Raw genomic sequence first — 57,671 nt, 5'->3', positions numbered from 1 at the left:
AGTTCAAGCAAGATATGGCGACCTTGCAAGCCAAAGGCAAAGTTTTTGTTTTGTCACTTGGTGGCGCGGAAGGCAACATTACGCTCAATACTGACAGTGATGAAGCGCACTTTGTTGATAGTTTGACGGCGTTGATCAAAGAGTGGGGTTTTGATGGCTTGGATGTTGATTTAGAAAGTGGTTCTAACTTAATGCATGGCTCGCAAATTCAAGCGCGCTTGGGCCGGGCATTAAAGCAAATTGAAGCCAACATCGGCGGTGATATGTACCTGACCATGGCACCAGAACACCCTTATGTTCAAGGAGGAATGGTGGCTTATAGCGGCATTTGGGGTGCGTATATTCCTATCATCAATGAGGTTCGTGACACGCTCGATCTACTTCATGTCCAGCTCTATAACAACGGTGGGTTACCAAACCCTTATCTACCGGGTGCAGCACCTGAAGGTTCGGTGGATATGATGGTCGCTCAATCAAAAATGCTGTTAGAAGGGTTTGATTTGGCCGATGGTTCACGCTTTGAACCACTGCGTGACGATCAAGTTGCAATCGGTTTGCCTTCTGGCCCGAGCTCTGCCAACTCTGGGCAAGCGCCCACACAAAACATTCTTGATGCGTTGGACTGCTTAACCAAGGGAACCTCTTGCGCGACGGTGAAACCGAGTTTCAACTACCCTAACTACGGTGGTGTGATGACATGGTCTATTAACTGGGACGAACACGACGGCTACAATTTCTCTACGCCAATAGGCAACAAACTGACGCAAATGAATAATGCCCAATAAAGGCTAAGTTGGTTTATAACGCAAGAACCCCAGCGCAGTGCTGGGGTTCTTTTTGGCTCGCTCATCATAGCTATCAATAACCACTAGCAATAATCAATAACAAGATCAGTTATTGGGGTGAAATTGCTCGCATGCCAACAGGGTGTTTTCAATCAAACTGGCAACCGTCATTGGCCCGACACCACCCGGAACAGGGGTGATCAAGCTTGCTTTGGTGCGCGCTACATCGTACTCGACATCGCCAATCAGTTTGCCTGACTCCAAGCGGTTGATGCCCACATCAATCACCACGGCACCTTCTTTAATCCATGCACCGGGAATAAAATTGGGTTTACCAACGGCCACCACCAACAAATCAGCTTGGCGAACATGGTGCTCTAAATCTTTAGTGAAGCGGTGGCATGTGGTTGTGGTGCAACCAGCCAGTAGCAGCTCTAACGTCATTGGTCGGCCGACAATATTGGATGCGCCCACGATCACCGCATGCTTACCACGCAGTTGAACGTTATAGCGCTCAAGCAAAGTGATGATCCCTTTGGGCGTGCAAGAGCGCAGTTTAGGAATGCGTTGGGCTAAACGGCCCACATTGTAAGGGTGAAAACCATCGACATCTTTTTCAGGAACAATGCGTTCAAGCACATGGGTTGTGTCAATCCCGGCAGGTAAGGGCAGTTGCACTAAAATGCCGTCAATTTCAGGGTCGGCATTGAGCTTATCGATTAACGCCAGTAGTTCCTCTTCACCTGCAGTGGCCGGAAGATCATAGGATTTAGAAACAAAACCCACCTCTTCACAAGCACGACGTTTGCTGCCGACATACACTTGTGACGCAGGATCTTCTCCCACCAGCACCACCGCTAGCCCCGGAGCTCGAAGACCCACTTGAGTGCGAGCTTTTACCCGCGCCGCTACTTCAGAGCGAACCGTCTGGGAGATGAGTGTCCCATCAATATTTTGAGCAGTCATGGCTTTCCTTACACATTGGTCGCAAATATTTTTGGGCGCATTGTCGCAGATATTTAAAGTAACATCTATAAGCAAACGTTTGCTTTGTTCTGTTTTTCGTCACATGGTTAGCGAATGGCAGTTTTTTAGGCATTTGAAACAGAATGTTAGAGAAAGCGATTGATTTACGGAGTTCAACTCGTATAATCCTGTCCCTGTAGCGCGCCCTTAGCTCAGCTGGATAGAGCACGTCCCTTCTAAGGATGTGGTCGTAGGTTCGAATCCTACAGGGCGCGCCATTTATTCAAGAAAGCCCCGATAACTCAAAAAGTTGTCGGGGCTTTTGTTTTTCATGTTCATCCGTTCGGTTTTTTACTCCGATGGTACTTTTGTGCAGAGTGTTGATAATTTCATCGCTTTCATCTTATTACATCTTGCTCCTACTGGCCTCGCAAAACGCACCTTCTTAGCTATCCCACGAATATTTTGTGCCACACTCTATGTGAAATTTAATTCATATGGAGGGTGCGTAATGAATCTAACCAAATCTTCTTTAGTGACATGGTTTATCTGTTTTAGCCCAATGGTGGTAAGCCATCAGTTGTATCCTGATGTCGATACTCCACGGCTTAACGAAGCGCAGCTTGCAGAGAGCCAACTGCCATTTTCTCTGATTAGCGATGATGAGTTTGTTTTTCGACCTCATCAACGTCCTTTCAATATTGAAGATTTTATTGGTACCCATCAGCCAAATTGGCTTGAGCTTGTCGAGTCAGTTAGCCATTGGGCTGGGGCAACGGGGGTTGATCCTCGAGTGTTATTGACCACTTTAGCGTTATTAGAACAAGAGAGTGCTTTGGATCAAAGCTTGGACGATAGACAGCGGCAGATCAAAGATATTGCGAATCAACTGTCTCAGCGTTTTTATCACTATCAAGAAAGTTCATCGGCTCTTCACTACAATGCTGCGACATTAGCGGTCATGCAGCAATTGAATCGGGTGGATGATTGGGCGTTATGGAAATCGCAATATGAGCTTTGGTTTGGTGCTTTCAGCGAGCCACAAAACACACCAGCTCCTATGCGTATGGGAAACCTCATTGCTTCGCCTAGTGAGGGGTTTATGCAGTGGCCATGGCGCAAAGGGTATCAATGGATACCTAACGGTACGCATGCGCACAGTGGCTCAGGTTTTCCGCTTTCTTCAATCGACGTTTCTTACGATTGGCCAGCTTGGGGCGCGCCAACTTACAGTGTAACGGCCGCGCATGATGGCTACGTGTCGGTGATGTCTCGGTGCCAACTGCGCGTGACGCATCCAAACGGTTGGGCGACGAACTATTACCATATGGGCGGAATCCAAGTCGCGAATAATCAGTGGGTGACGAAAGACAGTAAGTTGGGTGTTTATGCTAATCAGCGTTCCATTGCTTTGTGTGAAGGTGGATCGTCCACCGGCCCTCACTTGCACTTCTCATTGCTTTATCAAGGGCGTTTTCAATCTTTACAAGGTGTGAGTTTTGGGCCATATAAGGTTCAGACTGGGCGATATAGTTACGATAATCATTGCCAATATACATGGCTGTATGACCAACGTAAGCAGCAGAAAGTCTGCTTATGGCAACCTATTTATAATTAAGGTTCACGCTGAAATGTTGTGATGGAAAATGTTGGTGCAAGGTTCTCTCTTACACCAACATTCATTTTGCGCTCAACCGATTTGTTGTGTCGTGAGCCGATCACTGACTTATCGTTCTTTAACGACGAAACGAACGGTTACGTGCGGAACGCTCTTTATGGGCAGAAGCCGCTTTAGCCTGTGAGTTTAAAATGGAATCAACCGTCAGCTCCATTGGCTCTTTAGGTTTGAGGCCATGCGGGAAAGTGCGCGCGCGCGGTGGCAGATCATATTCTTCAGCTGAAGCGCGTGGCATACGTTTAAAGCGATATAGGTAGAAGTTTTCTACTTTCTCTCTCGCCCAATCGGTTTTATTGAGATATTTCACGCTGCTGGCAACCGATGGGTTGGTATGGAAGCAGTTAAAACGCATTGCCGTATCGAGAATATCCCAACCGTAAAAATCCACTAGTTCTTGCAGTAATGTTTCTAACTTAAGACCGTGTAATGGGTTATTTCTTTGTAATTCAATTCTTTCTTCTTCAGTCATCATAACGAGTTCCTAAGTAGTTCACTAACCGAGGCCAGCAGGGGTGCATGGTTTTCGTTGGTTTTTTATTCAAACAACGTGGCATCACGAATGATCATCTCTTAACACGCTAGTTGAAGGGGCCGCATTCTAACAGAATTCAGTGACCCTCCCTAAGATTATCGTGCGGAAGATCAGCGTTGTTTGATTGGTCAGATTTTTCTGCGTTCAATAAAAGGACATAGCGCTTAAAGAGCTTGGATTGTCGTCTTTACACAGATTTACTTGTTACTTCATCTACTTTACGTTGTGCTTGTTACTCTTAGATAACCTTTCTATTTAAGTGGTTATTGTGATGAGCAGAGTAAGCAAAACGGTATTGATTGTGATGGTGGTTGTCTCGGTATTATGGATGCAAGCCGAGCCAACGCTTTTGGTGTCGGAAAACCTCTTCAAGTGGCGATCGGCTTTTATCCAGTGGTCAGGCATTTTGTCCATTGTGGCGATGTCATTGGCTATGGTGCTGGCGCTTCGTTTGCCCCTTGTTGAGCAGTGGACACAAGGAATCGATAAAGGCTATCGGATACACAAATGGCTGGGCATTTCGGCCACGTTGCTTGGTTTATTTCACTGGCTTTGTTACCAGATACCGAAATGGATGATCGCACTTGAGCTCCTGACTAAACCTAATCGGCTCAATGGCTCTGGCCCACAGGGGAACTTGTCGGGTTTTGCGCTTTGGGTAAAAGAGATGCGCCCGATGGGGTTAGCCATTGGCGAATGGGGGTTCTACTCATTATTGCTGCTGGTGGGTGTATCACTGTGGCTAACCATTAAATACAAACCGTTTCGCTTATCGCACCGTTTGATGGCGGTGGTGTACCTTTTGCTGGCTGGGCATTCGGTATTATTGTTGAAAAAGGCGTATTGGGGCTGGCCGATTTATTGGTTAGTGTTGATGTTTATTGCGCTTGGCTCCGCGGCAGCAGTCTACAGTTTGCTTGGATTTGTGGGCCGAAATGCACGTTATTCAGCGAAGATTAGCGCATGCCACTACTGCGCAGCGAGCCAAACGTTAGATTTAAGAATTAAGATGGAGAAACCTTGGCCCGGACACAAAGCAGGGCAGTTTGCCTATTTGAGTTTTGTTGGCGAAGAGCCGCATCCGTTTACTATTGCTTCGTACAATAAGGCTAATGAGCTGCGATTTTTGATCAAAGAGCTCGGCGATTTTACCACTGGCCTTTATAAGAGAATTACCGTGGGTGAGCCGATTGAGGTCGAAGGTCCATATGGACGATTTGAGTTTTATAGTGATAGGCCACAAGTCTGGATTGGTGGCGGTGTCGGCATCGCTCCATTTATGGCTGGGTTAGATTATTTACACACGGTAAAAGCGCATCCGGCTACTTATCTGTTCTTCTGCTGCCATCATGCAGAGCAAGCCCTGTGTGATGAGCTTAAGCAGAAAGCATTGCGTGCAGGTGTCTCCCTCACAGTGATTGATTCAAGCATTGCGCCGCATTTGTCTGCCGAGACTATTGCTCGCCAGTGTGGTGATTTAAGTGGTTTTGAGTTTTTCTTTTGTGGCCCTGTTGCGTTTTCACGGACTTTAAAACAGGCGTTGAAGCCTTACCATGTAGACGTTGAAACTCAGTTCCATGAAGAGTTGTTTATGATGCGTTGAGTATTTGTTGTGAAATGACCAAGCCCCATGTTTTCTAAGAATTACAGCACGAATGACAGCATGAACAACAGATAGTGACCTTGCGAAAAAGAATAGATAAATCAAATCACTTACTTGAATAAAATTCATATTGCAGTTCAATGTTATTCACTATGATCTTGCTCACAGTATGCTTCAATGGCACTGACCAATAAAGCATTATGGATACGATATTATGAGCAAATTAACCCTTCTTGATGGTGGCATGGGGCGTGAATTAAAAAGAATTGGCGCTCCTTTTTCTCAGCCACTTTGGAGCGCGCAAGCGCTGATTGAATCTCCACAACATGTTCGTTTAGCTCACCAAGGATTTATTGATAGCGGTGCCGACATCATCACGGTGAATAGCTATGCGTGTGTCCCTTTTCACTTGGGCGAGTCACTATATCAAACCGATGGTGCAAGGTTAGCGAACTTAGCCGCGCAGATTGCTGCGGAAGTAGCACAGCAGTCAGAACGTCCGATTTTAGTGGCGGGTTCTATGCCACCGGCTATGGGAAGCTATCGGCCTGATCTCTTTCAAGCCGAAGTCGCACGAGCGATTTCACTCACTTTGTATCAAGCACAAGATCCTTATGTGGACGTCTGGTTAGCGGAGACGATTGCCAGTTTAGAAGAGTTGAGCATGATCCAATCGGTGTTTGCCTCATCAACCAAGCCTTGCTATTACGCACTGACTCTGAAAGATGACTCTAATATCGCACAATTGCGTTCTGGGCAGTCAGTGTCTGAAGCCGCAGAACAAATCTATTCTGCGGGTGGGGCGGGTATTTTCTTTAACTGCTCAATACCCGAGGTGATGGCTGATGCCATTCAACAGGCGAAAACGGTGTTGGAAGGCCGAGCGCAAAAGATTGAAATCGGCGTTTATGCAAACAGTTTTACGCCGATTAAATCGGATCATGCCGCTAACGAAACCGTACAAGCCATGCGTGAGTTTAGTGCAGAAGATTATCTCGCATTTGCCAAGCAGTGGTATGCCCTCGGTGCAACCGTGATCGGCGGATGTTGTGGCATCACCCCTCGCCATATTCAAGCACTTTATGAATGGAGGCGCAGTTTTGAAAAATCTTAATTATGGATTGGCTTTTCCTGCGATTGCGTTAGTGCTTGTTTTGTTAACGGTATCTGCGCTTTATCCAGCCACCTCTCAAGCGATGGCGGCGCAAGCTATGGGCTGGGTGAGCCACTGGTTTGGCTGGTTAGTACAGATGGCAAGTTTGGCGTTAGTGTTTTTTTTACTGTGGCTAGCGTGTTCGAAATACGGCCGCATTCGTTTAGGTGAAGAAAAAACTGAATACAGTAATTTTTCTTACGGCGGGATGATTTTTACCGCTGGCGTCGGGGCGTCACTCATTTACTGGGCGATAGGTGAGCCGATGTATTACTTACAATCACCGCCGTTATTTGCTGAGCCTAATAGTTATCCTGCTGCGGCATGGGCCGTTACCTACTCTATTTTTCATTGGGGCATTACTGGCTGGGCGATTTACTGCTTTCCAGCGATTCCGTTTGCTTATGCATTTTATGTACAAAAAAAACGCACGTTAAAAGTTTCCAGTTTGTGTTCTTCGGTAGTGGGTGACCATCCTTTGGTGGCAAAAAGTATCGATCTATTGTCGATTTTTGGTACGTTGGCCGCGTTTGCTAGCTCGCTAGCCTTAACTGTGACCTTGGTCAGCGCCGGTGTGGCAGAGCTGTTACAAATTGAGAATAGCCTTGGCTTACAAGGCACAATTATTGTGCTTTTTGTGGCTGCGTTAGTGGTTGTGATGGGGGTTGGTTTTAATCAGGGTATCAACATGATTTCTAACTGGACAGTCAGCATGGCGGTGTTGTTTGCCCTGTTTGTATTATTGGCGACTCAACCTTCTTTCATTCTTAATAGTTTCACTGACTCGCTGGGCGTGATGTTGGATAATTTCTTTAGAATGTCATTGTGGACAGACCCTGTTCAGCAAAGTGGTTTTGCACAAGGCTGGACTCAGTACTATTGGTTTTGGTATTACGCGTACTTGATTATGATGGGCCTATTCATCACGCGAATTTCTCGTGGACGAACGATTCGTGAAGTGGTTTTGTACACCATCTCGATGGGCGCTTTGGGTTGTGCATTTTTTATCTCCATTTTTGGTGGCTATGCGGTGTGGACTCAAATGCTGGGCGGTTTACCCGTTCAGGGCTGGATGGCAGAAGGTGGCTTAACCTACGCAGTGGTTTCATTGATAAAAACCTTGCCTGGGGGAAATGGGGTGCTTGGGCTATTTCTGCTCATTCAGTTTTTATTGATGCTGACCACTATGTCCAGTGCGAGTGTTGCGACGGCGATGCTCACCACCAATGAATTGGCTTTGAATGGTGATCCCGATAATCGAGTAAAATTGCTTTGGGCCTGTGCGATTGGGCTGATCAGTTTAAGTGTATTTTTGGCTGGGGGAGGGATTGAAACCATTAAGTCGCTTTGTGTGGTCGCAGGCCTTCCTATGATGTTCATTTACGCCATCATGCTCAAAACCTTTTTACATACTTTAGGCATTTTGCCCAATCAGCATAAGCGGGAATCTGATCAAGAGCCCGTGTTAATGAAAGTCACTTAAAGCAAGCCTTAACCTTATAGCGTTTAGCAAAACAAGCCAGCACGATGAAGATGCTGGCTTGTTGTATTGAAAGAAGACCAATGACTCTCTTTGAGGTTTAAATATTATTGAGAACCATGAAATGGGTCGAAAGTGGGGTGAAGTCGATCATCACATAGCTCTCTTGTTCGTTGACGAAGAGCGTCAGCGTTTGTTGATTTAGCGGATCGAATAAAGTGTGCTCACCACAGGTTAACTGCCAATAAGTGGTCAATGCTTTAGGTAAATGCAGTTTTACGGTTTTGCCACTTGTGGCACTGAAGTTCGCTGCGATGATCAGCTTTTGTGACGGGTTAGAGCGAGCAAAGGCAAATAAGTAATCTTGTTGGTCGGAGAAGTGTTCAACATTGGCGGCGTACAGATCATGATATTCACCGGTCAGTGCGGGGCTCTGTTTGACTAAATTCAGTAATGTTGAGTAGAAATGGCGCAGCTGCTTCTCGCTCTCGTTTAATTGGCCACCATCAAATGCGCCGTTATTCATCCATTTTTGGTGTTGTGGAACACCGATATAGTCAAAAATAGAGGTGCGAGAAGGCTGGCCAAAGCCGGCATGTTCCGCTCCCGGTTCGCCCACTTCTTGCCCAAAATAAAGCAAGGTTGGTGAGCTGGATAAACAGGCTGAAATCAACATGGCTGGGCGTGCTTTATGTGCTTCCCCTGCAAATTCAGGCGAGGCAATTCTCTGCTCGTCATGGTTTTCCAAGAAATGCAGCATGTGATGCTCAATGTCGCGCAGTTGATATTCAATACGACCAATCTCTTTGGTAGAGCCGTGTCCTTTCATGATGGCTTTGAGACTATCGTAAAGGTCGACTTTGTCGTACAGATAGTCCATTTTCCCGATCTGGATGTAATCGCGGTATAAATCTGGCTGATACACCTCTGCCATTAAAAAAGCATCGGGGGTGTGTAGCCTAATTGCCGAGTTGAGATAGCTCCAAAATTCAATCGGTACCATTTCGGCCATATCATAACGAAAGCCATCCACGCCTTTATCGAGCCAATAAAGAGCGATATCCCTAAATTTACGCCATGAATCCGGGACACTTTTGTCTTGCCAGAAAATGGCGTGTTCAAGGTGAGATAGGAAACGGTATTGCTGCGGAAGCTCGGCAAAATCTTTGCCTCCATCAGGTTTGATGCCGTAGTTTATTTTGATGGTTTCATACCAATCATCGATGTTCGGCTTGGCTAAACGAGATCCATTGCCTGTCCATTTTGCGGGGTGTTCGTAAAACGGGGTGGCTAAATCTGGGTGGCATTCACCGCCCAACGGTAGTAATGAGGTGGGAATATCTGGCAGTTTAAAGGGGGTGTCGGGTAGGTAATAGAAGTTATTGTCCCTGGCGTATTGCACACTGGTATCATCATTTTCACCAAAATCATTGACTCCGACAGGGTTATTGAGCCCTTGATATTGGCGCGCCACGTGATTAGGGACAATGTCGATGATGACTTTCATACCCGCTTGGTGTGTACGCTTAATCAAGGCTTCAAATTCGTGATTACGCTGAGCTGGGTCGTCGGCTAAATCAGGGTTTATCGAATAGTAGTCTTTAATGGCGTAAGGCGAGCCCGCTCTACCTTTGACAACACTTGGGTGATCATTCTCTATTCCCCATGCGCGGTAATCACTCACCAGTGCGTGATGTAAAACACCGGTATACCAAATATGAGTGATCCCAAGTTGATGAATTGCATTGAGTGCATCGTCAGTGAAGTCACTTAATTTACCGACGCCATTTTGTTCTTTCGTTGCCCAAGGTGTGTTGCAACGGTTTGTATTACCGAATAAGCGCGTGAAAACTTGATAGATAGTGTATTTGTTGTAAGCCATAACGTGTCAACCTAAGCGATGATGGGATGCGAGAAATAGGAGATGAGTTGCAGGCTAATAGAAGTTGATGAAGACAGAATCATCCTTGAGTAGTGATTTTGGGGCGTAGAGAGAAAGAAGGCGTAAAAGTGTGATGCGGGAATGGTTTAGTCAACAAAATCCCACCGGGCGGTGGGATTTGTAAAAAAGCATTATGCTTATGAGCGTTTTTCTTGTTTAGGGCGAGGGCTACGACGCGGTGCACTTGAGTGCTCGTTATCACGCTTTTTCAAGTGGTAATTTAAAATGGAAATAGGCACGTCTTTTTTCGGTGTGAAACCTTCAATTTCTTTACGCACAAGCAAATGTCCTAAGCGGCTTTCAATCATGCACAAGTTTTTAAAATCATCGCGTGATACGAGAGAAATTGCTTCACCGGTTGCACCAGCACGACCGGTTCGTCCAATACGGTGAATGTAGTTCTCCGCAGGATAAGGCAAGTCGTAATTCACCACTCTTTCTAAGTTATCAATATCAATACCGCGCGCGGCAACGCCCGTTGCAATCAAAAATTGCAGTTTACCTGCTTTGAAATCGGCTAATAATTTTTCACGAACTTCTTGGCTACGGCCACTGTGAAACGCCTCTGCCGCAATGCCACGCTTTTCCAGTTGGCTCGCCAGCTTTGCCGCACCGTGTTTGGTTTCGATGAAAATCATCGCTTGTTGCCATTGGTTTTCAGTAATCAAATGGCTCAGTAGTGCAGATTTTTGATCTTTATCGACAGTGATAATCCACTGCTCAATTTGATTTGGCGTGCGGTTGTAACCAGCGACATCAATTTCAATCGGATCATTAATGGCTGATTTAGCCAACTCGCGCACTGGGCGAGAAAGGGTCGCCGAAAACAGCAAGTTCTGACGGTTTAGTGGCAGGCGATCAACAATTTTATTGATGTCTTCAATGAAACCCATGTCGAGCATGCGGTCAGCTTCATCCATCACCAACACTTCAAGCTCATCAAAATGAACGGCGCGTTGGCCATACATATCAAGCAAGCGCCCCGGCGTGGCGATTAAAATATCCACCCCTTCAATCAAGCGTTGTTTTTGTTTTTGCGAATCGACACCGCCGTACATCGCAAGGCAGGTTAAGGGCAGATACTTTGCGTATTGAGTGACGTTCTCTTCCACTTGCAGAGCCAATTCGCGAGTGGGCGCTAAAATTAATGCGCGAACACGTTTGGCGCGCTGAGTTGTTCCTTGACTAAGCATCTGCAAAATGGGCAGTACAAAGCTAGCGGTTTTACCCGTGCCGGTTTGCGCTGCCGCAATGACATTTTTACCCGTCAAAATGGCTGGGATTGCCTGTTCTTGAATCGGTGTTGGGGCAGAATAGCCGAGTTCGTGAACGGCTTTTAAGATTGGATCGCTCAATCCTAGGTTGGAAAATGGCATGCGGGCTCTCAGTGTTAAAAAGTCAAAACAGTTAGCAAGCGATGGCTTTCTCATCGTAAGGCGCTACGCCCTAATACTTTGAGTGCAACTCATCGCAAATTCGGCGCATTCTAGCATGAACTCTTCAAATGCGGTGAGATACCTCAGTGTCAGCGATTGTCTCTTTATTCAGAATAGCGCCTCGTTGCCGAGTCACTAATATGAGATACCAATAAGATTGTTATCAATGAGTGCGTGGAGTTGGATTGGCATCACAGAGCTTTTAGAACAAGTGGGATCTATTTTAGATATATTAACCTTACTTATTTGTCAGGGAATAGATTCATGGAATATCAGCAGCTACCGATCCAGTATACTGTGGTGAGTGCGTTAAAATTAGTCCAAAAAAATTGGCTGACTCTCATGCTGCAATCTTCACCTTTTTTGGTGGTGAATCTCTATTTCACGATTGGTGTTGTTGACTTTGATGATCCACAACAGTTGTTCACATTAACGAATGTCATTGTTTATGTGCTTTATACGGTAACGGCGGCGATGGCGACAGTGCGCTTGCATCGTTTGGTTCTGCTGGGTGAAAAATCTTGCCGTTTGAGCACGATTTTTTACTTAAGTTCGCGTGAATTGCGCTTTATTGGATGGTGGGCTGCGTTAGGCGCCATACTGTTTGCCATTCTAATCATACCCATGTTTATCATTGGCCCGCTGGCAAATATAGTGGCTATGCCAATGTGGTTAATTCAGCTTTGTACCTATGCCGCAATGCTGCCTATTGGCTGGTTTATCTCCCGCTGGTCATTAGTTTTGCCAGCAACAGCACTAGATCATCAACCTAGAGGTTTGAGTGTCGCGTGGCAAATGTCAAAGCCCCACGCCAAAGCACTATTTGTGCTGATAGGTGTGATCCCCATGCTTATCAACGCACTACTACAGCCCTTGTTTAATCTACATTTTCTGCCATTGACATTATTATTGTCACTCGTCTGGTTAGTGGTTTGTGCGGTTGAGATTTGTGTGTTGTCGCTCAGCTTTCAGTGGATTGTGCAGCGAGAAGCGATTACCCAGAACCAAGAGTTACGCATTCCTGAATTTACCGCTTAAACAAGCCCTGTATTCACACAGGGCTTGATGAGGATTGAACGGTATTACTATTCACAAGGTGGTGATAGGTGGATTAACGCTAAGCCGCCTAATGAGGTTTCACGATATTTCCGATTCATATCTTTCCCCGTCTGGTACATGGTCTCAATCACTTTATCTAGAGAAATTAAGCATTTGCTGGTCCGTTTTAGGGCCATGCGTGAAGCGTTAATCGCTTTCACAGCTCCCATTGCATTGCGTTCGATGCAAGGGACTTGAACTAAGCCACCCATTGGGTCGCATGTCATACCCAATGAATGCTCCATGGCAATTTCAGCCGCCATGCAAATTTGTTCGTTGCTGCCACCTCTTAGCGCGGTCAACCCTGCCGCTGCCATTGAGGAAGAGACTCCAATCTCTCCTTGACAGCCTACTTCGGCCCCCGAAATAGAAGCATTGGTTTTGTACAAAATACCAATAGCGCCAGCCACGGCGAGAAAATCTTTCAACTGCTTAGTGTCAAGCTCTCGGATAAAGCGGTGGTAATACATTAATACGGCGGGTATCACTCCTGCCGCGCCATTGGTTGGCGAGGTAACCACTTGCCCTCCCGCTGCATTTTCTTCACTGACCGCGAAAGCAAACAGGTTAATCCAGTCCATGATCTCCATTGGGTCACTTTCAATCGCCGCGTTAGCTTCCAGCTTTTTGAGCAGTGCTGGTGCGCGGCGCGTGACATGCAACCCACCTTCGAGAATGCCTTCCGTTTCAAAGCCGCGCTGCATGCAGAGCGACATCACTTTCCAGATTTGATCGGCTTTGTGGTTAATCGTTTCAAGGTCATGAAATGCTATTTCATTGCGCAAAACGAGACTGCCTAAACTTAAGCCATGTTTTTCGGCTTTAAAGAGTAATTCATCAGCAGAAGTAAAAGGAAATTCGACCTCCACGGGTGCATTTGCACTACCGTGTTCCAACTCTTTGGCGGTAGCAACAAAACCGCCTCCCACCGAGTAGTAAGTTTCAAAGGCTAACGTTTCTCCTTGCGCTCCCAAAGCGGTAATCGTCATACCATTTTCATGTAAGGGAAGATTAGTATTTTGGAAGAGGAGGTCTGTTTTTAGCTGGAATGGAATGAGCTTTTTTCCCGCTAAATTAAGCTCACCGTGTTCAATAGCATGCGCTAGCGCTTGATTGGCGCTGGTGATTTTGATGGTGTCAGGCTTATTGCCCAGCAGACCTAATATCACGGCGCGATCAGTGTGGTGGCCACGTCCTGTAAGTGATAATGAACCGTAAAGGTCAATCTGCACTCTTGCCACTTGCGTTAAATCAGCAATGATTTGGCTAAATTGATAGCCTGCAATCATTGGCCCATTGGTGTGTGAGCTAGAAGGGCCCACACCAATTTTAAAAATATCAAAAATGGATAACATCGACTTCACCTTGAATGTGACCTGTAATAGGTGACAACTTTGCCTAATAATACCCTAGTCTAGAGCTCAAGTATTTGCTAACGTGCAAAAGTCTAACCAAAAACCATATTATGAGGACTTCGCATGTCGATTTGGAATGAAGTAACACTGCACACTCGCTATGGTGAATTACCCTCGGCTTTTTATTCTCCAGTGAACCCAGCGCCTTTAGACAATGTGCGTTGGGTTGCTTGGAATGCCTCACTGGCTGGCGATTTGTCTTTACCAACACAACCTAATGATGAGCTACTGCACAGCCTGTCTGGCCAAGTTATTCCCGCGCAATTTAAGCCATTAGCGATGAAATACGCGGGCCATCAATTTGGTATTTATAACCCTGATTTGGGTGATGGCCGTGGCTTACTACTGGCCGAAATCGAGAGTAAAACGGGCGAAGTGTATGATCTGCATTTGAAGGGTGCTGGACTTACGCCTTATTCGCGTATGGGGGATGGCCGCGCCGTACTGCGCTCCACTATTCGCGAATACTTGTGTAGTGAGGCGATGGCGGGTCTTGGGATTGCGACCACAAGAGCATTAGCGATGATGAGCAGTGACACGCCTGTTTATCGAGAAAAACAAGAGCGAGGTGCGCTGCTGGTACGTGTAGCGCAGAGCCATATTCGCTTTGGCCATTTTGAACATTTTTTCTATACCAACCAATTAGCAGAGCAAAAGCAACTGGCTGATAAAGTGATTGAGTGGCATTACCCTGATTGCCTTACACAAGAAAAACCTTATGCGGCCATGTTTAGTCACATTGTTGAGCGTACTGCTAAGATGATTGCTGATTGGCAAGCGGTTGGATTTGCCCATGGTGTGATGAATACCGACAATATGTCAATTCTCGGTCAAACCTTTGACTACGGTCCTTTTGCTTTTCTCGATGATTATGAACCGACTTATATTGGCAATCACTCCGATTATCAAGGCCGCTACGCGTTTGATCAGCAGCCGCGTGTGGCGTTGTGGAACCTGTCCGCTTTAGCTCATGCATTGTCACCGTTAGTGGAAAGAAGCGATCTGGAAGAGGCACTCGCTCAGTTTGAAGCGCAGCTCGGCCGTTATTTTAGCCAGCAAATGCGTCGTAAATTGGGGTTGTTGACCTCTCTGCCCGGTGATTCTGTGTTGTTTGAGCAAATGTTTGAGTTATTAACCAAAAATCACACCGATTACACTCGCTTTTTCCGGCAACTATCCAACTTGGATCGAGAAGGAAAGCAACCTGTATTGAATCTCTTCATTGACCGCGCTGCCGCTCAGTCTTGGCTTGAACAGTATCTGGCTCGTTGTGAGCGAGAAATCGACAGTTCGGGGAACGCGATTTCGATTGAGCAGCGCTGCGCAGAGATGAGAAAAGTGAATCCGAAATATATTTTGCGTAATTATTTGGCTCAACAAGCGATTGATAAAGCAGAACAGGGTGATTACCAACAAGTGCACCAATTAGCACAATTGTTAGCCAACCCTTATGCCGAGCAGCCGGAAAAGAGTCATTTTGCCCAGCTTCCTCCTGAATGGGGGAAAAAAATGGAAATCAGTTGTTCCTCATAAGTAACGCATTTTGTGATCTCTATCTAGACAGAATTCAAACTTTACATAAATATCAATAATCAAAAAAATGACCTATAGCTACACTAGGCCGATCAGTTGAAAATATGGATAGTGGACATGCAGGCAAGAACGCGCATTCTAGTCGTGGATGATGACGAAGAGATTCGGCAATTATTAGATGAGTACTTGACGAAGTCTGGTTTTGATATCGTCACCACCGCGGATGGCATCGAGCTATTAGCCTATTTGGAACGCAACAGTTATCCCGATCTTATTTTGTTGGATGTGATGATGCCCGGAGACGATGGTTTTACTTTATGCCAAAAAATCCGTCGTCATTCGAACGTTCCTATCATTATGTTGACCGCGGTTTCTGATGAAACTGACCAAATCATTGGTTTAGAAATTGGCGCGGATGATTATGTGGCGAAACCTTTTAACCCGCGTCAGTTAATGGCGCGCATCAAGGCTTTGCTGCGCCGGGTACAAGTCAATGATGAAAAAACAACCGATGCGTTGCCCAAACAAATTACGTTTGGTGATTGGCAGCTCGATACCTTGTCACACCGAATTACACATCTAGAGCGTGCCGATGAGCATGACTTGTCGGGCAGTGATTTTGCACTACTGATGCTGTTTTTAACCCGGCCTAAGGAAGTGCTTGATCGCGATACCATCTCATTTGCTACTCGTGGACGTGAAGCGCTCCCTTTTGAGCGAGGTATCGACGTGCAACTTAGCCGTTTACGTCAGCGATTGGGTGATAGTGCAAAATACCCTCACTACATTAAAACTATGCGTGGCAACGGCTATATTCTGGCCGTTCCGGTCAGTTACGGCCATTAAAAATGACGCTAAGACGTCTCTTTTCACGCTTAAAACCCAACTCTCTTGTCTCACGAACACTGCTGCTGACTTTGTTGGCGGTGGTGATAGCGCAGGGCATTGCAACGGCGATTTGGTACAGCCAATCTAAACAAAAAGAGTTGGAAGGGATCAGTTCCGTTTCTTCTAGCATGGCAGGTATGTTTGCTTCCACCGTGACCTTTTTTCAATCACTACCCGTCAAATATCGGCATATCGTGCTGGATCAAATTCGCAATATGGGGGGAACCCGTTTTTTTGTCTCATTCAATAAAGAGCCATTGACTGTGGAGCCGATTATCGATACGCCGCTCAAGCGAGCTTCAGTCGATGCGGTGAGGGAAGTGTTGCAACAAAAGCTCAATAACGTTGAGAGTATTCAAGTTGAATTTACCAAACCAGAACATTTGCGGTTACTAAAAAACGATATTTTTCTCAGCGACTTACCTAAGTCGTGGGCCTATCATACACTCACACTTGAACCGCTAAACCCGCCAGTGTTGGTGGTGCAAATCGAACTATCAAGCCATGAATGGGTTTACGTGGCGGCGCTACTTCCCGCTCCATACGTGAAATTGGATGACACTCTACTAAGAAAAGAGCAGATCTTATTTCTCTTTTTTTCCACCACCATTTTGTTAGCGTTGACCTACTTGCTTATGCGCCGCCAAGTTCGGCCACTGAGAAATTTAGCCAAAGCGGCGAATGAGATGAGTATGGATATTGCCCAGCGTCCCTTGCGTGAAGAGGGGGCGACAGAATTGATCACGGCGACCCGCGCATTCAATCGTATGCAGCAACGAATTCGACGTTACGTTGCCGATAGAGAGCATCTGTTTTCGGCCATCTCTCATGATTTAAAAACACCCATCACCCGCTTACGCCTAAGGGCTGAATTGCTCGAAAGCGATGTTAAGCGCGAAAAATTTAACCGCGATCTCGATGAGCTAGAGATGATGGTTAAAGGGGCATTGCAGTGCGTGCGAGATACCGATTTACACGAAAATAACAGCAGTATTGATCTCAATGAGATGATTCAGACGATTGCTGAAGGGTACAACTTAACTCGCCAAGTGGTCCATTTTACGCCTACACAGCTTGAACCGATAATCGCTAAGCCTCTAGCTATTCAACGAGTATTGACAAACTTGATTGGCAATGGCGTGAAGTATGGTCAGCAAGTGTGGGTGAAGTTGGAAGAAAATCCAGAGTGGGTGGTTATCACCATTCAAGACCAAGGCCCGGGGATCCCGATAGATAAATTAGAAGCGGTCTTTGAGCCCTATTTTCGCCTTGCCGATGATGATCAAGGCCACGGTCTTGGCCTTGGAATATGCCGAAGTATTTTACATGGACACGGCGGAGATCTCATTTTACGCAATCCAGCTCATGGTGGTCTGGAAGCACAAGTCTTTATCCCACCTACCTTAGCGGTGTAGTGTAACGCTTTCGTTACGTTAAAATTACGGTTTGTTTCAACGAAAAAAATTTTCTTTGATTAGACTAGTAGGTAAACGATCAGCACTTTAATGGTTAATAAAAGTTTGCGAATCAGGTTTGCCGAATCAAAACCAAGGAAGATGATGATGAAATTTCATAACACTCTGCTTGCTTTATCTTTCCTCTTTGTCTCTTTCATCCCTTCAACTCATGCTGGTGAAGTGGAAGTACTCCATTGGTGGACTTCCGGTGGTGAAGCCAAGTCGATAGCTGTGCTCACCGAAATGTTGGAGCAGCAAGGCCATAGTTGGAAAGATTTCGCTGTCGCAGGTGGTGGTGGTGAAAGTGCCATGACGGTATTGAAAACGCGCGCGGTGTCGGGTAACCCACCGTCGGCGGCTCAAATTAAAGGACACGATATTCAAGAATGGGCGGGGCTTGGTTTTCTCACGAACCTTAACGACGTAGCCAAACAGGGGGGGTGGGATGAAGTCGTACCACCGATGATCACCAATGTCATGAAGTGGAATGGCCAATATGTGGCCGTGCCAGTTAACGTGCATCGCGTCAACTGGTTGTGGGTTAACCCTGCGGTACTGGCTAAAGTGGGTGCTAAAGTGCCAACCACGTTAGACGAGTTTTTTGTTGCGGGCGATAAGATCAAAGCCGCGGGTTATGTGCCACTGGCGCACGGTGGTCAACCTTGGCAAGACGCGACGGTTTTTGAAACGGTGGCGTTGAGCGTTCTTGGCTCACAAGATTACGTGAAAGCGTTTGTTGAGCTTGATATGGCTGTGCTCGCGGGCGATAAAATGGTTGACGTGTTTAGCCAGTTTAAAAAAGTTCATGACTACGTTGATGTTAACTCTCCAGGCCGTGATTGGAACGTTGCGACTTCAATGGTGATAAATGGTGAAGCGGCGATGCAGATCATGGGCGACTGGGCAAAAGGTGAGTTTACCGCAGCGGGCAAAGTTGCGGGTAAAGATTACCTGTGCGTGGCCGCGCCAGGTACGGCCGATCAATTTATCCATAATGTCGATAGTTTTGTCTTTTTTGAGCTAACTGATGCAGACAATAAGCAGGCGCAAAAAGCGCTAGCCGCCACGATCCTAGATCCTAAATTCCAAGAGGTATTTAACCTCAACAAAGGCTCGATCCCGGTACGCACAGATATGAATATGTCAAAATTTGACCAGTGCGCGTTGGACTCAATGGCGGCCTTTAAAGCGACGGCTAAGTCCAACAACCTTGTGCCCAGTATTGCCCATGGTATGTCGACAACCAGCTATGCCCAAGGCGCGATTTTTGATGTCGTAACGAACTTCTTCAATGATCCGAAAGCGGATCCAAAACAAGCAGCACAAAAACTAGCGAAAGCGGTGAAAGCTGCGATGTAGCCCTAACCCCCAGAGTGGGTAGGTTTTTTAGCCTGCCTGCTCACCCTCTTCTTTTTTGTAGCACACCACTTTCTGTGTGCTACTAACATAATCTGTCGGTTCTAACCAATTAGCGCGCTCTCCGATAAAGAGCTCGGGGGGAGTGCCCAAACTAGGCTTGCTGTTTGGGCGGAGGGTGCGCTTCCTTCCCGTTTCACATTTTTTGTCATTCTCATCGCCGCCCTTTGATGGATTTAGCTGGGTGTCATTTCCCACCCAAAATTCATATTCCTTGGGTCATTTTCTACCCATTTTTGCTTTCTATCATAAGATTCTATGGGTTGTTGTTAACTGAATAGTTGGCGACACCTTATAGTTACTGGCTTGTTAATGAAATGTGTCATGTTGGCTTGTTAATTGCCTTATAGAAAACAACCAGCACCCATTGATGGGGCTGATATGTTCAATCAAGGAGAATAATAATGTTAAAGCCACTGACTTTGCTGACCGCTTCCATTCTTGCTGTAACCAGTTTTAATGCGGCCGCAAATTGCGACCCCGGCGAAATCGTCATTAAGTTTAGCCACGTCACGAATACAGATAAGCACCCTAAAGGCATTGCGGCTTCGCTGCTTGAAGAGCGTGTTAATAAGGAGATGAATGGTAAGGCTTGCCTACAAGTTTTCCCTAATTCAACGTTATACGATGACGACAAAGTATTGGAAGCCATGCTAAACGGCGATGTGCAGCTAGCGGCGCCTTCATTATCAAAATTTGAAAAATTCACCAAAAAATTCCGTATTTTTGACCTGCCATTCCTATTTGAGGATGTGGACGCAGTTGACCGTTTCCAAAACTCGGCTGACGGTGAAAAACTGAAAAATTCAATGACACGTCGTGGTGTAAAAGGGTTGGAGTTTTGGCATAACGGTATGAAACAGATGTCAGCCAATAAACCTCTACTCGTGCCGGCGGATGCAAAAGGATTAAAGTTCCGCGTGCAAGCATCTGATGTACTGGTGGCTCAGTTTGAGCAGCTTGGTGCAAACCCGCAAAAAATGTCTTTTGCAGAAGTGTATGGCGGTTTGCAAACCAAAGTTATTGATGGTCAAGAAAATACATGGTCCAACATTTACGGTAAGAAATTCTTTGAAGTGCAAGATGGCATTACCGAAACCGATCACGGCATTTTGGACTACCTAGTGGTGACATCGAGCAAGTGGTGGGACAGCCTACCAGCCGATGTGCGTGACCAGTTCGCGACCATTTTAAAAGAAGTCACTGAAGCGCGTAATGCGGAATCAAATAAAGTCGAGCTCCAAAATAGACAATATGTATTGGAAGCCGGAGGCGTGATCCGCACTCTCACACCTGAACAGCGCCAGCAATGGGTTACAACGCTGAAGCCTGTGTGGCAGAAATTTGAAAAAGATATCGGTTCAGATTTGATTGAGGCAGCGCTGGCTTCAAACAAATAATCAGCCTCCAACCACCACCTTGCGTGGTGGGGTTGGACTCAACGCGTTTATTGCTCGTCTCATTGATAACTAACCTGAAGCCGTGCGGTGACCTTGAGTCAATTCCGATAATTACTATGAGAGCGATGTATCACATGGAACACTCTTTTTTCTCTAAAGTCGGCCGATTTACCGATGCGATTGAAGAAATGCTGATTGCATTCTTCTTGGGCTCGATGACCTTATTAACGTTCGTTAACGTTGTTTATCGCTATGTTTTTAACGGCAACATTTTATGGGCATTGGAATTAACCGTGTTCATGTTTGCATGGATGGTACTGGTTGGTGCGTCCTATGGGGTAAAGAAACACTTTCACATCGGAGTTGATGTGGTCATTAACATGGTGCCTGCAACTATGCGAAAAGTGTCTGCACTGGTCGCGGTGGCTTGTTGTTTAACCTTTTCTATTTTACTGCTCATCGGTTCGTGGAATTACTGGTATCCGTTTGCGACTGAGCGTGCTTGGTATGAAACCGACGATATTCCTATGCCGGAAATGCTGCAATTTCTCTCCGATTGGCTCAATGAAGGGGAGCGCTATGAAAAAATGCCGCGCTTTATTCCATACATGGCATTGCCTATCGGAATGGGATTACTCACTTTTCGCTTTTTACAAATCGCCTATCAAATTCTCAGCGGTAAGTTAGACAGAATGATTTCTGGCCATGAAGCCGAGGAAGATCTTGAAGCGCTCAAAGCGGAAATGGCACAAGTGAGCGAGACCATGTTAGAGCCGAACCGCGAAGCGACCCCGCCTATTGATTCTCGCAAGGAGCGTTAATTCATGGATATTTTACTGCTGTTTGTTATGGTCATCGGCTTTATGTTAGTCGGTGTACCCATTGCTATCTCGCTCGGATTATCCAGCGTTCTGTTCCTACTTTGGCACTCCGATACTTCTTTAGCGTCAGTGGCTCAAACCTTGTTTAACGCTTTTGAAGGCCATTACACTTTGCTTGCGATTCCATTTTTTATTTTGGCTTCCAGCTTTATGTCAACCGGAGGTGTAGCAAAACGCATTATCCGTTTCGCTATCGCTATGGTGGGTTGGTTTCGGGGAGGGCTTGCGATTGCTTCGGTAGTGGCCTGTATGATGTTTGCGGCGCTGTCTGGTTCTTCGCCTGCTACAGTGGTGGCGATCGGTAGTATTGTTATTGCCGGAATGGTTAAAAATGGCTACAGCAAAGAGTTTGCCGCTGGGGTTATTTGTAATGCTGGCACATTGGGCATCTTGATCCCACCTTCGATTGTAATGGTCGTGTACGCAGCCGCGACCGATGTATCGGTAGGGCGCATGTTTTTAGGCGGTGTGATCCCAGGTTTATTAGCGGGTTTGATGCTGATTGTTGCTATCTACATTTTTGCACGAATTAAAAACCTGCCGAAACAATCTTTTGTGGGTTGGAAAGAAGCGATCTTCGCCGCCAAAGATGCCAGCTGGGGTTTGTTGCTGGTGGTGATCATTCTCGGCGGGATTTACGGTGGTATCTTTACGCCAACCGAAGCGGCTGCGGTGGCAGCGGTATACGCTTTCTTGATTGCCAATTTTGTTTACAAAGATATGGGGCCGTTCGCCGACAAAGAAAATACCAAACCTGCCTTGGTCAAAATCGTGCAAACCTTTTTCCATAAAGATACGCAAGCGACTTTGTTTGATGCAGGCAAACTGACCATCATGCTGCTGTTTATTATCGCCAATGCATTGATATTGAAACATGTTCTGACCGAAGAGCGTATTCCGCAAATTATTGCTGAATCGATGCTTTCCGCCGGTCTCGGGCCTATAACATTTTTGATTGTAGTCAACATATTACTGCTACTTGGTGGTCAGTTTATGGAGCCATCAGGGCTGCTGATCATTGTTGCTCCATTGGTCTTTCCCATCGCCATCGCACTCGGTATTGACCCCATTCACCTTGGGATCATGATGGTGGTGAACATGGAAATAGGGATGATCACACCGCCCGTCGGGTTAAACTTGTTTGTCACCGCAGGGGTTGCCAAAATGTCGATGATGAATGTGGTGAAAGCGGCGCTACCGTGGGTGGCGATTATGTTCCTATTTTTGATGATTGTGACCTACGTGCCTTGGATTTCCACTTGGTTACCAACCACCTTAATGGGGCCGGAAATCATCACTAAGTAACCAAAATGCTGACCTGAAATTTCTATGGCTGCGGCATGTTATTAGAGCTCTATATTTTATAGAGCTCTTTGTCTAATCCGTAACGCTGCATTTTGTCGTACAACGTTTTACGCGGTACGTTGAGCCTTTCCATTGTTTCATTGATACGCCCACCACACTCAATCAATGCTTGTTCAATCACGGATTTTTCAAATTCGGCCACTTGTTCGACTAAATGGGTGGGTAATTTTTGTGATGGCTCGCTGTCGCCTAACTGAGCCAGTTTCCCCAATAGCACATAGCGTTCTGCGGCGTTGCGTAGTTCGCGTACGTTTCCCGGCCAGTCATGGCTGATTAAGCGCTGCATTTCAGGTTGAGAGAGTGCGGTTGCCGCTTTACCGTAACGAGCCGCGGCCACTAACAAAAAGTGATGGAAAAGCGCGGGAATATCCTCTTTACGTTGGCGAAGTGGTGGAATATCTAATGTGACAATGTTTAAGCGATAGTAGAGATCTTGACGAAAGGTGCCTGCTTGAGCTGCTTGCTTTAAATCGATTTTTGTTGCGGCGATGACTCGAATATCCAGAGGAATCAAGGTATTGGACCCAACTCGTTCAATGACTCTTTCTTGCAATACGCGTAATAAACGAATTTGCGCCTGCATCGGCATTGATTCAATCTCGTCCAGAAATAAGGTGCCGCCTTGTGCATGTTCAAATTTGCCAATGCGTTTGGTTTCAGCGCCAGTAAAGGCGCCTTTTTCATGGCCGTAAAGTTCACTCTCTATCAAATTTTCAGGCACTGCGCCGCAGTTCAGTGCGACGAAATTGAGCCCGCGGCGAGAACTCTGCTCATGTAACGATCGAGCAACCAGCTCCTTTCCTGTGCCAGTTTCGCCAAACAGTAGAATGTCAGCCTGAGTGTCGGCGACATGAGTGATGGTGTCCCTTAACGCTTGGATGTTGCCAGTATTACCGATAATGCGTGGTCCAAGAGTTTGGCTCGCTTTTAAGCTGCGTTTTAGCTGCTGATTTTCTAACGTTAAGTGGCGTTTTTCTATCGCGCGGTGGATGGTTTCTATCAAGCGTTCAGTAGCAAAAGGTTTTTCGATAAAATCGTATGCGCCATCGTGCATCGCTTGTACGGCCATCGAAATATCGCCATGTCCTGTGATCAAAATAACAGGGACCTCAGCATCTTGATGATGAATCGAGTTGAGTAAGCTCTGGCCACTGAGGCCAGGTAAGCAAATATCGCTCACCACCACAAGAGGCAGCCCGTCGGCTTTGGCCGCCAGTAAGGCTTCTTCCGCACTGGAAAATAACCGCGCTGTGAGGTCGGCGAGCTCGAAACTTTGCGCAATGGCGATACGGATATCCGCCTCATCATCGATAAAAAATACATCACACATTGGTTGTCCTTAACTGCTTTTTATCTTTAAACCATACTTTGTCTGTAAATCACACGCTTGGCGTAACGATCGGTAGAGAGACTGAAAATCGCGCCCCACACTGCGGTGAACTGGTCATCGTTAACTCACCGTCCATGCTTTGTATTATCTGCTGTGAAATCGACAAGCCTAAGCCTAAGCCATTTTTTTTCGTGGTGAAAAACGGTTCGAAAAGATGGGCTATTTTTTCTTGTGTAATTCCCGGGCCGTTATCATCAATATGGATCAACACTTGAGAGGCCTTGCACTCAGTGCTCAAACGAACGCATTTTTGATGTTGTTCCTCAAGGGCCTGCATCGCGTTGGTTAGCAAGTTAATCAAGACTTGTTCTAGTTGGATTGGATTGACACGCACCCAAAGATCCATCGCGGGTAATTCCATTTCAAATTGAATCAAATTCGATTTAAATTGCGGTTGCATCAACTCTTTTGTCGACAAAATGATCGGTAATAATTGCGCGTTCACTTTCTCATCGGTGTTACTTTTTCGCGCAAACGATTTGAGCTGTTCACTGATTTTAGCCATGCGTTCGGTGAGCGCTGAAATGCGAGTCAAGTTGTCATCGGTCCGTTCCGGCTTACCATTGGCTAAAAAACGCCGCCCATTGTCGGCAAAACTGCGGATAGCGGCCAGTGGATTATTCAGCTCGTGACTAATACTGGCGGACATTTGCCCAAGCACAGCCAGTTTCGCAGCTTGGATCAATTCATCTTGAGTTTGGCGTAACATGCTCTCTGTTTTACTTCGCTCCGCAATTTCCGCGTGCAGTGCAGAGGTTCGCTCCATCACCAGAAACTCTAATTTTTGTTTTGCTTCAGACTGTAACTGTTCGATTTGGCGCTGTTTGAGTTGGCGGTGATGAACCAGTAATAGCCCTAAGTAGACGATGGCAAACAGCATGCTGTTGATCAGAGTAAATCCAAAGCTATCCCAGAAAATGTTTATTTTGGGCGATAAAACCCGAATGTTGAGCCCGATACTGGGCAGCGGTTTGGTTGAAACGATGAAATCGCCTTTAATCCAAGTTTGATAAGGATTTTCCCATTCGGCAACGGATGCATTGAAATCGCCGATCAATCCGAGTGAGCGAATAGAGGTATCAAGATATTGGCGGCTATTTTGAACCGCAATTCGATCGCTTTCGCTCAGCATGGCAACACTTTTAAACAGCCACTCCGGTTGGCTGGACATGAAAATAATGTTGTTGTTGTCGGTGGCGACAAAATAGCTTTGTTTGCTCTGCCAGTTTTCCTCAATCGCGGAAAGATCCATCTTCACTACCACTACGCCAATGACATCCGCGGCATAAACGATAGGGTAGGAGTAGTAATATCCTCGTTGCCCCGATGTTGATCCTAACGCAAAATATTGGCTCTCTTGTCCAGTTATGGCCGTTTTAAAGTAAGGCCGCCAAGCGAAGTTTCGGCCAATAAATGAATGAGTGAGGTGCCAGTTACTTGCTGCGATCGTGTTGCCATATTGGTCGATGAGGTAGGTGTCAGCGGCTTGAATCACTTCATTGACCTGTTCTAAATAGCGATTAGTGATTTCAATTTGGGCGCTATTGCTGGGGCTGTGTAAAGCGTCAATGAGTTCTTTATCTTTGGCTAGCAATCTTGGGATATGTGCATATTTATCAAGTTTTGTGGTGATGTGGCTAGAGAATCGCTCTAGCTGAGCTTGATGTTCAATCAATAAACTTTGGTAGTTGTGCCGCCAAACAAAATGCGCCCCAGCCGCGGTAGACAAAAGGAATAACGTTACAAAAATAAGGTTTACTCGGCGAATATGTAGCATCCTTTCTCCATGTTCAGCGGCGCGACAAGGGCAGTTCTTTTGCGAGAGATATCCATTTTTGCAAGTGATAATGCTCCCAGCATTGACTCATAATTCTACTGGTTTTCCTTTGGGTGATGTTTAAAAAGAGCGCAATTGTGGGGTGCAAAACAGGAGCAAGATCTCTTTTTACGCTTTTGGGGTAAAAAAAGCCTCGATTCCCTTGAAAAAGCCTTTATTGTCCCCATTTCAAAACTGTGCTTTTTCACGTTGGTGGAATTTTTAGCACTTAGAAAGCAATTTAGGGTACGGAATCATCTCTCTGCGGTGATTGGCTCGACAGCACTGATTCTGGTCGGTAGAATGTCGCGTCTAAATTTTCTGTCCTGAGACTAATCAGAGATACCTTTTGTGATGCATTAGAGTCTCTAAAGATATCGCTTATTAGTCCAATATTGGGTCTTTTGGCCAATGTTGATGCTGGTTTTAATATAAGTGTTCGGATAGAGCACAACACAAGGATGCAGCCAAGCACAAGGCATCGCCTAAGTTGCGGCTCATATTGCTCAGAAATACTGGGCCAGTTTTGAGGTTTATAAATAATGCAAGTTACTGTTGAAACGCTAGAAGGCCTAGAGCGCCGTCTGAATATTACTGTTCCTGCTGCTAACATCGAAGATGCAGTTACAAAAGAGCTACGCAATATCGCTAAGAATCGTCGTTTCGATGGTTTCCGCAAAGGCAAAGTGCCTTTGAAAATGGTTGCGCAAATGTACGGTAAAGCGGTACGTCAAGACGTCATGGGCGAAGTGATGCAACGCCACTTCATTGAAGCTATCGTAAAAGAGAAAATCAACCCAGCAGGCGCACCAACATTCGCACCAGTTTCTATCGAAGAAGGCCAAGACCTTGTTTTCAATGCAACTTTTGAAGTATATCCAGAAGTTGAGTTAAAAGGTCTAGAAAACATCACTGTTGAAAAACCAGCGGTTGAAGTGAAGGAAGAAGACGTTGCTGAGATGCTAGAAACGTTACGCAAGCAACAAGCAACGTGGAAAGAAGTAGACGCAGCTGCGGAAGCGGGTTCGCGCGCGACGATCGATTTCGTTGGTTCTATTGATGGCGTTGAGTTTGAAGGCGGTAAAGCTGAAAACTTCCCTCTAGAAATGGGTGCAGGTCGCATGATCCCTGGTTTTGAAGACGGTATCGTTGGCAAAACCAAAGGTATGGAATTTGAAATCGACGTTAACTTCCCTGAAGATTACCACGCGGAAAATCTAAAAGGTAAAGCGGCGAAATTCGCAATTAAAATCAACAAAGTTGAAGTGCGTGAATTACCAGAGTTAAACGACGAGTTCGTTGCCAAGTTTGGTGTGGCTGAAGGCGGTGTTGAAGCGCTGAAAGCTGAAGTTCGCAAAAATATGGAACGTGAACTTAAGCAAGCAGTAAAAAACCGCATTAAAGAGCAAGCGATTGAAGGTCTAGTAAAAGAGAACGATATCAATGTTCCTTCTGCACTGATCGATCAAGAGATCGACGTACTGCGTCAACAAGCTGCGCAACGCTTTGGCGGTAACCCAGAAGCGGCCGCTCAACTACCACGTGAATTGTTCGAAGAACAAGCAAAACGTCGCGTAGTGGTTGGCCTACTTCTTGGTGAAGTGATCAAGTCTGAAGAGCTAAAAGCTGACGAAGATAAAGTGAAAGCATTGATCGAAGAGATGGCAACAGCGTACGAAGATCCAGCTGAAGTAATGGCATACTATTCTCAAAATCAGCAAATGATGAACAACATGCGTAACCTTGCTCTAGAAGAGCAAGCAATCGACGCGATCATTGCTAAAGCACAGGTTTCTGAAAAGGCTGTTAGCTTCAATGAGCTAATGAACCAGCAACCTGCTTAATAAGCAATATGTAGCGTAGGTGGTTGACTACAGGTTAACTATTCTGCTAACAATGGTCCGTGTGATACCCATCATTCGGGCCATTTATTTTAGGGACATAACAATATGAGCTACCAAGAAAAAAACGCAATGTCGCCAATTTTTGACGCGCTAGTACCCATGGTGGTTGAGCAGACTTCCCGCGGTGAGCGCTCATACGATATTTATTCCCGCCTACTCAAAGAACGAGTGATTTTCTTAACGGGTCAAGTTGAAGATCACATGGCTAACCTTGTTGTAGCGCAGCTGTTGTTTTTAGAATCGGAAAACCCTGATAAAGATATTTTCCTCTACATCAACTCGCCAGGAGGCAGTGTGACTGCTGGTATGTCAATTTATGACACCATGCAGTTCATCAAGCCGAATGTTAGCACTGTTTGTATGGGCCAAGCTTGTTCAATGGGAGCATTCCTATTGGCTGGTGGCGCTCCGGGGAAACGTTATGTGTTACCTAACTCACGCGTGATGATTCATCAGCCGTTAGGTGGTTTCCAAGGCCAAGCTTCGGATATCCAGATCCATGCTCAAGAGATCCTTACCATCAAGCAAAAACTCAACAAATTGCTTGCTGAGCATACAGGCCAACCGCTTGAAGTTATCGAGCGTGATACCGACCGTGATAACTTTATGTCTGCTGACCAAGCTGTGGAATACGGTTTAGTCGATGCAGTCTTGCGTCACCGTGGCGAATAACAGTTCTCAGAATTGTTTAACGCATTTTGGCGTAATTTGAGTTACACTCAGACGATTAAAAGTAAAGGCTAAGAGGTTAGCGAATGACAGACAAAAGCAAAGAGAGCGGTAGTAGTAAACTGTTGTATTGCTCTTTCTGTGGCAAAAGCCAGCACGAAGTTCGCAAGCTGATCGCCGGTCCTTCTGTTTACATCTGTGATGAATGCGTTGATTTATGTAACGACATCATTCGTGAAGAGATTAAGGATGTTCTGCCAAAAAAGGAATCTGAGGCGTTACCTACGCCGCATAAGATCCGTGAACATCTTGATGACTATGTGATTGGCCAGGAACATGCAAAAAAAGTGCTCGCAGTGGCCGTATATAATCACTACAAGCGTTTACGAAACGGTGATAAAACGAGCGATGGGGTTGAGTTAGGTAAGAGTAATATTCTTCTTATTGGCCCAACAGGTAGTGGTAAAACACTGCTTGCAGAAACATTAGCTCGTTTCCTAGACGTACCTTTCACAATGGCAGACGCCACCACATTAACTGAAGCAGGTTATGTCGGCGAAGATGTTGAAAATATCATCCAAAAGCTGCTGCAAAAATGTGATTATGACGTTGCAAAAGCGGAACGTGGTATCGTCTACATCGATGAAATTGATAAGATTTCTCGTAAAGCAGAAAATCCTTCAATTACCCGAGATGTCTCAGGTGAAGGGGTTCAGCAAGCGCTGTTGAAATTGGTGGAAGGCACTATCGCTTCGGTTCCACCGCAAGGTGGCCGTAAGCATCCACAACAAGAGTTTTTACAGGTAGACACATCCAAAATCCTCTTTATCTGTGGTGGTGCATTTGCGGGCCTAGATAAAGTGATTGAACAACGTGTTGCGACAGGTTCAGGTATTGGCTTTGGTGCGGAAGTTCGCTCTAAAGATGAAACCAAAACTATCGGTGAGTTGTTCAATCAAGTAGAGCCTGAAGATTTGGTAAAATATGGGTTGATCCCTGAATTTATCGGTCGTCTTCCCGTAACGGCTACCTTGACAGAGCTGGATGAAGAAGCACTGATTCAAATCCTGTGTGAGCCGAAAAACGCGCTGACGAAACAGTACGCAGCCTTGTTTGAGTTAGAGAACGTTGACCTAGAGTTTCGTGAAGACGCATTGCGCGCCATTGCAAAAAAAGCAATGAACCGCAAAACGGGCGCACGTGGTTTACGCTCTATATTGGAAGGCGTACTACTCGAAACCATGTATGAACTGCCATCGGTAAACGATGTCAGCAAAGTGGTTATCGATGAATCAGTCATTAATGGTGAATCACAACCGCTACTAATTTACAGCGGAAATGAGAGCCAAGCGGCTGGCGCAGAGTAAATCTCAATCAGAAATATTTAAAGGAGGTAGCAAATACCTCCTTTTTTTTATTCTGTTATTGAATCCCGTGAGTTAGCCCCCATATACTCGGTAATCAGTTGAAGCGGAAGAGAGAATAATATGAACTTGGAACGTTCCGAGCGTATCGAGATCCCCGTACTACCTCTACGTGACGTGGTGGTTTATCCTCACATGGTCATTCCTTTGTTTGTTGGCAGAGAAAAATCCATCCAATGCCTTGAAGCGGCGATGGATAACAACAAGCAAGTGTTACTTGTGGCACAAAAGCAAGCGGAAACCGACGAACCGAAAATTGAAGATCTTTTTGAAGTCGGGACAGTTGCAACGATTTTACAACTTCTGAAATTACCTGACGGTACCGTGAAAGTGTTGGTTGAAGGCCAACAGCGAGCGAAAATTGATCGCTTCATCGAGCGTGAATTTTTCTCCGCAGAAGCGCAGTATCTTGTCACTCCTGAGTTGGATGATAAAGAGCAGGAAGTCGTCGTTCGCAGTGCAATCAACCAATTTGATGGTTTTATCAAACTCAACAAGAAAATCCCGCCTGAAGTATTAACGTCGTTAAATGGGATTGATGAAGCCGCGCGTTTGGCTGATACCATCGCCGCTCACATGCCATTGAAATTGATTGAAAAACAAAAAGTTCTCGAAATTGTTGATGTCAGTGAACGTTTGGAATTTTTAATGGGACAAATGGAAGCGGAGATCGACCTATTACAGGTTGAAAAACGCATTCGTGGTCGCGTTAAAAAGCAGATGGAAAAATCTCAGCGTGAGTATTACCTCAACGAGCAGATGAAAGCGATTCAGAAAGAATTAGGTGAGATGGATGACGCACCTGATGAATTTGAAATCCTGAAAAAGAAAATTGACGATTCCAAAATGCCGCAGGAAGCGCGCAAAAAAACGGAACAAGAGCTGCAGAAATTGAAGATGATGTCTCCAATGTCTGCAGAAGCAACCGTTGTGCGTAGCTATATTGATTGGATGGTCAATGTTCCTTGGGCAAAACGTTCAAAAGTTAAGAAAGATTTGGCAAAAGCTGAAGAGATTTTAAATGCCGATCACTACGGTTTAGATCGTGTCAAAGAGCGTATTTTAGAATATCTCGCGGTACAAAGTCGTATCAACAAGCTGAAAGGGCCAATTTTGTGTCTTGTTGGTCCCCCGGGCGTTGGTAAAACGTCTCTTGGCCGCTCGATAGCGGCGGCAACAGGTCGACAATATACCCGTATGGCGTTAGGTGGAGTGCGTGATGAAGCAGAAATTCGTGGTCACCGCCGTACTTACATCGGTTCTCTTCCGGGTAAGTTGATTCAAAAAATGGCGAAAGTTGGTGTGAAAAACCCACTGTTCCTGCTTGATGAAATCGACAAAATGTCTTCAGATATGCGTGGTGACCCATCTTCCGCATTGTTGGAGGTGCTTGACCCTGAACAAAATAGCACCTTTAACGATCACTATTTAGAAGTGGACTATGACTTGTCTGATGTCATGTTTGTTGCGACATCAAACTCAATGAACATCCCAGGTCCGCTGCTTGACCGTATGGAAGTTATCCGCCTTTCCGGATATACAGAAGACGAAAAGCTGAATATTGCTAAACGCCATCTAGTGACTAAGCAAGTTGAGCGGAATGGTTTGAAGCCTCATGAAATTGTTATCGAAGATTCAGCCATTATTGGTATTATCCGTTATTACACACGTGAGGCGGGCGTACGAAGCTTAGAGCGAGAGATTTCAAAAATTTGCCGTAAAGCGGTGAAGAAAATCTTGTTGAATAAAGACATAAAAACCGTGGTAGCCAACCAAGAGAATTTAAAAGAGTTTCTAGGTGTGCAACGTTGTGATTTTGGCAAAGCCGACGACAGTAACCAAATTGGCCAAGTTACGGGTTTAGCATGGACAGAAGTAGGCGGTGATTTGCTGACTATTGAAACCGAATCAATGCCTGGCAAAGGCAAGTTGACGCAAACTGGTTCTCTGGGCGAGGTGATGCAAGAATCCATTCAAGCTGCGATGACTGTGGTTCGCGCACGCGCCGAGAAATTAGGGATTAACGCTGATTTCTATGAAAAGCGTGACATTCACGTTCACGTGCCAGAAGGCGCAACACCAAAAGATGGCCCAAGCGCGGGTATTGCTATGTGTACGGCGCTTGTCTCTAGCTTGACGGGTAATCCTGTGAAAGCGGAAGTCGCGATGACGGGTGAGATAACGTTGCGTGGTGAAGTATTACCTATCGGCGGTTTGAAAGAAAAACTGCTCGCAGCACATCGTGGTGGTATCACCACCGTATTGATCCCAAAAGAGAATGAGCGTGATTTGGAAGAGATCCCTGCAAATGTGATTGCTGATCTAAAAGTCATTCCCGTTCAATGGATTGATGAAGTTTTGAAGATCGCACTTGAACGAGACCCTTCTGGGGTTGAATTTGAAGCTAAAAAATAGTGATGTGCAGCAAAAATAAGTAAAAGATCACGCTGATAGGCTTAAAAAGGCTTGTCAGCGTTTTTTTTGGGCGCTAACGTAAGCCCCTATAGCTTGCAGCCCAGATGTAATAAGGCTTCAAGCTAGTTTGGGAACTTAATGGAACGAAAAGTCACCGTTAAAAAATAATAATGGGTGACGCAAAGGGGAATCACAGTGAATAAAACACAATTAGTAGAAAAAATCGCAGAAAACGCTGACATCTCTAAAGCATCGGCAGGCCGTGCTCTTGATGCATTCATCGAAGCCGTTAGTGGCACTCTTCAATCTGGCGATCAAGTAGCGCTTGTTGGCTTTGGTACATTTAGCGTTCGCACTCGTGCAGCGCGCACGGGTCGTAACCCTAAAACGGGTGAAGAGATCCAAATCGCAGAAGCAAAAGTACCTGCTTTCAAAGCAGGCAAAGCGCTTAAAGACGCTTGCAACTAATCAAAATCGTTATTTTTTGCGGCTTAAGCGCAAAATTAATTCGAACCTTTTGAAATTATGCGCATCCTACTGATGCGCATTTCTTTTTCTGATATTATCGCGCTATTCAATTTTTAGGCTGAAGTGTGAAGCTTCTTATCCGGAGAGCAGTTAGATTATGATGGATCGATTACGCGAAGGCGTGAACAGCATCGCGGTGAAAATTATTCTAGGAATGATTATCTTATCATTCGTATTCGCAGGTGTCGGTAGCTACTTGGTCAGCGGTGGCAGTAATGCTGCGGCTAAAGTTGGCAATAGTGAGATTGGCCGTGGTGAATTTGAACAAGCGTACCAGAACGAGCGCAATCGCATGCAATCCCAATTAGGGGATTATTTTGCTAACTTGCTCGCTGATCCTCAGTATGTCGAGTCATTTCGTAAGTCAGTGCTTGATCGTATGGTTAACGATTTATTGTTGGAGCAGCATGCACAATCACTAGGTTTACGAGTAAGCGATGATCAGGTTCGTAAAATGATTTTAGACATGCCCCAATTCCAGACTGGCGGTAAGTTTGACCAAGAAATCTATCAAGCGGCTCTTCGCCGTGCAGGTTTCTCTGCTGAAAGCTTTGCAGAATATCTACGTCGTGATCTTATCCGTAACCAGTTACTTAGTGCTATCCAAGGTAGTGAATTTACGTTGCAGGGTGAGGTTAATCAGCAAAGTGAACTGATCTCTCAAACCCGTGATATCCGTGCGCTCACATTGTCACTCAGCGACTTTGCTAAAAATGTTGAGTTGAGTGATGAAGAAATTACTCAATATTATCAACAAAATGCAGAGCGCTATACCCGTCCAGAGCAGGTTAAAGTGGCTTATATCGAGCTTTCTGCCCAACAATTGAAAGACCAAATTGTAGTGTCTGATGAACAGGCCGAGCAGTACTACCAAGAGCATTTAGACAAATACTCCACTCAAGCACAGCGTAAAGTAAGCCATATTTTGGTTCAAGGTGATGATAAAACTAAAGCGCAGGCGATTCTCGATGAACTGAATGCTGGCGCTGATTTCGCGACTTTAGCGAAAGAAAAATCAGAAGACGTAGGAAGCGCAGAAGAGGGTGGTTCGCTAGGTTGGATTGAACATGATGTGATGGACCCAGCTTTTGAACAAGCAGCCTTTGCTATCGAACAGATAGGGGATATCACAGGGTTGGTCAAATCTGAATTTGGCTATCACATTATCCGTCTTGATGATGTTAAAGCCCCTATCGCACAGCCCTACGCACAGGTTGCCTCTGAAATCAAAGCTGAAATGGTAGACCAAAAGGCCGCTGATCAGTTTTATGAGTTGCAGACCAAGCTAGAAAAAGTGGCATTTGAATCACCAGACTCTCTGGATGAAGCAGCAAAAGCTATCTCAGCTAAGATTCAGAAAACCGATTTTATTTCTCAGCAAGATGCGCCTGAAATTCTTAAAAATCCAGCTGTCCTTCAAGCTATTCTAAGCCCAGAGGTAAAAGAAGATAGGCTCAATTCTGAGGTATTAGAAGTTGCCCCAGAACACGTTATCGTTGTTCGTGTTGATGATGCTCGGGAACAAATGGTTCTTCCTTTGGCTGAAGTGAAAGAGCAAGTGGTTGCTCAGCTTTCTAAAGTTAAAGGCGAACAACAAGCGATTGAGTTAGCCACAAAATTGATTGATACCCTAAAGAAAGGTGACCAATCCTTATTGGAACAGCGTGGGTTAAAATTTGCTGAGTTGGAAATGATTGATCGTAGCTCTCCATTGGCGAGTACGGTGTTTTCTCTCCCTAAACCCGCTACAGATAGTGTGATTTACGGTCAAGCGAAAGCAATGAACGGTGATATTGTTCTTGTTGAACTACATAAGGTTGAGGCTAAAGTCACACCTCAGTACAACGATCAAATTACGGCTCAGTTAGAGCGCATCGGTAGCCAACGTGATTTGGCTGCGATACTTACAACTTTGCGAAAAAATACAGACATTGAATATTATGTTGTGAGCCAATAAAGGCTAGTAATGTAATTGATATGAAACTCAAAATGGGCTGCTTATGCAGCCCATTTCAATTTCTACCTTTTTGATTCCCTCTCATTTCCAAGCTCAATTAATATTGGTACCCATTAATAAACAAGGAAATGTTCATATGAAATTGAAAACAAAACTCGGGTTGTTACTTCTAAGTATCGTATTGCCTCTTTCACCGACATTAGCAGAAGAAAAGGTGGTAGAAACGCACCAAGGCATTGAAATTACGGTTAATATAAATCAGGCTTCCGCTGAGGAAATTGCTACTTTGTTGAAAGGTATTGGACTTAAAAAAGCGCAAGCGATTGTTGAATATCGTCAACAAAATGGCGATTTTAAAACCAAAGAAGATCTGAGCTTGGTGAAAGGCATTGGTGCCGCTACTGTCAGGCAAAACGCTGAGCGTATCATTTTATAAAAGTCTCTATCAAAAGCGTCGCACTCCTTAAAGCGACGCTTGTATCACTGTGAAATTTCAGTCATATCGCCATTCCTTCCTAGCGCCTGTAACGGATAAGCACTATAATTTGTCGCCGACAAAAGCGAGCAAGCAAGCCGCATAAAAACTAAGTGGAGTAAATCATGTCCTCTCACACTCCGGTAATTACCGTAGATGGACCAAGTGGTGCAGGTAAAGGCACTCTTTGTATGTTGTTGGCTAAGAAATTAGGCTTTCATTTGCTCGATTCTGGAGCTATTTACCGCGTTCTTGCATTGGCGGCGATTCACCACGGTGTGGATACGGAGTCGGAAGAAGCGCTTGTTCCTCTGGCGACACATTTAGATGTCCAATTTATCGCAGAAGGCGACTTGGTTAGAGTGATTCTTGAAGGTGAGGACGTATCGAAAGAATTGCGCAAAGAAGAGACAGGAATGGCAGCATCAAAAGTAGCGGCACTGCCTAGAGTTCGTGAGGCATTATTACGTCGCCAACGAGCCTTTGCGAAAGGGCAGGGACTGGTTGCTGATGGACGTGATATGGGCACAGTTGTGTTTCCTCAAGCAGAAGTGAAAATATTCCTCGATGCCAGCGCGCAAGAGCGAGCCCAACGTCGCTTTAAGCAGTTGCAACTCAAAGGGCTAGATGTTAAATTTGACGCCCTTTTAAGCGAGATCCAAGAGCGTGACGACCGAGATCGTAACCGCCCAGTGGCCCCATTACGCCCTGCAGAGGATGCGCTATTGCTTGACTCAACCTCAATGTCTATCGACGAAGTTGTAGAAGAAGCATTACAATATGTAGAATCTAAGCTGGCAGAGTAGTTCTGCTAGGTAAGAGCGTCGGTCGCAAGGATGATGACTGGCGAATTTAATAACCCCATGCGGTAGGATACCCATGGAAGTTTAATTATTGAAGATTAAATAAATGACTGAATCTTTTGCTCAACTCTTTGAAGAGTTTTTAAACGAAACACAATTTCAACAAGGTACAATCGTTAAAGGTACTGTAGTCGCTATCGAGAATGGTTTCGTTCTTGTTGACGCTGGTCTTAAGTCTGAGTCTGCTATCCCTGCTGAACAGTTCAAGAACGCTGCTGGCGAACTTGAAGTTGAAGTTGGTTCTGAAGTAGACGTTGCTCTAGACGCTGTTGAAGATGGTTTCGGTGAAACTCAACTTTCTCGTGAGAAAGCTAAGCGTCATGAAGCTTGGATCGTTCTTGAGAAAGCTTACGAAGAAGCTGAAACTGTTATTGGTATTATCAATGGTAAAGTTAAAGGTGGCTTCACTGTTGAACTAAACGGTATCCGTGCTTTCCTTCCAGGCTCTCTTGTTGACGTGCGTCCTATCCGTGACACTACTCACCTAGAAAACAAAGAGCTAGAGTTCAAAGTTATCAAACTAGACCAGAAACGTAACAACGTTGTTGTTTCTCGTCGTGCTGTTATCGAATCAGAAAGCAGCGTTGAACGTGACGAACTTCTTGAAACTCTACAAGAAGGCACTGAAGTTAAAGGTATCGTTAAGAACCTTACTGACTACGGCGCATTCGTTGACCTTGGTGGTGTTGATGGTCTTCTACATATCACAGATATGGCTTGGAAACGCGTTAAACACCCATCAGAAATCGTTAACGTTGGTGACGAAATCCTAGTTAAAGTTCTTAAGTTTGATCGTGATCGTACTCGCGTATCACTAGGTCTTAAGCAACTTGGCGAAGATCCATGGGTAGCTATCGCTAAGCGTTACCCAGAAGGTCATAAACTATCTGGCCGTGTAACAAATCTAACTGACTACGGCTGCTTCGTTGAAATCGAAGAAGGCGTTGAAGGTCTAGTACACGTTTCTGAAATGGATTGGACTAACAAGAACATCCACCCATCTAAAGTTGTTAATGTTGGCGACGAAGTTGAGGTTATGGTTCTTGATATCGACGAAGAGCGTCGTCGTATCTCTCTAGGTCTTAAACAGTGTAAAGCTAACCCATGGCAGTCATTCGCTGAAGCGCAAGCTAAAGGCGACAAAGTTACTGGTAAGATCAAGTCTATCACTGACTTCGGTATCTTCATCGGTCTAGACGGCGGCATCGACGGTCTAGTTCACCTATCTGACATCTCTTGGAACGTTCCTGGAGAAGAAGCGGTACGTGATTACAAGAAAGGCGATGAAATCTCTGCAGTTGTTCTAGCAGTAGATGCAGAGCGTGAGCGTATTTCTCTTGGCGTTAAGCAAATGGAAAACGACCCGTTCAACGCATATGTTGCTGATAACAAAAAAGGTACTCTAGTTAACGGTACTGTTACTGCAGTTGACGCGAAAGGTGCTACAATTGAACTTGTAGACGGCGTTGAAGGTTACATCCGTGCTTCTGAAGCATCTCGTGACCGTATTGAAGATGCGTCTCTAGTCCTAAGCGTTGGTGACAGCGTTGAAGCGAAATTTACTGGTGTAGACCGTAAAAACCGCGTAATCAACCTATCTATCAAAGCTAAAGATGAAGCTGATGAGCAAGAAGCAATGGCTACTCTGAACAAAGCTGATGAAGGTGCGTTTGGTAATGCTATGGCTGATGCATTCAAGGCTGCTAAAGGCGAATAATCTAACTCGCTAAAAGGGGCCGTAAGGCTCCTTTTTTTTCAGTTAGTGCCTACTTTGATAAGTAATGAGGGAAACTATGACTAAGTCTGAATTGATAGAAAGACTCTGTGCTGAGAAAACGCACCTATCTGCTAAAGAAATTGAAGACGCTGTGAAAGATATTCTTGAACATATGGCATCAACTTTAGAAAGCGGAGAGCGAATCGAAATTCGCGGATTTGGTAGTTTCTCTTTGCACTATCGTGAGCCTAGAGTAGGTCGTAATCCTAAAACCGGTGATAAAGTGGTGTTGGATGGCAAATTCGTCCCTCATTTCAAGCCAGGTAAAGAGTTACGTGAGCGAGTTAATGAGAATATCTAAAGCGATTTAGAGAGTATTCTAAAAAACGGCATACAGTTTAAGTATGCCGTTTTTTTAAGAAAGGAATCCATAATAGACATGGTTTGTAAGGCCATTTTCCTGCATAATCAGACCAGATCAATACTGGATAGGTAGTGGCATATGAAAATTATAAAAATCGTTCTAATTCTTGCACTTTTTTTGATTGCTTTAGCATTAGGGGCTCAAAATCAAGCAGTTGTGACGTTTAACTATTTGATCGCTCAAGGCGAATTTCACCTGTCTACTTTACTTGGCACTGTCTTTGTCTCTGGTTTTTTACTTGCTTGTTTGCTTGGCAGTAGCTTCTACTTCAAGTCTCAGTTGCAAGTTAGAAAGTTGAATAAGCAACTGAAAAAGCAAACAGCAGAGAACAACGCTGTAACAAGTAAAGCGTAGTGAAATAAAGGCTGACTTGATGTTAGAAATTCTCTTCTTGCTATTACCGATTGCCGCCGCCTACGGCTGGTATATGGGAAATCGCAGTGCTCAGCAAGACAAGCAGAAACACTCTCACCAAATTTCTCGTCAGTATGTGACGGGTCTTAACTTGCTGCTTTCTGATCAATCAGATAAGGCCGTTGACCATTTTATCGAGCTACTCCAAGTAGACAATGAAACGATTGATACCCACTTAGCGCTGGGCAACTTATTCCGTTCAAGAGGAGAGGTTGATCGTGCTATCCGCATCCATCAAAATCTCATATCTCGTTCAAGTCTTACTATTGACCAAAAAAATCTCGCCTTACAACAATTGGCAAAAGATTATATGGTGGCAGGCTTTCTCGACCGCGCTGAAAAAATATTTGAACAACTGATTGAAGAGCCCGAACACAAAGAAGCGGCGTTGCAACAATTGGTTTCTATTTACCAACAGACTCGAGAGTGGCATAAAGCTATCGATTACGCTTATGCGTTGGTAAAATTAGGCAGAAAAAGGATGCACAGTGTTATAGCCCATTTTTGGTGTGAACTTGCAATGCAAGAGAAGGCTGAAGGACGCGATAGCAAAGCGATTCAATATCTTAAAAAAGCGCTGTCTGAAGATCCGAAGTGTGTACGCGCAACGATCTCTTTAGGTAAGCTGTATCTTGAAAATGATGACTACCGTCATACAATCCAGTATATGCAAATGGTCTTGGAGCAGGACATTGATTTTATCGGCGAGGTATTGCCTACGCTTGCTGAATGCTATCACCATATTGGGAAAGAGGGTGAACTTGTTGAGTTTTTACGCGAGTGCATTATCAATGAAGCTGGAGTGTCAGCTGAACTGATGCTCGCACAGTTGGTGGCACAACATGATGGTGCTGGAGCTGCACAGGAACTTTTGACACGGCAATTGGTTAAAAATCCGACCATGAAGGGCTTCTACCGTTTAATTGACTACCATCTCATCGAAGCAGAGGAAGGTCGAGCGAAAGAGAGCTTGTCGACCTTGCAAAAATTGGTAGGTGAGCAACTAAAAGTAAAACCTCACTACCGATGCAGAAAGTGTGGTTTCTCAACCCATTCTCTCTACTGGCACTGCCCATCATGTAAGAATTGGGGTTCAATTAAACCTATCCGTGGTTTGGATGGTGAATAGAGTTCATGTACTGGAGTTACTGATCGACTCGAAAACTGCAGCTTATGAAAGCTGCATTTTTTTAGCTTAATTATTTTAGGAGTGAAAATGAAAGACCAGAGAGTAATTGTCGCGTTGGATTATGAGCAACAAGCGGAAGCGTTAGCTTTTGTTGATAAAATTGACCCCAACAGCTGTCGATTAAAAGTGGGTAAGGAGATGTTTACCCTGTTTGGTCCCGATTTTGTGCGTGAGCTACACAAAAGAGGTTTTTCGGTATTCTTAGACCTAAAGTTTCATGATATTCCCAACACGTGCTCTAAAGCCGTACGTGCGGCGGCTGAGCTTGGCGTATGGATGGTGAATGTTCATGCCAGTGGTGGGGAGAGAATGATGTCGGCGTCTCGCCAGATTCTTGAACCTTATGGTAACGATAGACCACTACTTATTGCTGTCACAGTACTAACCAGTATGGAACAATCTGATCTTCGTGGTATTGGCATCGATGTTGCGCCTAAAGAGCATGTAATGCGTCTGGCTAGCCTAACTCAAAATGCAGGGTTAGATGGAGTGGTATGCTCAGCTCAAGAAGCGCACATGCTTAAGAGCCATCTTGGTCAAGAGTTTAAATTAGTTACGCCAGGGATTCGTCCTATTGGTTCTGAAACAGGAGACCAAAGACGTATTATGACTCCGAGTGAGGCCATAAAAGCTGGTTCAGATTATCTAGTCATCGGTCGCCCAATTACTCAGGCAACAAGACCGGATGAAGTCCTAAAAGCGATAAATGATACGTTAATTTAAATTAATGTTTTCTTTACGTTGTTGTATGAAAAAGGTCGCTTATGCGACCTTAAAAATACTTCCTAATCAAAAATAATGGGCTACCATTTTTTCTTTTCACCAAACAGTGCTTCCATATCACTATTTCTCTCGTTATCTTCAATTTGTTGAAGATCCGTTGCACTTTTTGTTTGGCGTCGTTTTTCTAAGTCATCATACATTGACTGAAGTTTTTCACGAGCTTGATTGGAATAAGCATCATTTTTTGAGCTCAGAACATCGATCCCTTTACGCAATAGCTGAATCGCAGTTCCGGGTTGCCCACGAACGATCGAATCATTTGCCCGCTTAACAACATTTTCAATGTTGATTCGAATTTGTATTGTTTCTAGACGCGCATTTTCAGCGACGTAAGATTGTGTTTCAAAACGTCCTTTATTGTGCTCACTACGAATCGTGTCTCTTAAACGTTTCACTAGTTTAAGCATAATCAAAGCTTGTTTATCGCTGGTGGGTACTTTAAACGTTGTACTGTCACCACCTGGGTGGTTTTCTTGTAAATGCTTAATTTGCCCTTTCATATGCTCAATGCGTTGTGCTAACTGCTTATTTTTCGGGTCAAGCTCATACATACTAAGTAGGGCATCAAGGATACGGGTATTTAAACACACTAAGAGTTCTTTACTAAACGGCATGTGGTGTGCGTTGCCGATAAGGTCTTCTGTCGCATCAATAATGGCGATATATCGAGTCGACTCCTGCTTTTTAGCTGACTCGACCTTTACTTTGTATTGAAGCATGATGTTATAGCCAAGGACTAACACCAGCAAAACTGCTACAAGAGCAATGATTAAACCTATATTCATATAATCCGTATCTTTATTAGAATTCAGTGGCTAGCAATTAAGAATACACGATCCTTAGTTATCACTACACCTTCAAATTGACTATTTTTATTATTCCTGTTTTAACCCCTAAAAACTGCCTTTTATTGCTTAGATTGGGCGATAGTTGGCAAAAATTTAGTCAGCTACGCAAAATACTTACTTTTTTCTTCGCTCTTGAATCATCAAGCTTTGAATTGAGAGTGTTAAGCGTTATAACTAATAATTATAAACTATGATTGAAAGATCTGGATCTTTGATAATGGATTACGGGGCCAATAATGAAGTTACAGCAGTTAAAATATATTGTTGAAGTGGTTAATCACAACCTGAATGTCTCAGCAACTGCGGAAAGCCTTTATACCTCTCAGCCAGGCATTAGTAAACAGGTTCGTTTACTCGAAGATGAATTGGGTATTCAAATTTTTGAGCGTAGCGGTAAGCACCTGACACAAGTCACGGGTGCAGGTGAAGATATTATTCGTATCTCACAAGAGATCCTTTCACGTGTGGAAAGCATTAAGGCCGTGGCAGGGGAGCATACGCACCCTGAGATGGGTACGCTGAATATTTCAACGACTCATACACAAGCTCGCTACGCGTTACCTGATGTAATCAAAGGATTCACTGCACGTTATCCGAAAGTGTCGTTACACATGCACCAAGGCACTCCAAGTCAGATGTCGGAAGCGGTTGCAAAAGGTACCGCTAATTTTGCGATAGCAACAGAAGCGCTTCATCTGTACCAAGATGCCATCATGCTACCTTGTTATCATTGGAACCGTTCTATTGTTGTGCCAAAAGATCATGCTCTTGCAAAAAAAGAACGGGTAACGATTGAGGATTTAGCCGCGTATCCATTGGTCACTTACGTGTTTGGTTTTACTGGTCGTTCAGAGTTAGACACTGCATTTAATCGCGTAGGGTTAACGCCGCGAGTTGTCTTCACCGCCACCGATGCGGATGTGATAAAAACTTATGTCCGAATGGGAATTGGGGTGGGTGTTATCGCAAGTATGGCGATAGATAAATCACGCGACACCGATCTTATCGCGATTGATGCCAGCCATCTTTTTGGTGCGAGCACGACTAGCATTGGGTTTCGCCGAGGTACATTCCTGCGCTCTTATATGTTTGACTTTATGGAACGTTTCGCACCTCATCTTACTCGCCCTGTCGTCGAACGGGCTACCTCGTTAAAATCGAATATCGAAATAGAAGAGATGTTTAAAGACATTGAATTGCCAGTTCGTTAAGCAAATTTTGATCATTTAAAACGAAACACTTTCTAATTAAACCATCACCTCCTAGAATTGGCCTTTCTAGGGGGATGTATGCGATGTATGCGCGCGCTTTTCAAACATATCGATGCTTTTTTAATTGAAAACCAACGTTTTTGGCGATTTGAGCCCTTTCATCATAGTGGCTTAGACAGTTCACCTTGGAAACATTCAGACCATAGGCTGGATCAGTGGTTGCAAACGCTATCTTTGGACAGTATCGATAGCTTAAAGTCATCGCCGCAAGCGCTCATTGAGCAACTTCATCCGTATATCGAGGGGTTAAAAGAAGCGGATATCATGATTAGGCTTCAAGATGCCCCTCGTAATACTCAGCAAGCACTCAGCCCTTACTTAGAGCAGGGGATCCCTGGCAGAAAGCTAGAACAAATTCGTTTAATGAGCGAATCACTCGTCTCTAGGCATTCAGGAACGGAATGGCTAGAGTGGTGCGCGGGTAAAGGCTTTTTAGGTCGAATTATCGCAGCGCAGTCAAAACAAAAAGTCACTAGTTTTGAATATCAGTCGCAGCTCTGTCATGCAGGACAAGCTTGCGCCGATGAACATGATCTTCCGATGCAATTTATTCAAGGGGACGCTTTTGAGCCGCAAGCGTTTGGCGTTTTCAATACCAATCAGCATGCCGTCGCTTTACATGCCTGTGGTGATCTCCATGTTCGCCTACTCGAATATTCTGTTGCTCATCGCTTGCCTGCGATTACGTTTTCACCATGTTGCTACCATTTAATCAAAGCCGATAGCTACCAACCCATGTCCAGCTACGGTCGTACTTCTTCTCTTGCCTTGTCCAAAGAAGAGCTGCGTATTCCGCTGCAAGAAACCGTTACGGGGGGAGAGCGGGTTCGCCGTCATCGTTTGCAAGAAATGACGTTTCGTTTGGGTTTTGATTTGTTGCTAAGATCTGAGCTTGGGCACCATCAATATTGCCCAATTCCGAGCCTCAAAAAATCACAACTAGCCGAAGGATTTTTAGCTTTTTGTTATTGGGCGGCGGCACAAAAAGGCATCGCATTACCAGAAGTGGATTGGCCTGCTTATGAACGTAAAGGCGAGCAGCGTTTTTGGCAGATGGAAAGGATAGGCTTAGTGCAACAGGCATTTCGCCGCATGATTGAGCTTTGGTTGGTATTGGATAAGGCACTTTATCTTCAAGAGCAAGGCTATGAGGTGCAGATTGAGCAGTTTTGCGCTAGGAAAGTAACGCCACGCAATATATTGGTTCACGCTTTTAAAAAATGAAAGCCAAGCGCATGATGCACTTGGCTAAGAATTGAGAGCTTTACCGCAAATTGTTATCGTTAGTTAAACAGAGCGATAGCTTCAGATGGCTCAAGATATTCAAGGTTGAAACTCTCGGCGACCTCTTTACAGGTGACTTTGCCGTGTATCACGTTTAAACCTTCTAGGAATCCTTTATCCTCTAATAATGCACGTTGATAACCTTTATTGGCCAGTTTAACAATGTAAGGCAACGTAGCGTTATTCAAGGCGAAAGTTGATGTGCGAGCCACAGCGCCTGGCATGTTTGCGACGCAGTAATGAACGACGTCATCAACGATATAGGTCGGGTCATCATGAGTGGTAGCATGTGAGGTTTCAAAGCAGCCGCCTTGGTCAATTGCCACATCAACGACCGCAGAGCCAGGTTTCATTCTAGAAATCAGATCTTTAGTTACGAGTTTAGGAGCTGCTGCTCCGGGGATCAGTACTGCGCCTATTACTAAATCGGCTTCGAGGACGTATTTTTCAATCGCATCCTTTGTTGAATACACGACTTTAGCGTGACCTTGGAACTCTTCATCGAGTTTACGCAGCATATCAACACTTCGGTCGAGAATCGTCACATCTGCACGCATTCCGACGGCAATTCTGGCCGCATTGGCACCGACTACACCACCACCAATCACCACCACTTTTGCTGGTGCGACTCCGGGTACACCACCCAGTAACAAACCACAGCCCGCGTGTGATTTTTCTAAACACTGCGCACCTGATTGAATAGACATTCGACCAGCGACTTCAGACATTGGTGCTAATAGTGGCAAGCGACCCATATTATCTGTTACAGTCTCGTAGGCTATACAGACAGCTTTGCTCTTGATTAGCTCCTCAGTTTGTGGAAAATCTGGAGCTAGATGTAAATAGGTAAATAAAATTTGGCCTTCGCGGAGCATTGCTCGTTCAGCAGCCTGAGGTTCTTTGACCTTAACAATCATTTCTGCTTTCGCAAAAATGTTAGAAGCAGTAGGAAGAATGGATGCGCCTACAGCGATGTAATCATCGTCTGAAAAGCCGATGCCGGAACCGGCATTTGTTTCAACATAAACTTGGTGACCGTGTGAGACAAGTTCGCGCACGCTTGCGGGAATCATGCCCACACGATATTCGTGGTTTTTGATTTCTTTAGGAACTCCAATGATCATCCTGACTCCTTAGGTTTTTTTGGTTGTTATAACTATATGTAGGGTTGTTGTTTCGAATTTGTGACTAGTATAGATGTGAATGTGTAAAATTTGATACTGAATATTAAAAAGTTGTAGTATATATTTTTGCAAGGAAGTAATAAGGTGGAATAAAAAATGGCAGACAACTATAAAAGGCCGTCCAAGGATTTAGACCGTATCGATCGCAATATTTTGAATGAATTGCAGAAAGATGGTCGTATTTCGAATGTAGAATTATCAAAACGAGTGGGTTTATCTCCAACCCCCTGTTTAGAGCGTGTACGTCGTTTAGAGCGTCAAGGTTTCATTACCGGTTATACCGCGTTGTTGAATCCACAATATCTTGATGCTTCGCTGTTGGTATTTGTGGAAATTACATTGAATCGCGGTGCACCTGATGTGTTTGAACAGTTTAATACTGCGGTTCAAAAACTGGATGACATTCAAGAATGCCATCTTGTTTCGGGTGATTTTGACTATCTTCTCAAAACTCGAGTCTCTGACATGGGGGCGTATCGTAAATTGTTGGGTGATACGCTATTGCGTTTGCCCGGAGTCAATGACACTCGCACTTATGTTGTGATGGAAGAAGTGAAGCAAAGTAACCAGTTGGTTATCAAAACTCGATAACGCCAGATTGTCTGAATAGTGGTACTTCTTTCCACATTCTGACGTTCGCCAATTGGGTTTTTAACCTTGATGTGGTTAAATCACACAACAAACCGAGCGGCTTTTGCCGCTCGGACTGTTTTCACCCAAACCAACGCATCAAGCCGCAATAAACCTTGAGTGTTGGCGTTAATCAGAATCTAGGTTTATGTTCAAAGAGAACCAAAATAAAGTTGAGACCATTATTAAGACCAGCGAAGAGCCTCAGTCTTCACGCCTCAATGGATCGCAACGTCTGAAAGAGTGCGGGCTTATTGTCGCTGTGCTTGCCTCTGTGCTTCTTTCCATCGCTTTATTAACATTTAGTCCCGCCGATCCTTCATGGTCGCAAACCGCGTGGGGAGGCGATATTGAAAATGCAGGCGGTATTATTGGTGCATGGATTGCCGATACCTTGTTCTTTATTTTTGGATCGCTGGCCTACCCAATACCGCTCATGATTACTGTGCTAGCATGGGTTTTTCTGCGTAAAAGAGAAGAGAATGAACCCCTTGATTTTGTGCTGTGGGGAACGCGTTTACTCGGCTTAACCATCTTGATTTTGACCAGTTGTGGTCTTGCGGATATCAACTTTGACGATATTTGGTATTTTTCATCTGGTGGTGTGATTGGGGATGTCTTAACCAGTTTGGCGCTGCCAACGCTTAATTTACTAGGCTCAACCCTAGTATTGCTCTTTTTATGGGGCGCTGGTTTTACGCTGCTAACGGGTATCTCCTGGCTAAGCATCGTGGAATGGTTAGGCACGATGAGTATTTCTCTTGGCGTTGCGTTGATCAATCGATTACGTGGTGAGAAAGATGAAGATATTGCGCCCGTTTTGTCGCCAATGGAATTGTCGCCGCTTGAATCATCATCCGCAGACTTAGCCGTTGTTGAGTCTAGTTCGCCAAATGAAGAATATGTCAAATCAGCCCTCGATGCGTTTGGGGCCGAGCAATACACGCCTGCGGTAGAGGTTGAAGAAGAGCTGGAACAGACTCACTCGCCAAGACGTTTTAATATTCACATGCCAGCGGCCAAAACTCAGGCTAACACTTCTCCTGAATTCAGTGAAACTCACTCAGATGAAGCGCCATTTGATCGCAGCAAGCAGCTTAGTGCAACGATTGAAGAGTTAGAATCTGTTGCGTTGGAAGAGGATGACCTTGCTCTTTCATCGGCAGACTGGGTAGATGAAAGAGCTAATGAGCATCAAGCATTAGCCAGTGCCGACCTCGATGCCAGTCAAGAAGCTCAGCAATATGCATGGGCAGAGGACGAAGAGGTGAGCGATCCGTCGCTTACGATGACAGAAGTTGATCTTGATGTGTCGCGTGTTGAACCGGTTATTTCCAATTTGGATGTGCTGGATGAAGATGAATCAGATCAAGCGTTGGCTGCTGATCTTGATGTGATGTCAGAAGATGACGAGCCACCGTTAGGCCAGCAAGATAGCGATGTGACGGCTTTTCAGAACATGGTGTCTTCGGCTCAGGCCAATATGGCGGCCAAGCAAAATCCATTTTTAATGCAAAAAGAAACTAACCTGCCTAAACCGACGGAGCCACTACCGACGTTAGAGCTTCTGTATCACCCAGAAAAGCGTGAACACTTTATTGACCGAGAGGCATTAGAGGAGGTTGCTCGTTTGGTTGAATCTAAACTCGCGGATTACAAAATCCAAGCGCAAGTGGTTGATATCTTTCCGGGGCCGGTTATCACTCGTTTTGAATTAGATTTAGCTCCAGGCGTAAAAGTGAGCCGTATTTCTAGCCTATCGATGGATTTGGCGCGTTCCTTATCGGCAATGGCGGTGAGGGTGGTTGAAGTGATCCCCGGTAAACCTTATGTTGGTCTTGAACTGCCAAACATGAGTCGTCAAACCGTCTATTTGTCAGATGTTATAAAAAGCCGTCAATTCCAAGAAGCGAAATCGCCCACGACCATCGTTTTAGGGCAAGACATTGCAGGCGAAGCATTGGTCGCGGATTTAGCCAAAATGCCGCACGTGTTGGTGGCTGGTACAACAGGCTCAGGTAAGTCGGTTGGGGTCAACGTGATGATCCTCAGCATGCTTTATAAAGCGAGCCCAGAAGACGTTCGCTTTATTATGATTGACCCGAAAATGTTAGAGTTATCGATCTACGAGGGTATTCCTCACCTGTTAGCTGAAGTCGTGACTGACATGAAAGACGCATCAAATGCTTTACGTTGGTGTGTGGGTGAAATGGAACGTCGTTATAAATTAATGTCTGTGCTTGGTGTGCGTAACATCAAAGGCTTCAATGATAAGCTAAAAATGGCTGCTGCTGCTGGCCACCCCATCCACGATCCTTTGTGGAGAGAAGGGGACAGTATGGAGAGTGAACCGCCACTGCTGGAAAAACTGCCTTACATTGTCGTGGTTGTTGATGAATTTGCTGATCTGATGATGGTGGTGGGTAAAAAAGTAGAAGAGTTGATCGCACGTTTGGCACAAAAGGCTCGTGCTGCGGGTATTCACCTTATTTTGGCCACTCAGCGCCCATCGGTTGATGTGATCACCGGTTTAATCAAAGCGAATATTCCGACCCGCGTTGCGTTTACCGTTTCGACTAAAACTGACTCAAGAACTATTTTGGACCAAAGTGGTGCAGAATCACTGCTCGGTATGGGCGATATGCTCTATCTACCACCGGGTTCTAGCCACACGATCCGGGTTCACGGTGCGTTTGCCTCGGATGAAGATGTGCATGCGGTGGTAAACAACTGGAAAGCACGCGGTAAGCCGAACTACATAGAAGAGATCACTTATGGTGACCAAGGACCAGAAGCCTTGCTACCCGGTGAGAAGATGGAAAGTGATGAAGAAGTGGATCCGCTATTTGATCAAGTGGTTGAACATGTAGTGGAAACGCGTCGAGGTTCAGTTTCAGGAGTGCAACGCCGATTTAAAATCGGTTACAACCGTGCTGCAAGAATTGTAGAGCAGTTGGAAGCACAAGGTATTGTGAGCGCTCCCGGTCATAATGGTAATCGCGAAGTACTATCGCCAGCGCCGCCGCGAGATTAATCACGGTCATTGTAGGCAACACAAACAAAACAGCGCCACCCATGATGCCATGAGCGGCGCTGTTTCAATTTAGCTAGCATAAACTCTCGCCAGCCTTGCTAACCGGCTATTTTTCTTGCATCAGCCCCACCAGTGCTTGTTGCGTGTCAGATATTTGCTGCTGCGCGGATGGTGTACTGCCAATTCCCAATTGTTGTTTAGCTTCATCTTCAGAGAGACCTAAGTGGCAACACAGTAAATCAATCGCCATTTGATAGTTGCTCGTTTCAGCCATGATGCTGTCCTTTGTCCGTCGAAAATGTCTGTTTCCCATGCAATGTAGTCACTTTAGCTGGGACTCTCAATACGACCAAAGTCTTATGCGTTCAGTTGCTCATCACGTGCTGTAAGGGTAGGTTAACCATCTTGCTATTCAATAACAGATTTTAGAAAACTCGGCGTCAGACATTAAATGTTTCAATTTATCGCTTAACCTTGTTTTTCAAATCTTAGACTATATGTATATGAAAAATTGTGTAGGTTCATGCTAGCGTCGCTTGCAGCCTACACTCATAATAAGATTTTCATTCGGAGATAAGTAATGAAGCGAGTCATGTTATTTCTAGCAACCAACCTTGCGGTGGTTCTGGTTCTTAGCCTTGTATTAAATATTGTTTATGCTGTGACGGGGATGCAGCCGGGCAGTTTATCTGGCTTGCTCGTCATGGCCGCGTTGTTTGGTTTTGGCGGCTCATTTATTTCATTATTGATGTCAAAGAGCATGGCTCTGCGCTCGGTAGGTGGAATGGTGATTGAAAGTCCACGTAACGAAACTGAGCACTGGTTATTGCAAACTGTAAGTCGTCAAGCTCAGCAAGCGGGTATTGGTATGCCAACGGTAGCAATTTATGATTCACCGGACATCAACGCTTTTGCAACCGGAGCTAAACGTGATGATTCTCTCGTCGCTGTTTCAACGGGGCTATTGCACAGCATGACGCGTGACGAGGCCGAAGCGGTATTGGCGCATGAAGTGAGCCACATTGCCAATGGCGATATGGTTACGATGACTTTAATGCAAGGAGTGGTTAACACCTTCGTTATTTTCTTATCGCGCTTTATCGCAAACATCGTGTCGTCTCGTGATTCAGAAGAGGGTGGCGGTAGCAATATGATGGTTTATTTTGGCATCTCTATGGTGCTGGAATTGGTATTTGGCTTCCTCGCGAGCTTTATTACGATGTGGTATAGCCGTCATCGCGAATTCCACGCCGACGCAGGTGCAGCAAAGCTTGTGGGTAAACACAAGATGATTGCGGCGTTAGAGCGTTTAAAAATGGGGCAAGAATCTCAATTAGAAGGTTCCATGATGGCTTTTGGTATCAACGGTAAACGTTCAATGACGGAATTATTGATGAGTCACCCGCCGCTTGATAAACGCATCGCCGCTTTGCGCAATAGTTAATCTAAGCTAACTAAAAAGAGAAGGCCAGCGAATTACGCTGGCCTTTTTGATCGTCGTAACTATTGGAATTTTGGTCTTTATTTTCTTTTTTGATCTTAATTCCTTGCAACCACGTATGCATTGAAAAGATACAAAGTTATACAAGAAATATTTTGTATAACTAAGCGACTTGTACTATTTTGTACATGTGAAGTTTTTGTATAACTTATGGAAACGTACAATGGATGTCGAATCGGTTGCTCAAGTTTATCGTCAACTCAACAAAGAGAACTTGCCTTTATTACGTCAGGTTTATCACGACAATGTCCTTTTTGAGGATGCCGCTCATCGAATAGAAGGTTGGCGTGCGCTATCGGATTATTTTGCTCTTTTGTATCAGAACGTAGAGCGTTGTGATTTTACCATCCATGATCACCAGCAAGTCGGTGACGGCGGCTTTCTCACATGGACTATGTCTTTGCAGCATCCTCGGCTAGCTCGTGGAAAACTTATACAAGTGCAAGGGATGAGCCATCTCAAGTTTCAAGACAACCAAGTTATTTATCACCGTGATTACTTCGACTTGGGAGAAATGCTCTATGAGCACATTCCGCTGCTGGGAAGTGTTATTCGTTCGATCAAACAGAGGTTAGGGCAATGAAGAGTGTACTTATCACGGGAGCCACTTCTGGTATTGGTTATCAGCTAGCTGTTGATTATGCAAAAACGGGTTGGCAAGTTATTGCTTGTGGGCGTAACCAAGCCAAGCTTAATCAAATGCATCAAGAGTATCCGCAGATCCAAGGCATTTCGTTTGATATTACCGATTTTGAGCAAACGAAATCGGCTTTATCGCAACTGCCTTTTACTCCTTCACTGTGGATCCTCAACGCTGGCGATTGCGAATACATCGATCATGGTCAAATGGATTCACTTCGGTTTAAGCGTGTGTTTGACGTAAACGTTTTGGGTTTAGCTCATTGCATTGAAGCTATACAGCATCACTTTGTTGCTAACCACCGTGTGGCGATCGTTGGTTCCATCGCCAGTGAAATCGCGCTGCCAAGAGCAGAAGCCTATGGCGCTTCTAAAGCGGCGGTTAGTTACCTAGCACGCTCGCTCATGCAAGATTGGCGAGCGCAAGGTGTTGCTGTGACGATGATCTATCCTGGGTTTGTTGCCACGCCTTTGACTGATAAAAATAGTTTTTCGATGCCAATGATGGTCAGTGCCGAGTATGCATCGCAGGCGATTCGCCGTGGGTTGGAAAAAGGCAAAACCACCCTCTATTTTCCGGCCCGTTTTACGAGCCTATTACGTTTGATTGGCAGCTTACCTTACGCATGGCAAGGCAAATTAGTTGCGGCATTACTTAAATAACGATCTGTTTTGTAATTAAAGGAATTGAGTATGAAAATCGCCATTATTGGTAGCGGTATTTCCGGGTTAACATGCGGTTATTATCTGCATAAACATCATGATGTTACCGTGTTTGAAGCCAATCATTACATTGGTGGGCATACCGCCACCGTCGATATTGAGCTCGATGGTCAAAATCATGCAGTTGATACTGGTTTTATCGTGTACAACGACCGGACCTACCCAAATTTCATCGCAATGATGAATGAAATTGGCGTAAAAGGCATTCCGACTCAAATGAGCTTCAGTGTGCGTAATGATGCGAATGGGCTGGAATATAACGGTCATACCGCAACTACGTTGTTTGCACAAAAGCGGAACTGGTTAAACCCTGTCTTTTATCGCTTTATTTTTGAAATCATTCGCTTCAATCGGTTAGCGAAACAGCAAGCAGAACAAGCGCATCAATCAATGCAAACCTTAGGTGATTTCTTATTTGAGCACCAATTTTCTGACTATTTTTGTGAAAATTATATTTTACCGATGGGAGCGGCAATTTGGTCATCTTCCTTGGCTGATATGCGGGTTTTTCCGTTAAGTTTCTTTTTGCGTTTCTTCCTCAACCATGGCCTGCTAGAGATCACTAACCGACCACAATGGTATGTGGTTGAAGGCGGATCGCGCGCGTACATCGAACCCTTGACGCAAGGTTTTAAAGATAAGATTCATCTTGATAGCCCAGTTACACAAGTCAAACGCGGCTCGGCAGGTGTCGAGCTCATTGTTAATGGGCAATCACACCACTTTGATCATGTGATTTTTGCATGTCACAGCGATCAGGCATTAGGTATGTTAGAGCAACCGACAGAGGCTGAGCAAGAAGTGCTCGGTGTAATGCACTATCAAGCTAATGAAGTCACTCTACATACCGACACATCACTGCTGCCTAAGCGAAAAGCCGCTTGGGCAGCTTGGAACTATTGGCTTGATGGCAGTCCAGATCAAGAGTCGCGTTTACCAGCGCTGACCTACAATATGAATATCTTGCAGCATATTAAAGGCGCTCATACTTTTTGTGTATCGCTCAACAGCGGTGACCGCATTTCTGATGAGAAAGTTTTACGACAGTTTACTTATCACCACCCGGTATTCACCACGCAATCTATCGCGGCTCAGCAACGCAAGCCTGAAGTTAACGGTGTGAATAACACTTGGTACTGTGGCGCTTATTGGCGCAATGGTTTTCATGAAGATGGCGTGACCAGTGCGCTGGATGTGGTGACACAACTTGAAGCGCAAGCGCAGCAGTTAAAAGGCGCGGCGTGATGGAGACTGAGCCCAACAGTTGTTTGATGGTTGGCATGGTACGTCATCGACGCTTTACACCGATTGAACATGCGCTCAATTATCCATTGTTTATGCCGTGTATTGATCTCGATGAACTGGAGCAGCTGAGTGATTCAGTTTGGGGGTTTGGCGAAAAATGGTGGCACTGGGCGCGTTTTCAGCGAGCCGATTATCTTGGTGAAGGGGATTTAAAACAGTGCATACAAGATAAAGTTCATGAGCTGACGGGCGACCGCTGTTCCGGAAAGGTGATGGCAGTATGTCACCTTCGTTATTTAGGAATCTATTTCAGCCCGGTTAATTTCTACTATCTTTATGATCAACAAGGTGAATGGCAATACTTGTTGGCCGAAGTGAGTAATACACCTTGGAATCAACGGCACTACTACGCGGTGAAAGCACAAGCGGGAGAAGAGCAGCAACAGTGGCGTCATCAAAAGGCGTTTCATGTTTCTCCCTTCAATCCTATTGATCAGCAATATCATTGGAAGTTGAAGCCGCTTGGTTCGTCATTGAGTGTGCATTTGGAATGCCATAAAGAAGGTAAAGTTTTCGATGCGACTTTATCGATGAAGGCACAACCATTTAATTCAAAAAATTTACTCAAGTTATTGATCAAAACACCCGTAATGGCCGTAAAAGTGACAATAGGTATTTACTGGCATGCTTTAAAGCTGTGGCTTAAAGGAGCACCTTTCTACTCCAATCCACATTCATAAATACGCAAGATCTACACAGAGACAGTGTCTAAATAACAATAACAAGGAGAACGCTCAATGCTTAATTCACAAACTCTCGCGTTGCCCAAGCAACTGACAGGGTTGCAAAAGAGTGCAAGAAGCTTCATTTTTCGCTGTCTACAGCGTTTAGACGTCGGCACTTTAACCATCATTGAAACCTTTTCCAATGAAGGCGCGTCCAGTCAGGAGACTTTTGGTGTACTTAAAGAGCATCAACCCCATGCAACTATTGAAATACATCATCCTCATTTTTATGCTCGTTTATTAAAAGGGGGTAGTATTGCAGCGGGTGAAGCTTACATGGATGGTTGGTGGGATAGCCCGAATTTGACCAGCCTAATGGAACTGATGGCTCGTAATGTCAGTGCATTAGATGGCATTGAAGCTCGCAGTAGTGTGTTGACCAAACTTTTTTATAAAGTCAGCCATTGGCTCAACCGAAATTCAATCGATAAAGCCAAAGAGAATATTCATGCCCACTACGATCTAGGCAATGATCTCTACCACACCTTTTTAGACAGTAATATGCTCTATTCCAGCGCGTTGTTTTTGCATCCGGATGAAACGTTAGAGCAGGCGCAAATCAATAAAATGGAACGTTTGTGCCAGCAGTTGCAACTCAAAGCAAGCGACCACGTGATTGAGATTGGCACCGGTTGGGGTGCGATGGCGATTTACATGGCCAAAACTTACGGCTGTCAGGTCACGACGACGACCATTTCTGAAGAGCAGCATTACTACACCGCGCAGCAGATAGAGCGGCAGGGGCTGGAGAGTCAAATCACCTTGCTCAAGCAAGATTACCGCCTGCTACAAGGTCAGTACGATAAATTAGTCTCGATAGAGATGATCGAAGCGGTCGGTAAAGAGTACCTCGCCTCTTATATTGAAAAGTGCCAGTCACTGCTAAAACCCAATGGTTTGATGGCGATTCAAGCCATTACCATTGCTGATCAACGTTATGATTATTACAGCAATAATGTCGATTTCATTCAGAAATACATTTTCCCCGGCGGTTTTTTACCCTCAATTACTGCATTGACAACGGCGGCGACACAGCACAGTGATTTAGTGGTTCGCAACATGTTTGATCTTGGTCCTGACTATGCGCATACGCTTGCTCATTGGCGTCACCGTTTTGAGCTTGCAAAACATCAGGTTTCACAACTTGGGTATGATGAGCGATTCACGCGTATGTGGCGTTACTATTTCTGCTACTGCGAGGGGGGATTTTTAGCAAAATCCATCAGCACTGTACATATGACTTTGCAAAGACCGATGTAATGAAGACGCTGTTTGCTGTCTCTCTTTGGTTTCAAGCGATCTGGTTTGTTGCTGTGTTGGGGACAGAACGTTTGCAGTGGTTGGCATTGGCCATGATGTTAGCCGCATTTATGTTTTCCTTGCGGCACTTCTCTTATCCTTTGGAAAGGGTGATTGCGTTAACCATGTTGGGTATTGTTATCGATACCCTTAATCAGTATTTCGGATTATTACGCTTTGCTACTAATGACTTTCCCATTTGGTTAATGGTGTTGTGGGGTGCTTTTTCTTGGTATGCCTCCCATTTAGTGGTGCTGCTGAAACGTTATCCATCCAAACTCATTTGTTTGGTGGTCGGCGTGTTAGGTAGTTTAAGTTATTGGGCGGCAGAACGTTTAGGCGCTGTACATTTTGATTGGCCATTGGGTTTGACTATGGCCATCTTGTGGCTGCAGTGGGTGATGATCGGTGCATTGATACTTAGGATATTTAGCGATGATGTTAGCAAAGAGAAATAGGCTAAGAAAATTCAACCTGTTACTGATAGTGATTGCCTTTCACAGCTTGGTGAATAATGCTTTTGCGGCGGTGGCAGACGATAAACTGACCGAGTGGCAAACTTGGCCAGTGATTGGCCAAGCGAATTTAAGCTGGTTATGGCTAGATATTTATTTCTCGCAGCTGCGTACCCCATCAGGGCAGTACGAGCAAGGAAGCGATTTATCACCCCATCCCTTGGCGCTTGAAATTGAATATCAGCGCGACATCAGTAGTAAACAGCTGGTGGAATCGACCGCAGAGCAGTGGCAAAAACTCAAACTAACCGAGCAACAAATTGCACCGTGGCTGGTGCACCTATCGTCCATTTTCCCCAGCGTTACTGAGGGCGATCGCTTGATTTACACCTCCGATGGGCAGCAGGGCGCTTTTATTTTTCATCCTAAGAATGGTGTTCAAGCCCAGGTTGGTACAGTAGCCGACGAAGCGTTAAATGACGCCTTTCTCGCGATATGGTTGTCGCCACAGACGCAATACCCACACTTACGCAAGCAATTGATAGGAATGCAACCATGAAAGCGATAGCCAGACGCAGTTATCTGTTACTTCTACTTTGGTTAGTGGGGTGCAGCGCTGATCTCACTCAATACCAATCCACGCAACCTAAGTTTGATCTATTTGAGTACTTCTCTGGTCGAACGTTCGCATGGGGGATGGTGCAAGATTATACGGGGATGCAAACGCGTCGTTTCGAGGTTGCCATCGACGGAACAGTTGAGGGGAATAAACTCACTTTGGTTGAAGACTTCAATTTTGATGATGGTGAAAAAAGCCAAAGAGTATGGGTGATTGAACGTTTTTCTGATGGAAAATATATCGGTCAAGCGGATGATGTATTAGGCCAAGCCCAAGGGGAAGAAGTGGGTAACGCTTTGCGTTGGCAATATGATTTTTCCTTACCTTATGGTGATTCTACGCTAACCGTTACCTTTGACGACTGGCTTTATCGGCAAGATGAAAAGCGGGTGTTTAACCTGACTAAAATTAAAAAATTTGGTATCGAGGTCGGTAAACTAACGCTGCTCTTTGAAAAACAATAAGGCTCCGTAAGGAGCCTTATTGTGCTGATCATATGGCTTTGGAATTATCTCTGTTCTGCGCGTGGCGCTCTTGGCTTAGAGGCTTGAGCAAACGGTTTGCCTTTACTTGTCGGGCGAGAGTGCGCAGGTTTAGATGCGACGCCTTGGTTTTTCTTACCGTTGTCTGTCGCGCTGTTAGCGCGTGGTTTGTTTGGCGATTTGCTTGGTGAAGTAGCGTTCTCTTTACGCGGGTTAAGAGCATCAAAACCCGGCTGAGTTTTGGTGTGTTTGGTCGCAAAACGGTTCGCTCCGTGACGGCCAGATTTACGACGCTGCGCAGGCGTGAGTGCATCGACATCATTCGCAGGCACTAAGCAGTTAGGTTTATCACCAATCAAATGCTTTTTACCCATGTTGATCAAGGCTTCACGGATAATCGGCCAGTTTAATGGGTCATGATAGCGTAACAGCGCTTTGTGCAGCCTGCGTTGACGCTCCCCCTTCGCGACAGTCACTTCTTCACGTTTTTTGTATTTCACACGTTTGAGCGGGTTAGTCTCTGAGTAATACATCGCGGTTGCATTACACATTGGCGATGGATAGAAGTTCTGCACCTGATCACACTCAAAATTGTTTGATTTTAGCCACAGTGCCAAATTGAGCATATCTTCATCTTCCGTACCGGGATGCGCGGAAATAAAGTACGGGATGAGGT

Annotated in this window: 50 protein-coding genes and 1 tRNA gene (2 of these 51 cut by a window edge); 40 read left to right on the top strand and 11 right to left on the bottom strand. The window is 45.1% G+C overall.

Annotated elements, in window-relative coordinates:
- Nucleotides 1–785 carry the 3' portion of an Ig-like domain-containing protein gene (locus tag AACV32_RS06345; protein ID WP_170894788.1) on the top strand. Its footprint begins 1,756 nt before the window's first position, so 785 of the gene's 2,541 nt are visible here — the last part of the coding sequence; the start codon falls outside the window, past its left edge; its stop codon occupies nt 783–785.
- A gap of 105 nt (nt 786–890) precedes the next feature.
- On the opposite strand, the gene folD is transcribed toward AACV32_RS06345, so the two are convergent.
- The gene (folD, locus tag AACV32_RS06340; protein ID WP_010317168.1) at nt 891–1,751 is read right to left on the bottom strand and encodes a bifunctional methylenetetrahydrofolate dehydrogenase/methenyltetrahydrofolate cyclohydrolase FolD; all 861 of its coding nucleotides are present in this window, start codon (nt 1,749–1,751) and stop codon (nt 891–893) included.
- Nucleotides 1,752–1,952: 201 nt separating this feature from the next.
- Between folD and AACV32_RS06335 the strand changes: the two genes are divergently transcribed.
- Both AACV32_RS06335 and AACV32_RS06330 read left to right on the top strand, forming a co-directional pair.
- Nucleotides 1,953–2,029: transfer RNA gene (locus AACV32_RS06335), tRNA-Arg, on the top strand.
- A 233-nt stretch (nt 2,030–2,262) separates the two neighbouring features.
- A complete protein-coding gene (locus AACV32_RS06330; protein WP_017044582.1) occupies nt 2,263–3,369 on the top strand; it encodes a M23 family metallopeptidase in 1,107 nt (368 codons plus the stop codon).
- Between the two features lie 118 nt (nt 3,370–3,487).
- On the opposite strand, the gene AACV32_RS06325 is transcribed toward AACV32_RS06330, so the two are convergent.
- A complete protein-coding gene (locus AACV32_RS06325) occupies nt 3,488–3,901 on the bottom strand; it encodes a VF530 family protein (protein ID WP_013857204.1) in 414 nt (137 codons plus the stop codon).
- Nucleotides 3,902–4,232: 331 nt separating this feature from the next.
- Between AACV32_RS06325 and AACV32_RS06320 the strand changes: the two genes are divergently transcribed.
- The 3 genes from AACV32_RS06320 to AACV32_RS06310 all read left to right on the top strand — a co-directional run bounded on the left by AACV32_RS06320 (nt 4,233) and on the right by AACV32_RS06310 (nt 8,200).
- A complete protein-coding gene (locus AACV32_RS06320) occupies nt 4,233–5,564 on the top strand; it encodes a ferredoxin reductase family protein (RefSeq protein ID WP_170894787.1) in 1,332 nt (443 codons plus the stop codon).
- A gap of 214 nt (nt 5,565–5,778) precedes the next feature.
- Complete coding sequence (locus AACV32_RS06315; protein WP_129532400.1) at nt 5,779–6,678, top strand: homocysteine S-methyltransferase family protein; 900 nt, start codon at nt 5,779–5,781, stop codon at nt 6,676–6,678.
- Nucleotides 6,665–8,200 carry a BCCT family transporter gene (locus tag AACV32_RS06310; protein WP_170894786.1) on the top strand — a complete coding sequence of 512 codons (1,536 nt, stop codon included), beginning with the start codon at nt 6,665–6,667 and terminating at the stop codon, nt 8,198–8,200. The genes AACV32_RS06315 and AACV32_RS06310 overlap by 14 nt, the downstream gene beginning before the upstream one ends.
- 97 nt (nt 8,201–8,297) lie before the next feature.
- Here AACV32_RS06310 and AACV32_RS06305 read toward each other — a convergent pair whose 3' ends face one another.
- Together AACV32_RS06305 and AACV32_RS06300 are read right to left on the bottom strand one after the other, a co-directional pair.
- Nucleotides 8,298–10,079, bottom strand: a complete 1,782-nt coding sequence (locus AACV32_RS06305; RefSeq protein WP_170894785.1) for an alpha-amylase family protein — start codon at nt 10,077–10,079, stop codon at nt 8,298–8,300.
- A 197-nt stretch (nt 10,080–10,276) separates the two neighbouring features.
- A complete protein-coding gene (locus tag AACV32_RS06300) occupies nt 10,277–11,515 on the bottom strand; it encodes a DEAD/DEAH box helicase (RefSeq protein ID WP_026028635.1) in 1,239 nt (412 codons plus the stop codon).
- A 324-nt stretch (nt 11,516–11,839) separates the two neighbouring features.
- Here AACV32_RS06300 and AACV32_RS06295 point away from each other — a divergent pair, with 324 nt between their 5' ends.
- Nucleotides 11,840–12,613 (top strand): hypothetical protein, encoded by a 774-nt coding sequence (locus tag AACV32_RS06295; protein WP_017050198.1) that lies wholly within the window; start codon nt 11,840–11,842, stop codon nt 12,611–12,613.
- Between the two features lie 47 nt (nt 12,614–12,660).
- Here the strand turns inward: AACV32_RS06295 and AACV32_RS06290 are convergent, their stop codons facing one another.
- On the bottom strand, nt 12,661–14,028 hold the full coding sequence (locus tag AACV32_RS06290) for an L-serine ammonia-lyase (RefSeq protein WP_026028818.1): 1,368 nt from the start codon (nt 14,026–14,028) through the stop codon (nt 12,661–12,663).
- Between the two features lie 123 nt (nt 14,029–14,151).
- Here AACV32_RS06290 and AACV32_RS06285 point away from each other — a divergent pair, with 123 nt between their 5' ends.
- The 7 genes from AACV32_RS06285 to AACV32_RS06255 all read left to right on the top strand — a co-directional run bounded on the left by AACV32_RS06285 (nt 14,152) and on the right by AACV32_RS06255 (nt 22,968).
- Entirely contained in the window at nt 14,152–15,621 is a 1,470-nt protein-coding gene (locus AACV32_RS06285; protein ID WP_017050196.1) for a protein adenylyltransferase SelO, read from the top strand.
- Nucleotides 15,622–15,738: 117 nt separating this feature from the next.
- Complete coding sequence (locus AACV32_RS06280) at nt 15,739–16,467, top strand: response regulator (protein ID WP_026028047.1); 729 nt, start codon at nt 15,739–15,741, stop codon at nt 16,465–16,467.
- A gap of 2 nt (nt 16,468–16,469) precedes the next feature.
- Nucleotides 16,470–17,924 carry an ATP-binding protein gene (locus AACV32_RS06275; RefSeq protein ID WP_017044591.1) on the top strand — a complete coding sequence of 485 codons (1,455 nt, stop codon included), beginning with the start codon at nt 16,470–16,472 and terminating at the stop codon, nt 17,922–17,924.
- A 147-nt stretch (nt 17,925–18,071) separates the two neighbouring features.
- Nucleotides 18,072–19,325: an ABC transporter substrate-binding protein gene (locus tag AACV32_RS06270; protein WP_026028633.1), complete on the top strand. Its 1,254-nt coding sequence runs from the start codon at nt 18,072–18,074 to the stop codon at nt 19,323–19,325.
- Between the two features lie 461 nt (nt 19,326–19,786).
- On the top strand, nt 19,787–20,782 hold the full coding sequence (locus tag AACV32_RS06265) for a TRAP transporter substrate-binding protein (protein WP_017044592.1): 996 nt from the start codon (nt 19,787–19,789) through the stop codon (nt 20,780–20,782).
- A gap of 134 nt (nt 20,783–20,916) precedes the next feature.
- A complete protein-coding gene (locus AACV32_RS06260; RefSeq protein ID WP_026028632.1) occupies nt 20,917–21,603 on the top strand; it encodes a TRAP transporter small permease in 687 nt (228 codons plus the stop codon).
- Between the two features lie 3 nt (nt 21,604–21,606).
- Nucleotides 21,607–22,968 (top strand): TRAP transporter large permease, encoded by a 1,362-nt coding sequence (locus AACV32_RS06255; protein ID WP_170894784.1) that lies wholly within the window; start codon nt 21,607–21,609, stop codon nt 22,966–22,968.
- Nucleotides 22,969–23,017: 49 nt separating this feature from the next.
- On the opposite strand, the gene AACV32_RS06250 is transcribed toward AACV32_RS06255, so the two are convergent.
- The gene (locus AACV32_RS06250) at nt 23,018–24,358 is read right to left on the bottom strand and encodes a sigma-54-dependent transcriptional regulator (protein WP_170894783.1); all 1,341 of its coding nucleotides are present in this window, start codon (nt 24,356–24,358) and stop codon (nt 23,018–23,020) included.
- Nucleotides 24,359–24,407: 49 nt separating this feature from the next.
- Nucleotides 24,408–26,195 carry a sensor histidine kinase gene (locus AACV32_RS06245; RefSeq protein WP_170894782.1) on the bottom strand — a complete coding sequence of 596 codons (1,788 nt, stop codon included), beginning with the start codon at nt 26,193–26,195 and terminating at the stop codon, nt 24,408–24,410.
- 581 nt (nt 26,196–26,776) lie between these two features.
- On the opposite strand from AACV32_RS06245, the gene tig reads away from it, so the two are divergent.
- From tig to pyrF, 13 genes are all read left to right on the top strand, one after another.
- Nucleotides 26,777–28,078: a trigger factor gene (gene tig / locus AACV32_RS06240; protein ID WP_013857186.1), complete on the top strand. Its 1,302-nt coding sequence runs from the start codon at nt 26,777–26,779 to the stop codon at nt 28,076–28,078.
- Between the two features lie 105 nt (nt 28,079–28,183).
- Entirely contained in the window at nt 28,184–28,810 is a 627-nt protein-coding gene (gene clpP, locus AACV32_RS06235; protein ID WP_010317461.1) for an ATP-dependent Clp endopeptidase proteolytic subunit ClpP, read from the top strand.
- Between the two features lie 83 nt (nt 28,811–28,893).
- Nucleotides 28,894–30,174, top strand: coding sequence for an ATP-dependent protease ATP-binding subunit ClpX (clpX, locus tag AACV32_RS06230; protein WP_013857185.1), 1,281 nt, complete (start codon nt 28,894–28,896; stop codon nt 30,172–30,174).
- Nucleotides 30,175–30,294: 120 nt separating this feature from the next.
- A complete protein-coding gene (gene lon / locus AACV32_RS06225; protein WP_170894781.1) occupies nt 30,295–32,646 on the top strand; it encodes an endopeptidase La in 2,352 nt (783 codons plus the stop codon).
- A 195-nt stretch (nt 32,647–32,841) separates the two neighbouring features.
- The gene (locus AACV32_RS06220; RefSeq protein ID WP_026027116.1) at nt 32,842–33,114 is read left to right on the top strand and encodes an HU family DNA-binding protein; all 273 of its coding nucleotides are present in this window, start codon (nt 32,842–32,844) and stop codon (nt 33,112–33,114) included.
- Between the two features lie 157 nt (nt 33,115–33,271).
- On the top strand, nt 33,272–35,131 hold the full coding sequence (gene ppiD / locus AACV32_RS06215) for a peptidylprolyl isomerase (protein ID WP_170894780.1): 1,860 nt from the start codon (nt 33,272–33,274) through the stop codon (nt 35,129–35,131).
- Between the two features lie 136 nt (nt 35,132–35,267).
- Nucleotides 35,268–35,567, top strand: a complete 300-nt coding sequence (locus AACV32_RS06210) for a ComEA family DNA-binding protein (RefSeq protein WP_017044597.1) — start codon at nt 35,268–35,270, stop codon at nt 35,565–35,567.
- A gap of 164 nt (nt 35,568–35,731) precedes the next feature.
- A complete protein-coding gene (cmk, locus tag AACV32_RS06205) occupies nt 35,732–36,412 on the top strand; it encodes a (d)CMP kinase (RefSeq protein WP_013857180.1) in 681 nt (226 codons plus the stop codon).
- A gap of 103 nt (nt 36,413–36,515) precedes the next feature.
- Complete coding sequence (rpsA, locus tag AACV32_RS06200; protein WP_013857179.1) at nt 36,516–38,186, top strand: 30S ribosomal protein S1; 1,671 nt, start codon at nt 36,516–36,518, stop codon at nt 38,184–38,186.
- Nucleotides 38,187–38,262: 76 nt separating this feature from the next.
- Complete coding sequence (ihfB, locus tag AACV32_RS06195; RefSeq protein ID WP_010317449.1) at nt 38,263–38,547, top strand: integration host factor subunit beta; 285 nt, start codon at nt 38,263–38,265, stop codon at nt 38,545–38,547.
- Between the two features lie 141 nt (nt 38,548–38,688).
- Complete coding sequence (locus tag AACV32_RS06190) at nt 38,689–38,964, top strand: LapA family protein (protein ID WP_013857177.1); 276 nt, start codon at nt 38,689–38,691, stop codon at nt 38,962–38,964.
- A 19-nt stretch (nt 38,965–38,983) separates the two neighbouring features.
- Entirely contained in the window at nt 38,984–40,153 is a 1,170-nt protein-coding gene (gene lapB, locus AACV32_RS06185; protein WP_026028046.1) for a lipopolysaccharide assembly protein LapB, read from the top strand.
- An 87-nt stretch (nt 40,154–40,240) separates the two neighbouring features.
- Entirely contained in the window at nt 40,241–40,936 is a 696-nt protein-coding gene (pyrF, locus tag AACV32_RS06180; protein ID WP_038170096.1) for an orotidine-5'-phosphate decarboxylase, read from the top strand.
- A gap of 80 nt (nt 40,937–41,016) precedes the next feature.
- Here the strand turns inward: pyrF and AACV32_RS06175 are convergent, their stop codons facing one another.
- On the bottom strand, nt 41,017–41,781 hold the full coding sequence (locus AACV32_RS06175; RefSeq protein ID WP_013857174.1) for a hypothetical protein: 765 nt from the start codon (nt 41,779–41,781) through the stop codon (nt 41,017–41,019).
- Nucleotides 41,782–42,080: 299 nt separating this feature from the next.
- Here AACV32_RS06175 and cysB point away from each other — a divergent pair, with 299 nt between their 5' ends.
- Both cysB and AACV32_RS06165 read left to right on the top strand, forming a co-directional pair.
- Entirely contained in the window at nt 42,081–43,055 is a 975-nt protein-coding gene (gene cysB, locus AACV32_RS06170; RefSeq protein ID WP_010317444.1) for an HTH-type transcriptional regulator CysB, read from the top strand.
- Nucleotides 43,056–43,142: 87 nt separating this feature from the next.
- Nucleotides 43,143–44,339 (top strand): methyltransferase, encoded by a 1,197-nt coding sequence (locus tag AACV32_RS06165; RefSeq protein ID WP_026028586.1) that lies wholly within the window; start codon nt 43,143–43,145, stop codon nt 44,337–44,339.
- 59 nt (nt 44,340–44,398) lie between these two features.
- Here the strand turns inward: AACV32_RS06165 and ald are convergent, their stop codons facing one another.
- The gene (gene ald / locus AACV32_RS06160; protein ID WP_013857172.1) at nt 44,399–45,523 is read right to left on the bottom strand and encodes an alanine dehydrogenase; all 1,125 of its coding nucleotides are present in this window, start codon (nt 45,521–45,523) and stop codon (nt 44,399–44,401) included.
- Nucleotides 45,524–45,679: 156 nt separating this feature from the next.
- Between ald and lrp the strand changes: the two genes are divergently transcribed.
- Nucleotides 45,680–46,174: a leucine-responsive transcriptional regulator Lrp gene (gene lrp / locus AACV32_RS06155; RefSeq protein ID WP_010317439.1), complete on the top strand. Its 495-nt coding sequence runs from the start codon at nt 45,680–45,682 to the stop codon at nt 46,172–46,174.
- Nucleotides 46,175–46,361: 187 nt separating this feature from the next.
- Nucleotides 46,362–49,247, top strand: a complete 2,886-nt coding sequence (locus tag AACV32_RS06150; protein WP_017049915.1) for a DNA translocase FtsK — start codon at nt 46,362–46,364, stop codon at nt 49,245–49,247.
- A gap of 106 nt (nt 49,248–49,353) precedes the next feature.
- Here the strand turns inward: AACV32_RS06150 and AACV32_RS06145 are convergent, their stop codons facing one another.
- Nucleotides 49,354–49,521 carry a hypothetical protein gene (locus AACV32_RS06145; RefSeq protein WP_170894779.1) on the bottom strand — a complete coding sequence of 56 codons (168 nt, stop codon included), beginning with the start codon at nt 49,519–49,521 and terminating at the stop codon, nt 49,354–49,356.
- Nucleotides 49,522–49,827: 306 nt separating this feature from the next.
- On the opposite strand from AACV32_RS06145, the gene htpX reads away from it, so the two are divergent.
- The 9 genes from htpX (at nt 49,828) to AACV32_RS06100 (ending at nt 56,977) form a co-directional block, all read left to right on the top strand.
- Nucleotides 49,828–50,691, top strand: coding sequence for a protease HtpX (gene htpX / locus AACV32_RS06140; protein ID WP_017044602.1), 864 nt, complete (start codon nt 49,828–49,830; stop codon nt 50,689–50,691).
- A 220-nt stretch (nt 50,692–50,911) separates the two neighbouring features.
- Nucleotides 50,912–51,331 carry a nuclear transport factor 2 family protein gene (locus tag AACV32_RS06135; protein WP_170894778.1) on the top strand — a complete coding sequence of 140 codons (420 nt, stop codon included), beginning with the start codon at nt 50,912–50,914 and terminating at the stop codon, nt 51,329–51,331.
- Nucleotides 51,328–52,050 (top strand): SDR family NAD(P)-dependent oxidoreductase, encoded by a 723-nt coding sequence (locus AACV32_RS06130; protein WP_017049914.1) that lies wholly within the window; start codon nt 51,328–51,330, stop codon nt 52,048–52,050. Before AACV32_RS06135 ends, AACV32_RS06130 begins: the two co-directional genes overlap by 4 nt.
- Before the next feature lie 30 nt (nt 52,051–52,080).
- Complete coding sequence (locus tag AACV32_RS06125) at nt 52,081–53,355, top strand: NAD(P)/FAD-dependent oxidoreductase (protein WP_040122962.1); 1,275 nt, start codon at nt 52,081–52,083, stop codon at nt 53,353–53,355.
- On the top strand, nt 53,355–54,095 hold the full coding sequence (locus AACV32_RS06120) for a DUF1365 domain-containing protein (protein ID WP_047690805.1): 741 nt from the start codon (nt 53,355–53,357) through the stop codon (nt 54,093–54,095). Before AACV32_RS06125 ends, AACV32_RS06120 begins: the two co-directional genes overlap by 1 nt.
- Before the next feature lie 57 nt (nt 54,096–54,152).
- Nucleotides 54,153–55,400, top strand: a complete 1,248-nt coding sequence (locus AACV32_RS06115) for an SAM-dependent methyltransferase (protein ID WP_170894777.1) — start codon at nt 54,153–54,155, stop codon at nt 55,398–55,400.
- Nucleotides 55,400–55,897 (top strand): DUF2878 domain-containing protein, encoded by a 498-nt coding sequence (locus AACV32_RS06110; protein ID WP_170894776.1) that lies wholly within the window; start codon nt 55,400–55,402, stop codon nt 55,895–55,897. Before AACV32_RS06115 ends, AACV32_RS06110 begins: the two co-directional genes overlap by 1 nt.
- A complete protein-coding gene (locus AACV32_RS06105) occupies nt 55,875–56,453 on the top strand; it encodes a chalcone isomerase family protein (RefSeq protein WP_170894775.1) in 579 nt (192 codons plus the stop codon). The genes AACV32_RS06110 and AACV32_RS06105 overlap by 23 nt, the downstream gene beginning before the upstream one ends.
- Nucleotides 56,450–56,977 carry a DUF3833 domain-containing protein gene (locus AACV32_RS06100; RefSeq protein ID WP_170894774.1) on the top strand — a complete coding sequence of 176 codons (528 nt, stop codon included), beginning with the start codon at nt 56,450–56,452 and terminating at the stop codon, nt 56,975–56,977. The genes AACV32_RS06105 and AACV32_RS06100 overlap by 4 nt, the downstream gene beginning before the upstream one ends.
- 44 nt (nt 56,978–57,021) lie before the next feature.
- On the opposite strand, the gene AACV32_RS06095 is transcribed toward AACV32_RS06100, so the two are convergent.
- Nucleotides 57,022–57,671 carry the end of a YgiQ family radical SAM protein gene (locus AACV32_RS06095; protein ID WP_170894773.1) on the bottom strand. 1,657 nt of this gene lie beyond the right edge of the window, so only the last 650 of its 2,307 coding nucleotides appear in the window; its start codon lies off the right edge, out of view; the stop codon is at nt 57,022–57,024.

The organism is Vibrio sp. B7, from assembly GCF_963888765.1.
GTDB lineage: Bacteria > Pseudomonadota > Gammaproteobacteria > Enterobacterales > Vibrionaceae > Vibrio > Vibrio anguillarum.
Note: the sequence above shows the minus strand (reverse complement) of the source record. Positions and strands in the feature narration are given on the sequence as shown.

Bases quoted from the DNA above. Each gene is read 5' to 3' on its own strand.
- folD (WP_010317168.1), bottom strand. From the start codon at position 1,751: ATGACTGCTCAAAATATTGATGGGACACTCATCTCCCAGACGGTTCGC.
- AACV32_RS06330 (WP_017044582.1), top strand. From the start codon at position 2,263: ATGAATCTAACCAAATCTTCTTTAGTGACATGGTTTATCTGTTTTAGC.
- AACV32_RS06325 (WP_013857204.1), bottom strand. From the start codon at position 3,901: ATGATGACTGAAGAAGAAAGAATTGAATTACAAAGAAATAACCCATTA.
- AACV32_RS06320 (WP_170894787.1), top strand. From the start codon at position 4,233: ATGAGCAGAGTAAGCAAAACGGTATTGATTGTGATGGTGGTTGTCTCG.
- AACV32_RS06315 (WP_129532400.1), top strand. From the start codon at position 5,779: ATGAGCAAATTAACCCTTCTTGATGGTGGCATGGGGCGTGAATTAAAA.
- AACV32_RS06305 (WP_170894785.1), bottom strand. From the start codon at position 10,079: ATGGCTTACAACAAATACACTATCTATCAAGTTTTCACGCGCTTATTC.
- AACV32_RS06300 (WP_026028635.1), bottom strand. From the start codon at position 11,515: ATGCCATTTTCCAACCTAGGATTGAGCGATCCAATCTTAAAAGCCGTT.
- AACV32_RS06295 (WP_017050198.1), top strand. From the start codon at position 11,840: ATGGAATATCAGCAGCTACCGATCCAGTATACTGTGGTGAGTGCGTTA.
- AACV32_RS06290 (WP_026028818.1), bottom strand. From the start codon at position 14,028: ATGTTATCCATTTTTGATATTTTTAAAATTGGTGTGGGCCCTTCTAGC.
- AACV32_RS06285 (WP_017050196.1), top strand. From the start codon at position 14,152: ATGTCGATTTGGAATGAAGTAACACTGCACACTCGCTATGGTGAATTA.
- AACV32_RS06280 (WP_026028047.1), top strand. From the start codon at position 15,739: ATGCAGGCAAGAACGCGCATTCTAGTCGTGGATGATGACGAAGAGATT.
- AACV32_RS06275 (WP_017044591.1), top strand. From the start codon at position 16,470: ATGACGCTAAGACGTCTCTTTTCACGCTTAAAACCCAACTCTCTTGTC.
- AACV32_RS06270 (WP_026028633.1), top strand. From the start codon at position 18,072: ATGAAATTTCATAACACTCTGCTTGCTTTATCTTTCCTCTTTGTCTCT.
- AACV32_RS06265 (WP_017044592.1), top strand. From the start codon at position 19,787: ATGTTAAAGCCACTGACTTTGCTGACCGCTTCCATTCTTGCTGTAACC.
- AACV32_RS06260 (WP_026028632.1), top strand. From the start codon at position 20,917: ATGGAACACTCTTTTTTCTCTAAAGTCGGCCGATTTACCGATGCGATT.
- AACV32_RS06255 (WP_170894784.1), top strand. From the start codon at position 21,607: ATGGATATTTTACTGCTGTTTGTTATGGTCATCGGCTTTATGTTAGTC.
- AACV32_RS06250 (WP_170894783.1), bottom strand. From the start codon at position 24,358: ATGTGTGATGTATTTTTTATCGATGATGAGGCGGATATCCGTATCGCC.
- AACV32_RS06245 (WP_170894782.1), bottom strand. From the start codon at position 26,195: ATGCTACATATTCGCCGAGTAAACCTTATTTTTGTAACGTTATTCCTT.
- tig (WP_013857186.1), top strand. From the start codon at position 26,777: ATGCAAGTTACTGTTGAAACGCTAGAAGGCCTAGAGCGCCGTCTGAAT.
- clpP (WP_010317461.1), top strand. From the start codon at position 28,184: ATGAGCTACCAAGAAAAAAACGCAATGTCGCCAATTTTTGACGCGCTA.
- clpX (WP_013857185.1), top strand. From the start codon at position 28,894: ATGACAGACAAAAGCAAAGAGAGCGGTAGTAGTAAACTGTTGTATTGC.
- lon (WP_170894781.1), top strand. From the start codon at position 30,295: ATGAACTTGGAACGTTCCGAGCGTATCGAGATCCCCGTACTACCTCTA.
- ppiD (WP_170894780.1), top strand. From the start codon at position 33,272: ATGATGGATCGATTACGCGAAGGCGTGAACAGCATCGCGGTGAAAATT.
- AACV32_RS06210 (WP_017044597.1), top strand. From the start codon at position 35,268: ATGAAATTGAAAACAAAACTCGGGTTGTTACTTCTAAGTATCGTATTG.
- cmk (WP_013857180.1), top strand. From the start codon at position 35,732: ATGTCCTCTCACACTCCGGTAATTACCGTAGATGGACCAAGTGGTGCA.
- rpsA (WP_013857179.1), top strand. From the start codon at position 36,516: ATGACTGAATCTTTTGCTCAACTCTTTGAAGAGTTTTTAAACGAAACA.
- ihfB (WP_010317449.1), top strand. From the start codon at position 38,263: ATGACTAAGTCTGAATTGATAGAAAGACTCTGTGCTGAGAAAACGCAC.
- AACV32_RS06190 (WP_013857177.1), top strand. From the start codon at position 38,689: ATGAAAATTATAAAAATCGTTCTAATTCTTGCACTTTTTTTGATTGCT.
- lapB (WP_026028046.1), top strand. From the start codon at position 38,984: ATGTTAGAAATTCTCTTCTTGCTATTACCGATTGCCGCCGCCTACGGC.
- pyrF (WP_038170096.1), top strand. From the start codon at position 40,241: ATGAAAGACCAGAGAGTAATTGTCGCGTTGGATTATGAGCAACAAGCG.
- AACV32_RS06175 (WP_013857174.1), bottom strand. From the start codon at position 41,781: ATGAATATAGGTTTAATCATTGCTCTTGTAGCAGTTTTGCTGGTGTTA.
- cysB (WP_010317444.1), top strand. From the start codon at position 42,081: ATGAAGTTACAGCAGTTAAAATATATTGTTGAAGTGGTTAATCACAAC.
- AACV32_RS06165 (WP_026028586.1), top strand. From the start codon at position 43,143: ATGCGCGCGCTTTTCAAACATATCGATGCTTTTTTAATTGAAAACCAA.
- ald (WP_013857172.1), bottom strand. From the start codon at position 45,523: ATGATCATTGGAGTTCCTAAAGAAATCAAAAACCACGAATATCGTGTG.
- lrp (WP_010317439.1), top strand. From the start codon at position 45,680: ATGGCAGACAACTATAAAAGGCCGTCCAAGGATTTAGACCGTATCGAT.
- AACV32_RS06150 (WP_017049915.1), top strand. From the start codon at position 46,362: ATGTTCAAAGAGAACCAAAATAAAGTTGAGACCATTATTAAGACCAGC.
- AACV32_RS06145 (WP_170894779.1), bottom strand. From the start codon at position 49,521: ATGGCTGAAACGAGCAACTATCAAATGGCGATTGATTTACTGTGTTGC.
- htpX (WP_017044602.1), top strand. From the start codon at position 49,828: ATGAAGCGAGTCATGTTATTTCTAGCAACCAACCTTGCGGTGGTTCTG.
- AACV32_RS06135 (WP_170894778.1), top strand. From the start codon at position 50,912: ATGGATGTCGAATCGGTTGCTCAAGTTTATCGTCAACTCAACAAAGAG.
- AACV32_RS06130 (WP_017049914.1), top strand. From the start codon at position 51,328: ATGAAGAGTGTACTTATCACGGGAGCCACTTCTGGTATTGGTTATCAG.
- AACV32_RS06125 (WP_040122962.1), top strand. From the start codon at position 52,081: ATGAAAATCGCCATTATTGGTAGCGGTATTTCCGGGTTAACATGCGGT.
- AACV32_RS06120 (WP_047690805.1), top strand. From the start codon at position 53,355: ATGGAGACTGAGCCCAACAGTTGTTTGATGGTTGGCATGGTACGTCAT.
- AACV32_RS06115 (WP_170894777.1), top strand. From the start codon at position 54,153: ATGCTTAATTCACAAACTCTCGCGTTGCCCAAGCAACTGACAGGGTTG.
- AACV32_RS06110 (WP_170894776.1), top strand. From the start codon at position 55,400: ATGAAGACGCTGTTTGCTGTCTCTCTTTGGTTTCAAGCGATCTGGTTT.
- AACV32_RS06105 (WP_170894775.1), top strand. From the start codon at position 55,875: ATGATGTTAGCAAAGAGAAATAGGCTAAGAAAATTCAACCTGTTACTG.
- AACV32_RS06100 (WP_170894774.1), top strand. From the start codon at position 56,450: ATGAAAGCGATAGCCAGACGCAGTTATCTGTTACTTCTACTTTGGTTA.